47 protein-coding genes and 1 riboswitch (1 of these 48 only partly in view) are annotated in these 55839 nt (G+C 69.0%); of the genes, 19 read left to right on the top strand and 28 right to left on the bottom strand.

The features are described from left to right. A partial coding sequence (locus AC16DP_RS29195) for a hypothetical protein (protein ID WP_483956894.1) occupies positions 1-855 on the top strand: 855 nt, incomplete at its 5' end. A gap of 158 nt (positions 856-1013) precedes the next feature. Here the strand turns inward: AC16DP_RS29195 and cglE are convergent. The 14 genes from cglE to AC16DP_RS29125 all read right to left on the bottom strand — a co-directional run bounded on the left by cglE (position 1014) and on the right by AC16DP_RS29125 (position 17104). Then, complete coding sequence (gene cglE / locus AC16DP_RS29190) at positions 1014-1610, bottom strand: adventurous gliding motility protein CglE (protein ID WP_329726496.1); 597 nt, start codon at positions 1608-1610, stop codon at positions 1014-1016. A gap of 80 nt (positions 1611-1690) precedes the next feature. Beyond that, the gene (locus AC16DP_RS29185; RefSeq protein ID WP_329726495.1) at positions 1691-3601 is read right to left on the bottom strand and encodes an AgmX/PglI C-terminal domain-containing protein; all 1911 of its coding nucleotides are present in this window, start codon (positions 3599-3601) and stop codon (positions 1691-1693) included. 47 nt (positions 3602-3648) lie between these two features. Next, positions 3649-3930, bottom strand: a complete 282-nt coding sequence (locus tag AC16DP_RS29180; RefSeq protein WP_324949738.1) for a hypothetical protein — start codon at positions 3928-3930, stop codon at positions 3649-3651. 177 nt (positions 3931-4107) lie between these two features. After that, positions 4108-5493, bottom strand: a complete 1386-nt coding sequence (locus tag AC16DP_RS29175) for a tetratricopeptide repeat protein (protein ID WP_329726494.1) — start codon at positions 5491-5493, stop codon at positions 4108-4110. Between the two features lie 44 nt (positions 5494-5537). Beyond that, positions 5538-9209: a tetratricopeptide repeat protein gene (locus tag AC16DP_RS29170; RefSeq protein ID WP_329726493.1), complete on the bottom strand. Its 3672-nt coding sequence runs from the start codon at positions 9207-9209 to the stop codon at positions 5538-5540. Positions 9210-9371: 162 nt separating this feature from the next. Beyond that, positions 9372-10904 carry a tetratricopeptide repeat protein gene (locus AC16DP_RS29165; RefSeq protein WP_329726492.1) on the bottom strand — a complete coding sequence of 511 codons (1533 nt, stop codon included), beginning with the start codon at positions 10902-10904 and terminating at the stop codon, positions 9372-9374. A 10-nt stretch (positions 10905-10914) separates the two neighbouring features. Further along, positions 10915-12012, bottom strand: a complete 1098-nt coding sequence (locus AC16DP_RS29160) for an outer membrane beta-barrel domain-containing protein (protein ID WP_329726491.1) — start codon at positions 12010-12012, stop codon at positions 10915-10917. 14 nt (positions 12013-12026) lie between these two features. Beyond that, positions 12027-12842, bottom strand: a complete 816-nt coding sequence (locus AC16DP_RS29155; protein ID WP_329726490.1) for an outer membrane beta-barrel domain-containing protein — start codon at positions 12840-12842, stop codon at positions 12027-12029. Positions 12843-13100: 258 nt separating this feature from the next. Beyond that, entirely contained in the window at positions 13101-13745 is a 645-nt protein-coding gene (rplC, locus tag AC16DP_RS29150) for a 50S ribosomal protein L3 (protein WP_414640674.1), read from the bottom strand. A 171-nt stretch (positions 13746-13916) separates the two neighbouring features. After that, positions 13917-14690: a hypothetical protein gene (locus AC16DP_RS29145; RefSeq protein ID WP_329726488.1), complete on the bottom strand. Its 774-nt coding sequence runs from the start codon at positions 14688-14690 to the stop codon at positions 13917-13919. Between the two features lie 32 nt (positions 14691-14722). Continuing rightward, positions 14723-15124: a hypothetical protein gene (locus tag AC16DP_RS29140; protein WP_329726487.1), complete on the bottom strand. Its 402-nt coding sequence runs from the start codon at positions 15122-15124 to the stop codon at positions 14723-14725. Positions 15125-15260: 136 nt separating this feature from the next. Beyond that, a complete protein-coding gene (locus AC16DP_RS29135) occupies positions 15261-16337 on the bottom strand; it encodes a HupE/UreJ family protein (protein ID WP_329726486.1) in 1077 nt (358 codons plus the stop codon). Between the two features lie 54 nt (positions 16338-16391). After that, the gene (locus tag AC16DP_RS29130) at positions 16392-16952 is read right to left on the bottom strand and encodes a hypothetical protein (RefSeq protein ID WP_329726485.1); all 561 of its coding nucleotides are present in this window, start codon (positions 16950-16952) and stop codon (positions 16392-16394) included. Beyond that, positions 16949-17104 (bottom strand): lmo0937 family membrane protein, encoded by a 156-nt coding sequence (locus tag AC16DP_RS29125; protein ID WP_329726484.1) that lies wholly within the window; start codon positions 17102-17104, stop codon positions 16949-16951. Before AC16DP_RS29125 ends, AC16DP_RS29130 begins: the two co-directional genes overlap by 4 nt. 263 nt (positions 17105-17367) lie before the next feature. Here AC16DP_RS29125 and AC16DP_RS29120 point away from each other — a divergent pair, with 263 nt between their 5' ends. The 9 genes from AC16DP_RS29120 (at position 17368) to AC16DP_RS29080 (ending at position 28258) form a co-directional block, all read left to right on the top strand. Further along, the gene (locus AC16DP_RS29120; RefSeq protein ID WP_329726483.1) at positions 17368-18081 is read left to right on the top strand and encodes a lytic transglycosylase domain-containing protein; all 714 of its coding nucleotides are present in this window, start codon (positions 17368-17370) and stop codon (positions 18079-18081) included. Positions 18082-18280: 199 nt separating this feature from the next. Continuing rightward, the gene (locus AC16DP_RS29115; RefSeq protein ID WP_329726482.1) at positions 18281-18607 is read left to right on the top strand and encodes an STAS domain-containing protein; all 327 of its coding nucleotides are present in this window, start codon (positions 18281-18283) and stop codon (positions 18605-18607) included. A gap of 194 nt (positions 18608-18801) precedes the next feature. Continuing rightward, positions 18802-19782, top strand: a complete 981-nt coding sequence (locus tag AC16DP_RS29110; protein WP_329726481.1) for an AAA family ATPase — start codon at positions 18802-18804, stop codon at positions 19780-19782. Between the two features lie 74 nt (positions 19783-19856). Continuing rightward, positions 19857-20741, top strand: coding sequence for a DUF58 domain-containing protein (locus AC16DP_RS29105; RefSeq protein WP_329726499.1), 885 nt, complete (start codon positions 19857-19859; stop codon positions 20739-20741). Then, positions 20738-22771: a transglutaminase TgpA family protein gene (locus AC16DP_RS29100; protein WP_329726480.1), complete on the top strand. Its 2034-nt coding sequence runs from the start codon at positions 20738-20740 to the stop codon at positions 22769-22771. The genes AC16DP_RS29105 and AC16DP_RS29100 overlap by 4 nt, the downstream gene beginning before the upstream one ends. A gap of 405 nt (positions 22772-23176) precedes the next feature. Then, on the top strand, positions 23177-24067 hold the full coding sequence (locus AC16DP_RS29095; RefSeq protein ID WP_329726479.1) for an RNA polymerase factor sigma-32: 891 nt from the start codon (positions 23177-23179) through the stop codon (positions 24065-24067). A gap of 168 nt (positions 24068-24235) precedes the next feature. Beyond that, entirely contained in the window at positions 24236-26707 is a 2472-nt protein-coding gene (locus AC16DP_RS29090) for an OPT family oligopeptide transporter (RefSeq protein ID WP_329726478.1), read from the top strand. 10 nt (positions 26708-26717) lie between these two features. Continuing rightward, on the top strand, positions 26718-27464 hold the full coding sequence (locus AC16DP_RS29085; protein ID WP_329726477.1) for a hypothetical protein: 747 nt from the start codon (positions 26718-26720) through the stop codon (positions 27462-27464). Next, positions 27461-28258: a hypothetical protein gene (locus AC16DP_RS29080; RefSeq protein WP_329726476.1), complete on the top strand. Its 798-nt coding sequence runs from the start codon at positions 27461-27463 to the stop codon at positions 28256-28258. Before AC16DP_RS29085 ends, AC16DP_RS29080 begins: the two co-directional genes overlap by 4 nt. A 30-nt stretch (positions 28259-28288) precedes the next feature. Here the strand turns inward: AC16DP_RS29080 and AC16DP_RS29075 are convergent, their stop codons facing one another. Next, positions 28289-28933: a hypothetical protein gene (locus AC16DP_RS29075; protein ID WP_329726475.1), complete on the bottom strand. Its 645-nt coding sequence runs from the start codon at positions 28931-28933 to the stop codon at positions 28289-28291. Between the two features lie 278 nt (positions 28934-29211). Here AC16DP_RS29075 and AC16DP_RS29070 point away from each other — a divergent pair, with 278 nt between their 5' ends. Both AC16DP_RS29070 and AC16DP_RS29065 read left to right on the top strand, forming a co-directional pair. Continuing rightward, positions 29212-30978 carry a HEAT repeat domain-containing protein gene (locus AC16DP_RS29070; protein WP_329726474.1) on the top strand — a complete coding sequence of 589 codons (1767 nt, stop codon included), beginning with the start codon at positions 29212-29214 and terminating at the stop codon, positions 30976-30978. A gap of 5 nt (positions 30979-30983) precedes the next feature. Continuing rightward, positions 30984-32303, top strand: a complete 1320-nt coding sequence (locus AC16DP_RS29065; RefSeq protein ID WP_329726473.1) for an HD-GYP domain-containing protein — start codon at positions 30984-30986, stop codon at positions 32301-32303. A gap of 18 nt (positions 32304-32321) precedes the next feature. Here AC16DP_RS29065 and AC16DP_RS29060 read toward each other — a convergent pair whose 3' ends face one another. From AC16DP_RS29060 to AC16DP_RS29015, 10 genes are all read right to left on the bottom strand, one after another. Then, a complete protein-coding gene (locus AC16DP_RS29060; protein WP_329726472.1) occupies positions 32322-33353 on the bottom strand; it encodes an NAD(P)/FAD-dependent oxidoreductase in 1032 nt (343 codons plus the stop codon). Positions 33354-33407: 54 nt separating this feature from the next. Then, positions 33408-33734 carry a quaternary ammonium compound efflux SMR transporter SugE gene (sugE, locus tag AC16DP_RS29055; RefSeq protein WP_329726471.1) on the bottom strand — a complete coding sequence of 109 codons (327 nt, stop codon included), beginning with the start codon at positions 33732-33734 and terminating at the stop codon, positions 33408-33410. Between the two features lie 16 nt (positions 33735-33750). Next, positions 33751-33806, bottom strand: a riboswitch (guanidine-III (ykkC-III) riboswitch). 75 nt (positions 33807-33881) lie between these two features. Continuing rightward, entirely contained in the window at positions 33882-34883 is a 1002-nt protein-coding gene (locus AC16DP_RS29050) for an RluA family pseudouridine synthase (protein WP_329726498.1), read from the bottom strand. Beyond that, on the bottom strand, positions 34877-35140 hold the full coding sequence (locus AC16DP_RS29045) for a hypothetical protein (RefSeq protein WP_047858179.1): 264 nt from the start codon (positions 35138-35140) through the stop codon (positions 34877-34879). The genes AC16DP_RS29050 and AC16DP_RS29045 overlap by 7 nt, the downstream gene beginning before the upstream one ends. A 94-nt stretch (positions 35141-35234) precedes the next feature. Further along, positions 35235-36458 carry a helix-turn-helix domain-containing protein gene (locus tag AC16DP_RS29040; protein ID WP_329726470.1) on the bottom strand — a complete coding sequence of 408 codons (1224 nt, stop codon included), beginning with the start codon at positions 36456-36458 and terminating at the stop codon, positions 35235-35237. Further along, the gene (locus tag AC16DP_RS29035) at positions 36458-37405 is read right to left on the bottom strand and encodes a P-loop NTPase (protein WP_329726469.1); all 948 of its coding nucleotides are present in this window, start codon (positions 37403-37405) and stop codon (positions 36458-36460) included. Before AC16DP_RS29035 ends, AC16DP_RS29040 begins: the two co-directional genes overlap by 1 nt. Positions 37406-37534: 129 nt before the next feature. Continuing rightward, positions 37535-39262, bottom strand: coding sequence for a hypothetical protein (locus tag AC16DP_RS29030; RefSeq protein WP_329726468.1), 1728 nt, complete (start codon positions 39260-39262; stop codon positions 37535-37537). 133 nt (positions 39263-39395) lie between these two features. Continuing rightward, on the bottom strand, positions 39396-39995 hold the full coding sequence (locus tag AC16DP_RS29025) for an HNH endonuclease (protein WP_329726467.1): 600 nt from the start codon (positions 39993-39995) through the stop codon (positions 39396-39398). Beyond that, positions 39989-41386: an L-seryl-tRNA(Sec) selenium transferase gene (gene selA, locus AC16DP_RS29020; protein ID WP_329726466.1), complete on the bottom strand. Its 1398-nt coding sequence runs from the start codon at positions 41384-41386 to the stop codon at positions 39989-39991. The genes AC16DP_RS29025 and selA overlap by 7 nt, the downstream gene beginning before the upstream one ends. Positions 41387-41455: 69 nt before the next feature. Further along, positions 41456-43849: a lytic transglycosylase domain-containing protein gene (locus AC16DP_RS29015; RefSeq protein ID WP_329726465.1), complete on the bottom strand. Its 2394-nt coding sequence runs from the start codon at positions 43847-43849 to the stop codon at positions 41456-41458. A gap of 102 nt (positions 43850-43951) precedes the next feature. On the opposite strand from AC16DP_RS29015, the gene AC16DP_RS29010 reads away from it, so the two are divergent. Next, positions 43952-46201, top strand: a complete 2250-nt coding sequence (locus AC16DP_RS29010) for an ATP-binding protein (RefSeq protein ID WP_329726464.1) — start codon at positions 43952-43954, stop codon at positions 46199-46201. 30 nt (positions 46202-46231) lie between these two features. Here the strand turns inward: AC16DP_RS29010 and AC16DP_RS29005 are convergent, their stop codons facing one another. Further along, positions 46232-47122, bottom strand: a complete 891-nt coding sequence (locus tag AC16DP_RS29005) for a hypothetical protein (protein ID WP_329726463.1) — start codon at positions 47120-47122, stop codon at positions 46232-46234. Between the two features lie 66 nt (positions 47123-47188). Between AC16DP_RS29005 and AC16DP_RS29000 the strand changes: the two genes are divergently transcribed. The 5 genes from AC16DP_RS29000 (at position 47189) to AC16DP_RS28980 (ending at position 53059) form a co-directional block, all read left to right on the top strand. Then, positions 47189-47830, top strand: a complete 642-nt coding sequence (locus AC16DP_RS29000) for a hypothetical protein (RefSeq protein WP_329726462.1) — start codon at positions 47189-47191, stop codon at positions 47828-47830. After that, entirely contained in the window at positions 47827-49470 is a 1644-nt protein-coding gene (gene lnt / locus AC16DP_RS28995; RefSeq protein ID WP_329726461.1) for an apolipoprotein N-acyltransferase, read from the top strand. Before AC16DP_RS29000 ends, lnt begins: the two co-directional genes overlap by 4 nt. A 69-nt stretch (positions 49471-49539) precedes the next feature. Further along, positions 49540-50307, top strand: coding sequence for an RNA polymerase sigma factor (locus AC16DP_RS28990; protein ID WP_329726460.1), 768 nt, complete (start codon positions 49540-49542; stop codon positions 50305-50307). Between the two features lie 3 nt (positions 50308-50310). Beyond that, the gene (locus tag AC16DP_RS28985; protein WP_329726459.1) at positions 50311-52410 is read left to right on the top strand and encodes a serine/threonine protein kinase; all 2100 of its coding nucleotides are present in this window, start codon (positions 50311-50313) and stop codon (positions 52408-52410) included. 67 nt (positions 52411-52477) lie between these two features. Continuing rightward, a complete protein-coding gene (locus AC16DP_RS28980) occupies positions 52478-53059 on the top strand; it encodes a Uma2 family endonuclease (RefSeq protein ID WP_329726458.1) in 582 nt (193 codons plus the stop codon). 29 nt (positions 53060-53088) lie between these two features. Here AC16DP_RS28980 and AC16DP_RS28975 read toward each other — a convergent pair whose 3' ends face one another. Further along, positions 53089-54348, bottom strand: coding sequence for a dipeptidase (locus AC16DP_RS28975; RefSeq protein WP_329726457.1), 1260 nt, complete (start codon positions 54346-54348; stop codon positions 53089-53091). Positions 54349-54503: 155 nt separating this feature from the next. Between AC16DP_RS28975 and AC16DP_RS28970 the strand changes: the two genes are divergently transcribed. Continuing rightward, positions 54504-55349: a hypothetical protein gene (locus AC16DP_RS28970; protein WP_329726456.1), complete on the top strand. Its 846-nt coding sequence runs from the start codon at positions 54504-54506 to the stop codon at positions 55347-55349. Positions 55350-55392: 43 nt separating this feature from the next. On the opposite strand, the gene AC16DP_RS28965 is transcribed toward AC16DP_RS28970, so the two are convergent. Beyond that, on the bottom strand, positions 55393-55839 hold the 3' end of the coding sequence (locus tag AC16DP_RS28965; RefSeq protein ID WP_329726455.1) for an ABC-F family ATP-binding cassette domain-containing protein. Its footprint extends 1515 nt past the window's final position; 447 of the gene's 1962 nt are visible here — the last part of the coding sequence; its start codon lies off the right edge, out of view; the stop codon is at positions 55393-55395.

Genomic DNA, 55839 nt, shown 5'->3' with positions numbered 1-55839 from the left:
TGTCCTTCCACGGCGCCCTTCTTTCAAGCGCCGTCCGGAGGGATGCCCCCTCTTTGCCTGAGATTGTCTGGACTTGCTCTCCCCCTCTTCAAAACCTCTCCTACGGACTTTGGATCAATCCTGCCCTCCCCTGCCAGGACATGCGACCGCTATGAACCCAAGGCGGAAAAAGCACCGGGCCTCTCCACGTCCGCGCTCGAGGAGGCACTCCAACTCGCTCCAACCCATGGCGAGCTGGATGTCCGGGCCTGGAAGGCCCGAAGGGGGGTCTACCTCGTTGGTGTCCTGAACAACTCGGAGCAACTTGAGCTGTTCGCGGTCTCCGTGGACGCCGATAAGCAGCCTTCCTTGCTGGCCAAGGCGGAGCAGCCCATCCGCCTCCCGGAGGGATACAACCATGAGTTCGATCTTGCTCCCTATCGGCTCACTGGAACCGAGGTGGGCTTCGGGCTCAGGCTCAGCCACGAGGAGCCCGTGCCGAACAATCAGACGGCCAGTGAAGAGGAGCTCCAGGTCTTCCGGATCCACGGCAACAAGATTGAGCGTGTGCTGAAGACGGTCGTCTATCGGAAGTACATCCGTCACGGCCCTCCCACAGTGCTCGTCAATGAAGAGGGCGTCGATCCCAGGGACTGGCAATGGGAGGACCGGTTCTGCTCGGTGATCGCCGTGACCGGGTCGAAGACGAACGGTGTCTTCAACTGGGTCAAGGTGAGCTCGGCGCAGAGCACGAAGCCCGACACGGCCAGAGATGCGAACACGGAGGTGCTTCCGGCCGTGTTGTTCCGCTGGACGGGTGAGCGTTACGAGGCCCGTAACGACGAGAAGGAATCCTATTTCTTTCGCGAAGATTGAGGGGAGAAGGCCATGGACGTCACGTACCCGCGGTTCATGCTGCCAGGGGTTGCAGTTCATGAATGCGAGTCTTTGAACACCAAGGCCGGAAGCCGCTGGGATTCCAGCAGCATCCGGCCTCGTGCTCGTACGCCCGACGTGATTCGAACCCGCGAAGCTCAGAACGTGTACTTCACCCGCGGGAAGAAGGCGAAGGTGGGGATGTTGGGCCCGATGAGGTAGCGGGCCAGGAAGTCCGCGCCCACCGAGAAGTGGTCCATCGGCGTCGCGTACTCGATGCCGATGCCCAGGCCCGCGTTCGGCGCCGTCAGCGCCGCTCCCGGGTCTCCACTTCCCACCGGCGCCGGATCCAACCGCGACAGGCCCGCCGCCACCTTCGGCATCAGGTAGAGCCGGTCCGCCAGCGGCACCATGTACGCCGCCGTCACGTCGGCGAACGCCACCGTGAAGTTGTCGGACATGCTGCACACGTTCGTGCCTGGCGTATACCCGGCGAAGCAGTTCGCCGCCGACGAGCCCAGTCCGAAGTGCACGCCCATCGAGACCTTGTCCGTCAGGTCGTACCCCACGCCCAGCTGCAGGTACGTCTGCGCGTTCGAGTAGACGTTCTCCCCGCCCAGCGTGAAGAACGTGCCGATATCGGCCTCGGTGAAGAAGCCGCGGCGGACCTCCAGCGGGACTCCTTCCGGCGGCGTCGCCGCCAGAGCGGTAGTGGGCAGCATCGCGAGCACGGCGGCCAACAGCGGCTTCTTCATATCGGAACGACCCTCACCCTGACCCTCTCCCAGAGGGAGAGGGGTTCTTGACTCGATTGGAGATACGGAGACGTGTGCGGCTACTCACCCGCGGGCGAGAACAGCCACGGGTACGTCACCGCCACCACACCGCCGCCCTTGGGCTCGGGGAACTTCCAGCGGCGGATGCGCGAGAGCATGCAGTTCTCCGCCGCCGAGCTGTTCAGCGTGGTCTCCGTCACGTTCGCCTCCGACACTCCTCCCGCCGGATCGATCGTGAAGGCCACCGCCACCTTGCCCGCGAGGCTCGGGTTCTTGTTGAGCTCGGTCTCGTAGCAGTACTTGATCTCGTTCTGGTGGCTCCGGATGATCTTCGCGATCACGTCCTTGTCGAGGCCGCCCACCACCGTGGTCTTGCCAGGAACGATCTTCGTCACCGTCTTGCCACGGCCCGACAGGTCGATGCCGCCGCCGTCACCCGGGCCGCGGCCATTGCCCTTGGTGCCCAGGCCGCCGAGCCCCAGCGCGGTACCGCCACCGCCCGTGCCCGAGCCACGTGAGCCGAGTCCGCCCACGCCCTGCGCATCCCCGAGACCCGCACCGCTCTTGAGGCCGCCCAGCGCGTTGTTGATGCCCGTGCCCAGGCCACCCGGACCGAAGACGTCGGAAGCGCCCCCCTTCAGGCCCTTCATCGCGCCCAGCAGGCCCATCCGGCCCACCACCTTGCGGTCCTGCTCGCGCTTGTTCTTGTTGACGATGTGGGTGCCCGGCTTGGAGGGATCGGCCTCGGCCTTCTTCGCCTCCTCCTTGCCGAACTTGCCTTCCTCGTCCTTGGCCTTGGCGCCTTCCTCCGCGCCCTTCTGCTCGAAGCGCCTGGTGTCGATCTGCTTCGCCGGCTGCACCAGGAACTTCGCCACCCGCTGCTGGCTCGCGAAGATGTCGTCGCTGGACGGAGCCTCGGAGCGAGGCGTGAGCAGCATGGCCGCCAGGAACGCGCCGGCCGCCAGGAAGCTGATGCCGGCGATCTTGAACCAGGTGAAGTCCGTCTCGGCCAGTGAGCTCACCGCCACGGCGGGCGATGGCTTCACGAAGCGCACCACGAAGGTGAGCGTGCCCAGCGACACCTCCGCCCGGTCATGCAGACCGAGCGTGTACGCGTGCTCCTTGCCAGACGCCGTCAGCTTGCCCTCTGCGCGCAGGCTGTCCTTCGTGCGCACGTCACCGTTGTGGGTGACGATGACGCCCGCGGACTCGGGCACGTGCAGCTCGTACAGCTCGCCGCGCCCCACCGCCAGCACGTGACGCGCTCCCACCTCGGACTCGAAGACGTGGAAGAAGTTCTTCTTCGCCTCGCCGATGGTGACCGGCACGCCGTCCCGGAAGTGCTGGATGGACATGATCTGGTCGCCCCAGAGCAGCTGCACCTGGAGGACCTTGGCGTCCTGGGTGGGCAGCGCCTCGGGCGGCAGCGGCTCGCGGATGTGTGCCGCCACGAGCGAGCGCGCCGTCCGGGCCGCCGGAGCCTGCTTGCTCCGCACCACCTGCTCGGGAGTGGCCCGGTTGCGCAGGCCCGGAGGCACCACCCGGTTGCCCACCTCCGGAGCGCGCGGCTCCGGGGCTCGAGGGTGCAGCATGGAGCCCTGCAGCCCTACCCCGCTCTCCACCTGTGCGCCCGCTGGAGGAGGCGGCGCCTCGGCGTTGCCGAAGAGCACCTCCACCCGCGAGCCACCCAGCATCAGCACGTCACCCGATGAGAGCGTCCGCGGTCCCACCACCCGCTGACCGCCCACCTGCGTGCCGCTCTCGCTGCCCAGGTCGATGGCCGTCACCGAGCCGGTGGATTCGACCTTCAACATCACGTGAAGGTTCGACACCCGTGGGTCCAGCAGTTTCACCGCCGCCTGAGCGCCCGAGCCCACGATGACGCTCTCGGCCTCGGACACGGCCTCGTGCACGGAGCCATCCGGTCCGGTGATCCTCAACCTCAATCCGTTCTTCTTCCCCGCCGCCATAGAGGATCCTTCCTCCTCCCTTCCACCCGCCATGCCCACGCCGCTCATTAGAGGTTGTCCACCGACTTCTGCAGCTCGGGATTGAAGTTGTCGCGAACCCGGATGAGGCTCTGGAAGTCCGTCTTCTTCCGGTTGAGCACGTACGAGCCCTCGGGCTTCGTGAGCTCGCCCTCCACCGCCATGTCGGTGAAGTCGATCGTCGTCTTCTTGCGAACGACGACCTTGTCCTCCTCCTGGATGACCTTCACCTGGGTCTTCGGCTCTTCCTCCGCGAGCGCCGGCCCCGCCCACAACGCCACCACCGCCACTGCCGCTGCCAGTCGTCTCATGTCAGGCCTCCTCGTCGGATGGGACAGCGGGTCCCTGATGAGGTTCCTTCCGCTTCCTTGCACGCCCTGCACCAACGCCCCGGGTGGTGGAATGCCGCGAAATCCCTGCGAAGCGCTTCCACCCGCTCCACGTGAGGCCCCAGTAAGTGGAAAAATTTTCCCACCGGAACCGGTAGGTTATTCGGCCTTCGGGGTCTCGGCCGGAGGCTCGGCCGCTGGCCCGCTCTGCTCCGGCGAGGCCGCTGCGCCATCGACTGGCGCGGCGACACCACCCTCCGCGGGAGCGGCACCTTCCGCGGGTGCGCCCTCCTGCGGCGCCGCCTCATCGGACACCTTGTCGAGCATCGAACCACTGCCTCCGACCGCGGCCGGATGGGGCGCCTTCTCCTCGGGCGCGGCTTCGGGCTGGCCACTCTTGCGCATGGCCGCGATGCCCTGGAGCTTCGAGTCGATCAGCTGCTTGTCCTGCGCGCTCGTGGAGCCCAGATCCTTGCAGCGCTGGAGGAAGCCCTCGGCCTTGTCCCAGCCGGCGCGCTCGACGGCGTAGGCCCAGCCCGCGCCACAGAGGGCCTCGGGCTGCTCCGCGCGCAGCGAGAGCACCTTCTCGAAGGCCTCGCCCGCGGCGAGCCCCTTCTTGGCGTCGCGGCCCTTTTGCCCGTCCAACGCATAGGCGTAGTAGAGCCAGGCCTCGGACGAGCCGGGCTCCAGCTCCACGGCCTTGGAGAAGGAGCGCTCGGCACCGGCGTAGTCGCGCCAGGCCAGCGCCATGGCGCCGAGGTTGAGGTAGCCGGGAGCGAAGCGCTCGTCGAGCGACACGGCCTTCTGGAACTGCGCGAGCGCGCGGGGCCGGTCCTCCAGCTTCAGGTAGATCATCCCCAGGTTGTTGTAGATGCCGGGGTCCTTCTCATCGAGCTTGCGCGCGTTGGCGAGCACCAGCTCCGCGAGCCGGTACTTCCCCTGGTCGTAGTAGACGAGCGCGAGGTTCTTGTACGCCTCGGCGTCGTCCGGGTGGCGCGCGAGCACGCGGCGGGCGGTGGCCTCGGCCTGCTCGTGCTTGCCGGCGAGCCGGTAGGCCACGGTGAGGTTGTTGAGCAGCGAGGCCTCGTGCTCGCGGCCCTTCACCTTCAGCCCGGCCTCGTAGAGGGCGATGGCCTCCTCGTACTTCTCCTGCACCCGGTACAGGCGGCCCAGGTTGAGCAGCGTGGGCACGTGGCCGGGCTCGAGGAAGCGGACCTTCTCATAGGCGGCCTGCGCGTCGGCGGGCCGGCCCTGGCGCTCGGCGATGACGCCCAGGTTGAACTGGGCATTGAGGCTCTGCGGCGCCTTGGCCACCACCTCGCGGAAGCCCTCCTCGGCCTTGGCGTAGTCCCCCGCGTCGAAGGCGGCGACGGCCTGGGCGAAGGTCTCCCGCAGGTCGCGCTCCTTCTTCGTCTCGGCGACGGGAGCGGGAGCGGGCGCCGGGGCCTCGGTGGTGGCCACCGGCACGGGCTTCACCTGCGAGGTCGTGGCGCACGCGGTGGTGAGGGCCAGCGTGGCGGCGGCGAGGGTGCGGCGGAACGCCATGAACGTACTCCCTGCGGATGCCTGCGGATGCATGTGCGTCACCTTCACGGCTGGGCCTCCCCGGAGGCGGTGGGCGGAATGGGCGCCGCGTTGCCCGCGGGAGCCGGGGTCTCAGTGGACGCCGGAGCCGGAGCCGGGGGCGCGGCGGGCTCCTGGGAAGCGGGAGTGGCCTGGCTGACCTCGGGGAGGCCGGGCTCCTTGGCCACGTCCGCGGTGACGAAGAACTCGCTGCCGCGGAAGGGAACCTGGCGCACCTGCGCATAGGCACCGGGGCGGTAGCGGTTCACCTGGTCCTGCGCGGCCAGGGTCCACTCGTTGTAGAGCGACAGCTCGTAGGCCTTGCCCAGCGCCTTCTCGAGGGCCTCGGTGGCCTTGTCCTCGAGCGGGAGCGCGAGGTTCTCCAGCTCGGCGCGGTACATGGCCGTCTGCTCCTCGTCGAGCCCGGCGGGATCCGGGGACTCGAGGATGTTGCGCGCGAAGTCCGCGTAGGCGAGGCCGATGCGGGTGAGCGCGGCGATGCCCCACTCGCCCGAGCCGGTGCCGAGCACGTCCACGTAGGCCTTCTCCAGCTTCTGGATGGACTGCTGCTTGGCGGCGAGGTCGCGCCGGATGGTGGCCACGTTCTTGAAGCGGATGTTCGTGTACCGCTGCCAGTCGTACTCCACCGCGAGGAAGCGCGCGTGGCCGTAGGCGTCGAGGAGGTCCGGCCGCTGCTTCTCCTCCTGGGACAGCCTGGCCCAGCCGCGGACGAGCTCGCCCTGCATGCGCTCGGTGTCGCGGACGTTCTTCAGCTCGCGGTAGGCGATGAGCTGCCGGTAGCGGGCCAGGTAGAGCTGGGCGGCGGTGGTGCGCGAGTCGCGCCCGTACGTCTCGGCGAAGGACTCGAAGGCACGCGCGGCCTCGGCGTGCTTGCCGTCCTTCTCGTGGACGAGGCCGATGTTGTAGGCGAGCTGCGGCACGTCCGGCCGGGCCTTGAAGCGAGCGATGTACGCGCGGTAGGCGGAGATGGCCTTGTCGGACTCGCCCACGCCCTCCCACCAGAGGCCGGCGTTGAAGAGCGCATCCGGCACCCAGGCGCTGGCCTCGGTGAGCAACTGGTGGCGCTCCTCGTCCCTGTTGGCGCGGGCCTCGCCGGCGTTCGGCGTGTCGCTGGACAGGGACTCCTTCTTGGCGTCCTTGGCCTTGGCGTCCTTGCCCTTCGAGTCCTTGCCCTTGCTGGCCACCGGCTTCGCCTTGCGAGCGGCGTCGGCGCGGGAGGCGGCGTCATGGGCGTCCACGAAGGCGGCGTACATGGCGGCGGCCTTGCGGAACTCGGCGAGCTTCTCGTAGAGGCGCGCGAGCGTGTAGCGGATCTTCGGCTCGAAGGGGCTGCCCGCGTAGTCGGTGAGGACGCGCTCGCCAGCGGCCACGCCGCGGTCGAGCTGCCCGGCCTCCTGGAAGATGACCATGGCCGAGGTGAGCGCGCGGTCCGCGTTCTCCGACCTGGGGAACTCCTTCACGTAGTCGAGGAAGAGCTCGGCGGCCTTCGCCGGGTTCTTCTCCTTCTGGTAGACGACCTCGTGGATCCACTTGTACTGCGAGCCCTCGACGACGCGGGCCACGCGGGCGGCGAACTCGGGGCTGGGCTTGAGCAGCTTCTCGTTGGCGAGGAACTGCCGCGAGAGCTTGTTGAGCTCGAGCCACTCCTCGCGGGACTCGAGCACGTACATGGTGAGGTCGGCCGCGTCACGCGAGCGCCGCTCGGCGGGGTACTTGTGGATGATCTCCCCGAAGCGCCGGGCCGCGTCCATGTAGCGGTGGCGGTCGTAGACGATGAGGGCGGCCTGGTAGCGCAGGTCGATCTCATCCGGGTTGTCCGGGTAGAGCGTGTTGTACGTGTCGCACGCGGCGACCAGGCGCTCCTCGAAGCGCGTGAGCGGCTCCTCGGCCTGAGCCGTGTCCTTCTTGGTGATGCGGCCCTTCTTCTCGACGTGGCCCTTGGACTTGTTCTCGTCGACCTTCTGGCCGTCCTTGAGATCGCTCCTGGCCAACTGGCCGCGCTCGATCTTCACGAGCTTGTCGTAGGCCATGATGGCGGCGAAGGAGGCGTTCTTGCGGTAGGTCTCGTTGGAGACCTCGCGGGCCGAGTCGCGCTCCGGAATCTTGAAGGCGACCACGGCGTCGTACTGGGCGGCGGCGGCCTCCCACTCCTCGAGGGCCCAGAGGATCTCCGCGTAGAAGAACCGCATGTTGAAGGCGGAGTCGGAGATGAACTCGGGATCATCGCTGGTGGCGAAGGTGTCCACGTACTGCTTGTAGATGTCGCGGGCGAGCCGGTACGTCTCCACCTGGCGCGTCTTCTGGGCCTCCTGGTGGTAGTCGGTGACCATGACGCGCATGGCCTCCTCGGTGACGCTGAAGGCATTGCGCAGCACGGGCTTGTTGCCGGTGTTGGCCTGCCACCACTCGCCGCCGGGCCGGTACAGCTCCACCATGCGCTTCATCTCGGCGCGCACCTGGTTGCGCTGGCGCAGGCCCTCGTAGGAGCGGACGATGGACTGCTGGTACTCGGGAGCGCCGGGGCCCTTGGGCTTGTCCTGGATCAGGACGCGGTACGTCTCGATGGCGCTGTCGTACAGGCCCACGTCCATGAGCTGGGCGGCCATCTTGGAGATCAGCCGCTCCTGGCGCTTCTCGGGGGCCTTGGCCTTGAAATAGGCGATGCCCTCCTGGCCCTTGTCCAGCTTGACGTAGAAGACGATGAGGTCGTTGAGCGACTCGGTCTTGAGGTCGCCCAGCTCCTCGCCGCGATCACCGGCGTAGTCCACCACCTCGTGCAGCTTCGCGAGGCCCTCGTCGTAGGCGCCCGCGTTGTAGTCGCACCACGCCAGCTTGTAGACGGCGTAGGCGTAGACCTTGGGCACCTTCGAGGCGCGCGCCTTCTCGTAGTAGGAGCGGGCCTCCTTGAGCTTGTTGTTGTCGAAGTAGTGGTTGCCCAGCTGGACGTAGGTGTCCGGGACGAACTGCGACTGGGGGAACTCCTCGATCAGCTGCAGGTAGCGCTTCACGGCGTCATCGCGCCGGCCGAGCTCCTGGAGGTTGTAGCCGAGGTAGAAGAGGATCTCGTCTCGCTGGGGCCAGTCCACGTAGCCGCTCAGCAGGTCCTCGTAGATGCGCATCGTCTCGGTGCGGAAGCGCTCGCTCTCGCGGTGATCCTGCTTGGGCGCCTCCAGCTTCTCGCCGCGGGCGGTGGCCGCGTCGAAGGCCTTCTCCGCCTCGAGGTAGCGGTTCATCTCCTGCTGGTAGAGGTACTTGGACTTCTCCCAGTAGAGCTCGGCGAGCCGGTAGAGCATGTCCGCCCGGCGGTGCGAGCCTTCCTGGAGCTTGGGGATCAGGCGCTTGAAGCCCTCGATGGCCTCGTCGCGCTTGCGGTCCGCGAGCCCGTCCTTCTGGGCATCGGCGATGCGCGGCGTGTTGTCCGATCCCGGACCCATGCGCGCGGGACCCATGCGGGCCGGACCCTGGCGCTCGGGCTCCCGCTCCTGGGGCGCCGTGCGCGCGGCCTCCTTGGAAGGCGTCTCCCTGGCCTCAGCCGGCTTGGAAGGGCCTTGCTTGGACGAGGCCTGCTTGCGCGCGGCCTGGGAGGACTTGCCCGAGGGCTGTGCCGCCTCCCCTGCCCCGCCCGCGGTGAGCGCCACGCCCACCGCCAGCGCACCGAAACGAAGGACCGCCTTCATGCGAGCTCCTGTGGAGGGTGCGAGGAAAAAAGAGCGCGCCCCTCCAGCTCCACGAGAAGCCGGGCCGCCCCCATCGCCTCCCTCACCACCTACCGAAAGGGACGAGGGAAAGTAGAAATGCGGTGTTGGAATGAGAAGTGCTCCACCACCCGCGTAGAGGACTTATTGTTGCTGGAGCTTCGCCGGACAGCCGCGCTTCAGCGTGTACTGGTAGTAGCCGATCTCGTCGCGCCAGAACTCGCCCTGGAACTTCCAGTAGTTCCACGCGGCGCCGGGCATCTTCGGCCGGTAGATGGACTGGGTCTTCAGGACGGCCTTCTGGTCCACGCCGGCCAGCAGCAGGTCCTTCTCGTCGAGCGCCGTCTGCACGCGGATGATCTCCGCCTGGTCCGCGAAGGTGCGCAGGTTCTGCGCGGCCTCCTGCAGGCGGCTCTTGGCGAAGCGTCCGCCGATCTGCATCAGCGTGCCCCGCACCTCCTCCAGCGAGGAGGTGAGCTCCGGCACCATGCCCGTGCCCTGCCAGTCGCTCAGGGCGGCCACCTCACGCTTCTCGGTGTCCACCTGCGCGATCATCCGCATCACGTCCTGGATGCGCTCGTTGCCGCGGATCCACAGGTAGATGGGGCGCGGCAGCCGGCGGTTCTCCGCGGCCACCAGGTTGTAGGCGCTCAGCAGGTCCACGTCCTCGCCGGAGAACGGCTCGAGCTGCTTCGCCATGGGCTCGTAGAGCTGCTCGTAGGCCTTCAGCGTGGTCTTCACCTCGTCGAAGAGGCAGCTGTAGTAGTAGACGGTCGCCTTGAGGATCCACGACTCGGGCTGGAAGGCGCCCTCGAACTGCGGGGCGTGCAGCGCCTGGAGGCTGCCGAGCGCCCCGCCGAAGTCCTCGTTCTGGAAGCGGGCGAAGCCGTTCTCGAAGAGGGCCTGATCCCAGAAGCGGGCGTAGCGCGGCACGGCCTCGTAGGAGTCGACGGCCCGAGGGTACTCGTGGCGGCCGTAGTGCAGGCGGCCGATGCCCAGCAGGGAGAGCTGCTTCACCTCGTCATGGGCGATCTGCGGCGCCTTGGCGTCCAGCGCGCCCTGGAAGGCGGCCAGGGCGGCGGCATCCAACGCGTCCGCCTCGGCGGGACGGCCCGGGAAGTGCGGATCGGCCAGCACCACGCCCAGCAGATAGCGGGCGCGGGCGTAGACGCGGCTGTCGGAGGGCACGGCCTCGAGCAGCGCGCGGGCCTCCTCGAAGCGGCCGCGGCGCTGGCGGATGGTGGCCACCTGGTACTGCACGCGCGCGAGCACCTCGCGAGGCAGCCGCACCCACTTGTCCTGCACCTCGGGCGTGTAGGCCTTGTCGAGGAGGTTGGGCACGAGGTTCTGCTCGTTGAGCTGCTGCTGCACGTCCACCAGCCCTTCGATCGCCTGGAAGTAGGACGGGTGCTGGGGGCCGGCGTTGACGATGGCCGCGTAGGAGACGAGCGCGCTGATGGGCAGCTTCTTCCGGGCATACGCCTGAGCCAGGTAGTACTCGGACCGGGCGCGCACGTCGGAGTCCTGCGCATGGGCGGCGAGCTCGAAGAAGAGCGGGGCCGCGGTGTCCAGCTTGCCCGCGTTGAAGCTCGCGAGCGCCTGGTTGTAGGCATTCATGTCCTGCGCGGAGGCCAGCGGCGCGAGGACCAGCAAGGTGGCGAGAATCAGTCGGTGCATGGCGAGGGTCTCAGAACAGGAAGGAGAAGCCGCCGTAGAAGCTCAGGTTGTTGAGCACGTCCGAGGACGGGTTGCTGACCAGGTCCTTCCCCAGGACGATGTCCTCGCGGTAGTTCTTGCGCGTCTTCGGGTCCACCCCGTCGAACTTCTTGTACTGGCAGCCGCCCGTCAGGCCGAGCTGCGAGAAGTCCTGGCCGCTGCCCCGCGCGTCCTCCAGCTTCTGGAAGTCCTGCAGGTTGCAGCCGTCCACCCGGTCCACGCGGGCGGTGTAGACGAGATCCCTCACCTCCAGGCGCAGCGCCATGGAGTCGCCGAACTGCACGCGGAAGCCACCGCCCACCGAGCCGAGGAACTTCGTCCCCGTGTCGCCGAAGCGCGCGGGCACGGTGAAGGACTCGCCGTCCACCTGGTTGGAGACCTCGGGGCGGACGAGCACGCGCGTGGAGCCGATGCCCGCGCCGCCATTGAGCACGAGGCTGAACTGCAGCAGGTGGTTGTCGTAGAAGGCGAACTTGCCGTAGAGCGGCGTCACCTCCACGCCCGCCTGCGCGCCCCACACCAGCAGCAGCGCCGAGGCCGCCTGCGCCTGCTCGCGCACCTTGTCGATGAGCTCCAGGTTGAAGAGGCTCTCGTTGGAGTACCAGTTGTACGTGCTGGAGAGCTGCAGGCCGAAGTTCTCCTGCAGGTGGTAGGTGTAGTGCAGCGCGCTGCCGGCGTGCTCGGTGAAGCGGCCATTCACCTGCGCCACCACCGGGTAGAGCGTGAACTCGTGCCGGCCCTCGTCCGCGAAGCGCTTCTTCTGCACCACGTGGACGGCCACGTTCGGGTTGTGCAGCGGCGCCCCGTTCACCAGGCGCTGCTCATTCGGATCCGCCACCGGCCGCAGCTCGGACTCTCCGGACGTGGCCAGCGGCGCGTCCTGGGGAGGCACGGGCGCCTGGGTGTCCAGGGGCTCGGGCACGGGCGGCGGAGGCGCATCCGGGGCCGGGGGCTTGAGCTCCGGCTTCACGGGGATGGGCGCCGTCTCCGAGGGCGGCGCCGGGGTCTCCTCCTGCGCGGACGCCAGCGAGGCGGACAGGAGAACGGCGAGGAACGCGGTCGGTCGCATGCGGGACGTCAGCCTCAGAAGATGAAGGAGTAGCCGAGATCGAACTGCACCAGATGCGTCAGGCCCGGGTTGGGCGCGGGCGTGCCACTCTCCCTGCCCTGCTCCCAGAGCTCGCGCTCCACGTTCACGCGGTACTCGTCCGTGAAGACCCAGTCGCGCAGCTCGAAGCGCACCGCGTGCCCGTTGGACAGGAAGAAGCGGAAGCCCACCGCCCCGGTGGCCACCGGCGCCATGCGCGTGTCCACCCGCCAGAAGGACTGCGTCGCGGTGAGGCCGTTGTTCGGATCCGTGCGGTTGTCGCAGATGCCCAGATCGCGATTCACCACCTGGGTGCACTGGATGACGGACTGGCGCCGCAACGAGGCCAGGCCGCCACCGGCCCAGAGGTAGGCCTGGAAGTGGGCCGTCTCATCCGCCAGCAGCGACAGCTTGCCGTAGATGGGAGCCCAGCGCGCGCCCACCACGCCGTGCAGATTCATCTCCCACATGTCCTCGAGCTCGTCCGTGATCTTCTTGTCCTCACGGGCGAGGAAGCTCTCGGAGATGGAGCGGGCCAGGCCCGTGTGGCGGCTGAGCGCGTACCCGGCGCGGGCCTCGAGGGCGAGCGTGTTGAAGAAGTTGTAGGCCAGGCCGGCGTTCAGGTTGTAGTGCGCGGTGAGGTACTCGCGCGCGGGCAGGCCCACCGTGAAGGACGCTTCCAGCCGCTGCTCCGGAGAGAAGAGCCGGTGGCGCACGGCGGCCGGGTCCAGCACCTGCTCCTGGGCCGAGGCGGACAGCGCCGTCAGTACCAGGGCCAGCGAAACGAAACGGGGAAGGTGGCGTGCATTCATGACCGTGTGGCTCGGACATGTGGGCACGCGATCACCCAGGAGCAAGGGACCAGGCTCACTCGGGGTGTGCTTTCGTCTACACACGGCATGCCAGCGCACGCTGGCCAACGTTTCCGGGGCCCGGAAACACGAACGCCCCGCCCGGAGGGTAGCCGGTGCGGGGCGTCGATGAACCCTGTGGCGGTGCCTGGAGTCTCGGTAGGACGATGGTCCGGCCCTCCCCCTGGCGAGGGAGGGGGCACACACAGGGGGGACGGCTTACTTGGTGCGGGCCGCCTTGTGCTGCTCGCGCAGCGCGACCTTGATGCTCGGACGGACGATGACGATGCCGTCGTTGTGGCCGGCGATGGTGCCCTTGATGAGCAGCAGGCCCTTCTCCACGTCCACGTCCACCACGGCCAGGTTCTGGGTGGTGACCTGCTCCACGCCGTAGTGACCGGGCAGCTTCTTGTTGGGGTACACGCGGCCGGGCGTCTTACGCTGACCGATGGCGCCCGGGTGACGGCGGTACTCGTGCGTGCCGCGCGTGGCCGTCTGCGAGCCCTTGAACTTCCAGCGCTTCATGACGCCCTGGAAGCCACGGCCCTTGGTCACGCCCGTGACGTCCACCAGCTGGCCCTTCGCGAACAGGTCCGCCTTCACGGCGTCGCCCACGTTGTAGCCCGCAGCGTCCTCGGGGGACACGCGGAACTCCTTCAGGTGACGGCGCAGCTGCGCGCCGCTCTTCTTGAAGAAGCCCACCTCGGCCTTGCTCAGGCTCTTCTCGCGGACCACGCCAAAGCCCAGCGTCACCGCCGAGTACTTGTCCTTCTCCGGCGTCCGCTTGCCCACGACCTGGCAGGTGTTGACGTCGACCACCGTCACCGGAACGAGGTTGCCCTCGTCGTTGAACACCTGGGTCATCCCAATCTTCTTGCCAATCAAACCCTTCACGTCGTCCTCACAGCTGCGCCCATGGCGCGAAACATCAATGATTTCAGCAACTTGCGTCCGACTTCCATTCCCCGGACGCCAGGAAGCGGCGCAATGTAGCAGCTCACCCCCTACCGTCAAGCACGGAGGGAGGGCGGTGCTTCACTGCGCGCGATCCAACCGCGGGTAGAACGGTGCGAGCTGCGCGTCCTGGATGCGCTGGGCGTACACGTCCTCGCCGAGCAGGAACAACGCCTGGTCCAGATAATCCTCCGCGGCCTGGACCTCGGTCTCCTTCTCGGCGATCGCCCGGTCGATCTCCGCCATCGCCTGGTCGACGGCCTCTTTCTGGGCGTTCATGGCGTCTTCCATGTCCAGCATGCGCTTGTGCGCCAGGATGCCGGGCGCACCGGGCTGACCGGGCTTGGGGGTGAGCGCCAGCTCGACCTGCTTCTCCAGGTCCTCCACGTCCCGCGCCAGGCGCATCATCGTGATGCGGTTCTTCTTGATGTTGTCGCGCGAGGCACCCAGCTTGGACTCGTCGGTGGTGACGAGCTCCAGGTCGGCGTGCTTCTTCTCCAGCTTCTTGAGCGCGTCCTGGGCGTAGCGCAGATCCGCCCGGCGGTTGGACAGCGACTTGCGGAGGGTCTTCGTCTGCCCCTCCACGGCATCCACCGCCTTCTTCCACTTCTTGACGATCTCCAGCTCGGCGGCCCGCTTGTCCTCGTACTGGGCGAGGGAGTCCTGCCAGGCCGCGTCCTCGTCATTCATCTGCTGCTCGAGCGCGGCCAACTCGTCCCGCCGGGCCACCAGCGCCGCCTCGGCGCGGTAGACGCGGTCCATGGTCCGGGGACAGTTGGGCTTGCCCGCCAGGCGATCTCTCGCGAGATCGCCGAGCTGGAAAATCAGATCGTTGTAGCTCTCCGCCTTGGCCATGGGCGTGTTTTACGCCCAAGGCGAGCGGGCTGTCAGCTATCGGCCGGAGCGGCGGCGGCGGAGGACAGGCTGGCCTCGGCGGCGGCCTGGGCGGCGCCCTCGGCCAGGGCGAAGAGCTCCCGGGCCCTGTCCTGTTCCTCGGTGCGGTTGAGCTCGCAGACCCAGGCGCTGGACAGGTCCGCGTGCTGGCGGGCCAGTTCGGCGGTGGACTCGTAGCGGGCGGCCGAGGCGCGGGCGAAGGCCCCCTCCCGGCGCAGCTCCATCACCGTGTCCTCATCGAGGGTGATCTCCTCGGGCGGCACGGGCAGCGGCCCGCGGCCGAGCGCCGCCAGCCGGGCCAGCAGCCTCGAGGCGTGTGCCCTACAGAAAGCGGCCAGAACCATCAGCCGCGCCCGCCCGCGGCTATCCCCGAGTCGCTCGGCCAACATCGTCATACGACGCGCCGAAACCACCTCGGACTCCCATGCCGCGGCCAGTGCTGCAGCCAAGCGGGTATGCCTTGCGCCCATCGGCCCTCCCCAGGTGCTGCCCCCAATCCCGCGAGCAAACTAGGGATGGACTCGCGCGGATTCAACCGATCGGGCCCCAAGCGCGCTCCATCAACCAATATCCGCCGGCCGCGAGGATGAGGAGCGACAGAGCACGCACCGTCCGGTGGTGCCACACGGGCCTGCGCTCCACGATCCGCACGAGCGGCAGCAGCACGGCGACGATCACGGCCTGCCCCAGCTCCACGCCGAGGTTGAAGCCGAACAGGCCCGCCACCACCGAGTCGCCCAGGCCGTAGCTCCCCAGCACGCTGGCGAAGCCGAAGCCGTGCACCAGTCCGAAAAGGAACGTCAGCAGGGCCCGGTGGCGGTGCTCGCGCAGCACCAGGTTCTCCAGGGCCACCCAGATGATGGAGACGGCGATGGCCGCCTCGACCCAGCGCGTGCGCGCGTCGTCCAGGAGGATGAAGCCCAGCGCGGTGGCCCCCAGCGTGAGGGAGTGGGCCAGGGTGAAGGCCGTCACCAGCAGCAGCACCCGCCGGAAGCTCCCCCCCACCAGCAGCAGGGCCAGCAGGAAGGCCAGGTGATCGATTCCCCCGAAGATGTGGACCAGGCCCAGCCCCACCCAGTCGAGCAGCCCCGAGGCGCGCGCACGCTCCGGTTGTCCGGGCCCGGACACTCCCTCGGATACAATGAGTGTGGGTTGGGAGGCATCCGCGAAGCGCTGTCCCTGCTCGCCCTGGACGTAGCTGCCCAGCACCACCTTGTACTGGGACGGCAGCACGGACAGCAGGGAGAAGCGCTGGCGGAGCTCGCCGGGGGCGCACTGGAAGGTGGCGTTGAGCTCCACGAAGGACGCGCGCGCCCGGGCGTTGGTGTGGGTACGGGTACAGGGCTGACCCCCGGCGCTCAGGGGCACGGCGTCCCAGATGCCCACCGCCAGCGCGGGTGCTCGCGCGTCCAGGTCCGCCTGGGTGAGCACGCCGTCCCCATCCGCGTCCGCGGGGATGAGCAGGGCGAGCGTGCCCGCCGTGAGGGTGATGCGCTCATGCACCTCCGGCCCGCCCGCCACGGGGCGCCAGAGCTGCGCATAGAGGATGTCCGCATCGTGAGCGCTCGCGCTCCCGGCCACCACCAGGAGGGCGAGCGGTAGCGCCAACCAGGCCGTCCGCCGCATCGGGGGCGCAGACTGCCCCCGGGGGCAGGCGTCCGTCTACTCCTGGATGAACTCCAGGTGGATCTGCTGCCGGCCACTCAAGCCCCCGTGCCGGGAGCCGCAGCGGGGACAGAAGAGCGGACCCTCCCAGTCCCAGAGGGCCTTCACCTCCTCGCCGCAGCACACCAGGGGGATGATCCGCAGATCATCCGCGTCCGGCGGCATGGGCCCGGGCAGGGCCTCCGGCTCCACGCTGACGAAGGTGGGCCGGGGGTTGAGCGACAGGGTGCGCGACACGTAGGCCAGCTGCTCGTAGCGCACGTGGTTGGCCCAGGCGCGCGCCATGGCCTCCACATGCGCCTGCTGGCCAGGCGTGAGCCACTCGTCCCCCGGCGCCCGGTAGCCACAGTAGAGGCACCACCAGTCCGGCACCTCGTCGAAGCTCTCGTGAGCGTTCTCGAAGGGGAAGAGCGAGGCGAGCCGCCGCTGGAGGATGCTCGCGTCATGGCGGCAGGGCCGCGTCTTGAAGTCCCGCTGGCACTGGGGACACTCGCGCCGCACGAAGCCGCTCGCGTCCCGCGGCAGCTCCAGATCGATGATCGCCGGAGCCCGCCTCATGCGAGGGCTCCCCTGCCCCGCCGCGCCAGCGCGAGGATCAGCGTCACCATGGAGAAGATCAATAGAAGGTGAACCCACCTGCCCTCGGTCGAGCCGCTGATCAGCCCGAGCGCCCACAGCACGAACAGGATCGCACTCATCGTCCAGTACACGCCGCCCACTCCTCTCCCGATGGTCTCGGAACCGTGTGCAAAGCTGGGACGCCCGGCCGGTTGCGGCAACCCCTCCTTTCGACAGTCTCACGGTGGGCAAATGGGTTCCCAGATCGGACATTTTTTCCGGTCCACCACTTCCCACCTCGGACGTCGGCCTCGTGATTCCAGGCGTTTGCCGGATGGCACGCGGGCTGCTTTGTGCGGCGGTCATCTGCCACACGGACGCGTGGCCCGTTCGGAGCGCGTGGGGAGGGTGTGTCATGCGAGGGTGGACGGTGGCGATGGTGACGGCGGGGATGTTGGTGGGGATGGAGGCGGGGGCCTTCCAGCCCTACTTCCCAGGGGAGAGCAGTCCGGAGGTGGCGGAGCTGCGCGCGAAGCTGGCGGCGCAGGAGGCCCATCTGGCCCGGCTCGAGGAGGAGGCGGTGCTCTATGAGGAGGCGGAGGCGTTGGGGATCGTGACGGCGGTGGAGGCCTCACGGCTGCCCGAGCGCCAGCAGCGGCGGCTGGCCATGGCGATCGTCCGCGAGGCCCGGCGCAACAAGATGGACCCCATGCTGGTGGTGGCGGTCATCCGCTGCGAGAGCTCCTTCAACAACTACGCGGTGTCCCACGTGGGGGCCATGGGACTGATGCAGGTGATGCCGGACACGGGCAACTACCTGGCGGACCGGGCGGGCTTCAAGCTGCAGCGCCACACCAATCTGTTCGATTCGGAACTGAACGTGGAGCTGGGCACGGCCTATCTGGCGGATCTGATCGCGCGCTTCGGCTCTCCGGAGCGGGCTCTGGTGGCGTACAACGCGGGGCCGGGGCTGGCGAAGAAGATCCTCTCCAAGAAGGACAAGCGCGATCGCTTCATGGCGGGCTATCCGGCCAAGGTGATGAAGGAGTTCCGCCGCCTGAAGGCCCAGCAGGCGCGCGAGGTGTCCCAGCGAGAAGCCCAGAAGCAAACGTCTGGCGGCCCGGGGTGATGGGTGGAGAACAGTCAGCACGACGGATCTCCGACAGTGGGCCGGTTTTTTCAGGGATGTGACTGCCTTTCCCGAGAGAACGGACGCACTGTACGCCGCCAGAGACATGCGCCGGGGTGGAAGGGTCCACCCTGGATCGGGCGTTGCGACACGCCCGGTTCCGAGGGGACGCATGCGGCATGACGGAGAGAGACGAACCATGGTAGCGGGGCTTGAGATTCAACGAGAAGAACTCGCGGGGCGGTTGACCCTGCGGCTCACCGGCACGCTGGATGGTCGCACTGCGATGGCGCTGCGCAGCTCCCTGGAGGAGCTGGAGGCGGGGGACGTGGTGGTGGACTTCACGCACCTGAAGGAGTTCCGTGACTCGGCGGTGGCGGTGCTGACCCGTCCGCTGTCGGAGCGCAAGGTGCAGGTCCGGGGGCTGGCGGGCCATCACGAGCGGATGTTCCGCTACTTCGGCCTGAGCACCGGGACGATCGCGTCGCCACGGGCGTACTACACGCCGGAAGAAGTCCTCGCCTGAGGCCTTCCCGCGGGCAAGGCAGTGCCTCGGAGTACTGAATCGCCGCTCGCCCGACGGAGGGTGGGCGGCGATTGCCTTTTCGGGCGTTGAATCCCACTCACGCCCGTTTTACATGGAGTGCGGGTTGGGGTGCACAAGCCCCCTCAACCCCAGGGGTTCAGTAGCGGCACGGCTGGAGTAGAGTGCGGGCCGCGATGAACTCCCCTGCCAGAGCCGTCAGTCCCCTTCCCTCTCCCGCCACGGCGCGGGCCGCTTTGGAGCGCGTGGCCGCCAACCTCTCCCTGGCGGTCCAGGGCAAGGACAAGGAGGTCCGCCTCGCCGTCACCTGCATGGCCGCCGGTGGGCACCTGCTCCTCGAGGACGTCCCCGGCGTGGGCAAGACGACGCTGGTGGAGGCCCTCGCCCGCTCCTTCGCCCTCTCCTTCTCCCGCGTCCAATTCACCGCGGACCTCATGCCCGCCGACATCCTCGGCGCCCAGGTCTTCCACGCCCAGACGGCCACCTTCTCCTTCCGGCCCGGCCCCCTCTTCCGCCAGCTCGTCCTCGCCGACGAGCTCAACCGCGCCCCGCCTCGCACCCAGTCCGCCCTGCTCGAGGCCATGGCCCAGGGCCAGGTGTCCCTCGACGGCGCCACCCACGCCCTGCCCCGCCCCTTCACCGTCGTGGCCACGCAGAACCCGGTGGACTTCTCCGGCACCTACCCGCTGCCGGACTCGCAGCTCGATCGCTTCCTCATGCGCTTGTCGCTGGGCCACCCGTCCCCCGAGGTGGAAGCGCGCCTGCTCACCACGCGGGATGCGTCCTCGCCCGTGGAGGCCCTCGAGGCGGTGACCTCGCCCGAGGAGCTGACGGAGCTGCGTGCCCAGGTGGCCGCCCAGCGTCTGGACGACACCGTGGCCGAGTACATCGTTCGGCTGGCCCAGGCCACGCGCTCCCATGGCGACATCGAGCGCGGCGCCTCCACCCGCGCGGTGCTCGCGCTGGGCATGGCCGCCCGCGCCTACGCCCTCTGGGAGTCGCGCGACTTCGTCACCCCCGGCGACGTGCGGGCGGTGCTCGCGCCGTGCCTCGCCCACCGGCTCCTGCTGCGCAGCGCCAACCAGGGCGCCTACACCCGTGACGAGGCGACCCACCTCATCGAAGAGGTCGCCCGGAAGGTCGTCGCGCCCCGGTGAGCACCCCGCCTCCCTCCCTCTGGCGCCGCATCAAGGCCGCCCTCCGCCCGCCGCGCACCCTCAAGGTGACGCGCATGGGACGCACCTACCTCGTCGTGACGTTCGGCGTGGGCATCGGCGCCCTCAACACCGGCAACAACCTCCTCTACCTCGTGCTGGGGTTGTTGCTGAGCGTCATCATCCTCTCCGGCGTGCTGTCCGAGCGCTGCATCAAGGATCTGACGGTGCGGCGCGTCGGCACGGACGGAGCCTTCGCGGGAGAGCCCTTCGCCTTCCGCTGGGGAATCTCCCGCCGCCAGGGCCACGCCTTCGCCCTCACCCTGTCCGAGGTGGACTCGCCCCTCACCGGCGAGGGCGGCGTGGGCTACCTGCCCGCGGGCGCCGAGCACGTGGTGCGCGCCGATCTCACCGCGCCCCGCCGTGGCCCGGTGAAGCTGACGGGCGTGCGCATCACCACCACGTGGCCGCTGGGTCTGTTCGCCAAGACGCGCGTCGTCGCGTTGGAGGGCACCCTGCTCGTCTATCCGCGGCGGGGCTTCGCCTGCGCGGATCCGGGCGAGGCCGCCGTGGGGCACGTGGGCGAGGCCAACAACCCCCACCGGATGGACGGCACCGGAGACATCGCGGGCCTGCGCGAGCTGAGCGAGCACGAGGACGCCCGGCGCGTGCATTGGTTGAAGAGCGCCTCGGTGGGCAAGCTGCTCAAGGTGGAGCGCGAGCGCGAGGAGCGCCGCACGTACATCCTCGGCGTGCAGTCCGGGCTGACGGGTGACGCGCTGGAGCAGCGCTGCGAGGAGGTGGCGGAGCAGGCCCACCGGCTGCTCGAGGCCGGCCACGAGGTGGGGCTGGAGCTGCCCCAGCAGCGGCTGCGTCCGGGCGCGGGCAGCGGGCAGGAGCGCGCCATCCTCCGGGCCCTGGCGTGGCTCGGCTTCGAGGAGCAACGGGAGGAAGCGGCATGACGCGGCCCAACCGGTTGCGCCTCATCCTGAGAGACCTGGGCACCGCGGCGGCCTTCGCCTCCATGGCCGTGTCCGGCCAGGTGCCCGCGTGGGCGCTCGGGCTCGTGCTCGTGGCGGTGCTCGTGTCGCTGATGGGCCGGCGGCCCTTCGCCCGCGCGCCCCGGCTGACGGCGATCCTCCTCGTGCCCCTGGCGGGCGCGCTCTACCTGGCCGTGGCCGCGGGGCAGATGGATCTCGTGGTGGCCGCCTGCTCCTTCGCGGGCCTCGTCGCCTCGCAGCGGCTGCTGTCGGAGACCAACCCCGCCACGGACGGACAGGTGCTGCTGGCCGGCCTGTTGATGATCGCCGGTGGCGCGGCGCTCTCCGGTGAATTGCTCTTCGCCGTGTGTCTGCTGGCCTTCGCCGTGCTGGCGAGCCTGTCGCTGGGACTCGCGGTGGTGGAGGCCGCGGTGCCCCCGGGCGAGCCCGTGCCGGTGCGCCACGTGCTGCGCCCGTTGTTCATGGGCGTGCTCATCGCCATGGCCGGCGCGGTGGCCTTCTTCGTCCTCTTCCCGCGCCTCAACTGGAACATGGGCGTGCGCCGGGCCACCCCCGGGCTCGGACCGGCCACCAGCGGCTTCTCGGACACCGTGCGCCTGGGCGGCTCGGGCACCCTCAAGAGCAACCCCCGCGTGGTGCTGCGGGCGAAGCTGACGCCGGATCCAGGCGCCCAGCGGCTCGATTCCTATTGGCTGGGCCGCACCTACGACACCTTCAACGGCCAGGAGTGGTCGACGATCGGCGCGCCCAGCAAGCGCCGCCGCACGCGCGTGACGCTGCGCCCGGGCGCGGAGAAGCAGGTGTACCAGCGGATCGAGCTGCTGCCCGCCTATGGCGCCCGCACGCTGATCGCCTTGGAGACACCGGCCAAGCTGGGCAACGCCCTCATGCACACGCCCACCGGCGACCGGCGCATGCAGCTGCAGGAGCTGGGCGGCGACGAGCTGCGCTTCGTGGAGGAGGGGCTCGGGTACTCGTACGAGGTGTACAGCGTGCCCCCGGGCGTGGACACGGATCCGGGCAAGCTGGATCAGAAGGAGATGGATCAGCTCCTGGCCCTGCCCGAGAAGATCGATCCACGCATCGAGGAGCTGGCGCACCAGGTGGTGGGCAACGAGACGGATCCACTGGCCGCGGCCCAGAAGCTCTCCAGCTGGCTGCAGCGCGAGTACACGTACACGCTGGAGCTGGGCGGGGACGTGGCGGATCCGCTGATGGAGTTCCTCTTCGTGCGCAAGGCGGGCCACTGCGAGCACTTCGCCACGGCGCTCACGCTGATGCTGCGCACCCAGGGCTTCGAGGCCCGGCTCGCCACGGGCTTCTTCGGCGGCGAGCGCGTGGGAGACGAGTACCTCGTGCGCGCCGGAGATGCCCACGCGTGGACGCACGTGCTGGTGCCCGGGCGTGGCTTCGTCACGGTGGACGCCACGCCCGCCGCGTACCGCGCCAACCAGTCGCTGGAGCTGCTGGAGTCACTCGTCTCCCTCTACGAGGCCATCGAGGGCATGTGGCGTACGTCCGTCGTCGACTACTCGTTCCGCGACCAGATGAACTTCCTGCGGGACATGTCGCGTCCGCCGCGCAACGAGCCGGGCAAGGAGCGGACCCAGCTGCCACCGCTGCGCGCCTGGCTGACGGCGGCCCTGGCCGGCGCGGCCGTCTACTGGACATGGAGGTACCTGTCGCGGCGCAAGGCCCGGGCCCCGGTGCTCGAGGCCACGCGCTTCGTGGACTCGGTGGAGCGCCAACTGTCGTCGGCGGGCGTGCGAGCACGGGACGGCGAGACGCTCGAGGACGTGTCGGCGCGGCTCACCCGGGAGGCGCACCCGCTGGCCCCGGCGGTGTCGCCGCTCACGCGCCGCTACCTCGAGGCCCGCTTCGGCCAGCGTCCGCTGCGGCCCGGTGAGTCGGCCCGGCTCCTCAAGGAGCTGAAGCACAGCGTCGAGGTGCACAAGCAGCAGCAGCAGACCCCGCGCGCCCGGGCGTCCTGAGGCGGAGAGCGCCCGTCCACCCGCCTGCTCTCCGGCGGGGCACGAGGGCTTCTCCGGCCAGCGGCAAGGGGCCTCCTTATTACCCGTTGGGACGAAGGGGACGATGACAGTCCCCCGTCTCCCCTGCCCCGCAGTTCACTTGCGGACGGGGGCTCAGGAGGTCATTTGAGAATCGAGGCGCATTCTTTTCAGCCCCTCTCGCCCGGTGGAAGCGGACCGGCGCTGTAACGCTTACGGACTTCCGTCCACCGTCGTGCGCTCGCATCGGCCAAGTATGCGTTGCGACTGGCGAATTCCCGCGTGAGGCCGTGGCACACCCGTTGCTCTAGCCACCCTCCATCAGGTTGTCACGCGGTTCCAAATCACTTCTCACCGGCCCCGGCACGGGGTCACTCGGGAGAAACCATGCAGCTCTCTACTGAGCAGTCGTCCAACTCGGGCTCGCTGGCCATGTACCTGTCGGAGATCAACCAGTACGCCCTGCTCTCGGTAGAAGAGGAGCAGGCCCTGGCCCGCCGGTTCATCAAGGGCGACCTCGCCGCGGGCCACCGGCTGGTGACGAGCAACCTGCGCTTCGTGGTGAAGGTGGCCTACGAGTACCGCTCCTACGGCATCAAGATGTCCGACCTCATCCAGGAGGGGAACATCGGCTTGATGAAGGCGGTGCAGAAGTTCGACCCGGACAAGGGCATCCGCCTCATCTCCTACGCGGTGTGGTGGATCCGCGCGTACATCCAGAACTACATCCTCAAGAGCTGGTCGCTGGTGAAGCTCGGGACGACGCAGGCCCAGCGCAAGCTGTTCTTCAGTCTGGCGCGCACGCGCCGCGAGCTGGAGAAGCTCGGGGACGCGGACGGCTCGGTGGTGAACGTGGATGACATCGCCAAGCGGCTGCACGTGAAGCCCGGCGAGGTGCGCGAGATGGAGCAGCGCATGGGCGGCCGGGACTTGTCGCTGGACGCGCCGATGGGCGAGGACGGGGGCAACAGCCACGTGGACTTCGTGGTGAGCGCGAGCGCGCCGCAGGACGACGAGTTCGCGGACAAGGAGGAGGCGGGCCTCATCAACGCCCGGGTGCGCACGGCGCTGATGCGGCTGGATCCGCGCGAGCGCTTCATCATCGAGCAGCGCGTGATGAACGAGCGCCCCATGACGCTCAAGGAGCTGGGCGAGCACTTCGGCTTCTCGCGCGAGCGCGCCCGCCAGCTGGAGATCCGCGCCAAGGACAAGCTCAAGGCCGAGCTGGCCGCGCTGATGGCCGAGGTGGATCCGGACACCGCCGCGTCCATGCAGTAGCGCCAGAGGGGACCCGAGAGGATCCCCGGTGAAGCACCCGAGGCGTCTCCACCGTTCGCGGTGGGGGCGCCTTCGTGTTTTCAGGGCCGCACATGGGTGGCGAGCGTCGATGCAGGGGCCCGCCCGTCTGCTAGAAGGGCCGCTTCCCTCGCAGTGAGGAGCGCTCCCTTGTCCCACGGCCAACCGCCGATCTCCGAGGATCGCGTCCCCGTCGCCCAGGCGGCCACGCCCCTGGTCCACCAACCCTACGTGCCGGCCACCGAGTCGCGGCCGGAGCTGACGCTGCGCGGCCTGGCGCTCGGCTCGGTGCTGGGCATCGTGTTCGGGGCGTCGTCGGTGTACCTGGCGGTGAAGGTGGGCCTGACGGTGTCCGCCTCCATTCCGGTGGCGGTGCTGTCCATCGCCATCTTCCGGGCACTGGGCCGCTCCAACATCCTGGAGAACACCATCGTGCAGACGGTGGGCTCGGCCGGCGAGTCGCTCGCCTTCGGAGTGGCCGCGGCGCTGCCCGCGCTGCTGCTGCTGGGCTACGACATCGATCTGATGCACGCCTTCCTGGTGGCGTCGCTGGGCGGCGTGCTGGGCGTGCTGATGATGATTCCGCTGCGCGAGGGCCTCATCGTCCACGAGCACGGCAAGCTCACCTACCCCGAGGGTACCGCCGCGGCGGACGTGCTCGTCGTGGGCGAGGAGGGCGGGACGAACGCCCGGACGGTGGTGCTCGGCTTCGGGGTGGGAGGGCTCTACAAGTTCGCCTACGCGGGCCTGCACCTCTTCAAGGAGGTGGTGGGCACGGCGTTGAGCTGGGTGAAGACGACGGCGGCCGGGGTGGCGCAGCGGGCGGGCTACACGGGCGGCTCGGTGTCCATGGAGGTGAGCCCGGAGCTGCTCGGCGTGGGCTACATCATCGGCCCCCAGGTGGCGTCCATCACCTTCGCGGGCGGCGTGCTCAGCTACCTCATCCTGATTCCGCTCATCACCTTCTTCGGCAGTGGGCTCGAGCAACCGCTGCTGCGGCCGGATGGCACGCTCATCCGGGACATGGATCCGGACACGGTGCGGGACGCGTACGTGCTGTACATCGGCGCGGGCGCGGTGGCCACGGGAGGGCTCATCAGCCTCATCCGCTCGCTGCCCACCATCCTCAATGCCTTCCGGCGCGGGCTGGACACCTTCCTGGCCTCGCGGCGCAAGGAGGCGGGACCCGTGCTGCTGCGCACCGAGCAGGACCTGCCCATCACCGTGGTGCTGGCGGGCAGCGCGCTGCTCGTGCTGACCATCTGGCTGGCGCCGCCGCTGCAGGTCAACCTCGTCTCCGCGTTGCTCATCGTCGTGTGCGGCTTCTTCTTCGTGACGGTGAGCGCGCGAATCACGGGAGAGATCGGCTCCTCGTCCAATCCCATCTCCGGCATGGTGGTGGCCACGCTGCTGCTCACGTGCCTCGTGTACCTGATGCTGGGGTGGACGAGCGCCGAGGATCGCTTCATGGCGCTCACCACGGCGGCCATCGTGGGCATCGCGGCTTCCAACGGCGGCACCACGGCGCAGGACTTGAAGACGGCCTTCCTGGTGGGTGGCACGCCACGGCGGCAGCAGATCGCCCTCTTCGTGGGAGTGCTCACCAGCTCGCTGCTCATCGGACTGGTGCTGGTGGTGCTCAACCGGGGCGCCACCACCATCATCCCGGAGACACACCCGGGCCAGACGGTGAGCGTGGTGGGCGATAAGACACGCACGCAGCACACGTACCCGTGGAGCGTGTCGGAGCAGGCGCTGGCGGCGAGGGGCGTGAAGCTGGCCGAGCTGAAGGGCCCCTTGTGGAAGCAGGGCCTCGAGGTGGCGCAGGGACTGGGAGGCGCTCCCGAGCTGCGAAGCTGGAACGCGCAGCCGGTGGAACGGGTAGCGGCCACGGAGGTGCGGCTGGCGTCGGGACAGACGGTGAAGGTGTCGGAGCTCGGCACGGTGACGCCGGGCCCCGAGCGCACCTGGCGCGTGGGTTACGTGCGAGGCGCGGACACGCCGGTGCCCACGGGCACGTACCTGGTGGATGAGGCGGGAGCCATCCACTACGTGGTGGACCCGGGCATCGGCGGCCGCATCACCAGCTACGAGGGTGTTCAACTCACCCGCTACCCCGCGCCCAAGGCACAGCTCTTCGCTCTCATCATCGACGGCATCCTCACGCAGAAGCTGCCGTGGGATCTGGTGCTGGTGGGCGCCTTCATCGCACTGATGTTGGAGCTGTGCGGCGTGTCGTCGCTGCCCTTCTCGGTGGGCGTGTACCTGCCCATCTCCAGCACCGCGCCCATCTTCGTGGGCGGCATGGTGCGCTACGTGGTGGACAAGGTGCGCGGGGGCACCGCCGCCGAGTCCGAGTTCTCCCCCGGCACCCTGCTCTCCTCGGGCTACATCGCGGGAGGAGCCATCGCGGGCGTGCTCATCGCCTTCCTGGAGATCGCCAGCGATGGCGCCTGGACGCGCGCCATCGACATTCCGGGGCTGCTCGGCGACACACCGTTCTCACGCGTCCTGCAGGAGTCCAACCTGTGGGGCCTGGGCTTCTTCGCCGTGCTCACCGTCCTGCTGCTCTTCACGGGCCTCAAGGGCGAGAGCGGCGCGCAGGCCCGGCCCGCGAAGTAGCGCGCACGGCATGAGGAGCACGGACCTTCACGCGTTGTCCTTGGACATGAATCAGTCCTTGCCCTATACGCGCGCGATGAGCGTTAGCACATTCTTGAGGAAGCTCGCGGCGTCGAGCCTCGGTCTCCTCCTCGTCTCCTGCACCGTGACGAAGCCCGTAACGACGGCCCGGAGTCCTACGGGTCCGCATGACCTGGGCAGGTTCGTGCTCGTTCTCCAGGAGACGCCGGACGGGCGGGTGACGCACGACTGGAGGCCACTCGAGGACTTCGACCTGAAGCAGTATCAGTACCAGTTTGGGCCGGTAGGTTTCGGCGGCGAGGTCAAGCGCACAAGCACGTCAATGGATGACGACCAGATTGGTGATACCTGTCTTGCAGTATGGAATCAATGCATGAAGAGGTGCAATGGAAGCCCTCTTCCACCTCATGCCGAGCACTACATTTCCAGCTACAAGAGTGTTCGAGCAGCCCTGAAGGCGTATTGCACGGATGAGTGTCGCAAGGAGAGCGAAGAGTGCCGTAGAAAACTCAATCGACAGACTGCGGAAGCCCTTGAATTCAGAGCAGCCGGTGAAGCTGTCGATTGGCTGAAACGCCACAAGGAGGAGATCGCAGTGGGTACCGCTGTCATCATCACGGGCGTGGTGTTCTACGTTGTCATGAGCAGCGGGGGGATCCTGATACTGGCCCCTGCCCTTCTCCTGACGTCGCCCGAGGTTCCCGCCGATTCCCATCTCGCGGGAGCGTTTCAATGAGCTCCGACAACCCTCTTGGCGACGCGGTTCTCCTGCTCCTCGAACGTCGACGCAACAGCCGCTCCGACGAGGAACGAAAGCTCCTGGAAATCGCCAGCGGCACAGTGGCGTTTCTCTCCAACACCGGACAGATCTACCGTTTCGAGGATTTCCGCAAGGGCCTGCAGCCAGGCCATGTACAGTCATTGTCCTTCGCTGACGTGATTCAATACCTCGAGAAACAGCGAACCCAGACCCAGTCAGCCGAAGACAAGGAAACACTGCGGGCTGCAAGCGACGCACTCCTCTTCATCGAGGCTTCTGGCCAACACGAGGGACTCGAGGACTACCTGGGCTACTGGCGAAGTCACACGCTTCCACCCGTCATCGCCGCGTTCGAGACACTCGAGGAAGCAGAGTTCTGGTTGGAGCAGCAGCCCGTTCCTCCCTACAAAGCCCGGGTACTGATTGGTAATGAATACCATGTGGTGTGGGCGAGTCGCGAAGACAGGGAATGGCCTTTCATTCCCATCCCTGTCGTGGCCGAGTTCATCGAAGACCGCTTGGAAAAAGGTCTTCCACCGGTAATCGCCGCGTTCGACACGCGCGAGCAGGCCGAAGCCTGGCTCGCGGCCCTCGCCGAGCCGCCAAGGCACGCCTTCATCACCATCGGCGGCAAGCACCATGTGGCGGCCTACTGGAAGAACGTGGACCACCGGGCCATCTACCCGTTCACCCTGGTCGACGACCTGGCACGGGAAAGACAGGCGGGAGAAGAACGGCTCAGCCGTGGCAGGAAGCGCGAGGAGAAGTAACCCTCCAAGGACCCGCTTCTCGCACTCGCTTCACGGCTCCTTCATGGGCCCCGCCTCGACGCCCGGCCAGGAGCGGATGAGATCCCTATCCACGAAGACCTCGGCCTGCTCGATGAGCGGATCCAGGCCCCGCGGCGCGGCCTCGTTGGGGTTGTCCACGGAGGCCATGAGCTCGAAGTTGATGCGCGACGCTCCGAGCCAGACGTCCTGGAACAGCCGCGCGGGGTTCGACTTCGGCACGTAGCGGCGCACGACGCGATCCGGCAGGTGCTGGAACGCCTCGGGCACGTCCACGAACTCCAGCTTGTCCCGGAACGCGGCCGACTGCCGCTCGAGGTCCAGGTCCTCCGCGAAGGTGTCGCGCCACTGCTGGGGCGTGGCCGCCGACTCACGCCAGGCCACGTTGATGGTGAGCACCACCGGGCCCCGCTGCACCTGGGCCTCGCAGAACAGGGCCTCCCCCACGCTCGTGTCCGGCTTGCGCTCGCGCAGCAGCGTGACTCCCGGCAGCAACAGCACGACGTACTCGGACGCACTCAGCGCCGCGGCCACCCCGATGAAGCCCTCGCCCCGCATCGAGACGACGCGGTGGCCCTGCACGTATCCCGGGGTGTAGTGCAGGCCCTCGCTGACCAGCAGGGCCCGGCTCCGCATGATGTTTCCGGCGGTTGTCATGGCTCCTCTCTCCTACGCCCCATCCACGTGTTCCTCCAAGCCCCGTCCGGAAGCCGCCGCCCGCACGCTCCCACAGTGTGGGCTCCTCCCAACGTCTCCGCCATGGCCCACCCGCCTGGAGCAGGAGGGGTGCACAGACCCTACACGCGGAGTAACCCGTACTGGACACAGCGGTGGGCAAACCCCCCGGGTTCCTGACGTTTTCCAGGGAGGCGAAACGGGAAGAAACGGGGTAGACTGAACTCCCCCTCTCCCCCGCTCGCCCATCCAAGGACGTCATGGCCCTCCAGGCACAGAACGCCAGTCAAGCCTCCCAGGCCCCCACGACGGACCCGGCCGTCGAGGAGAAGCTGGAGGCGGCGCGCAACTTCACCTTCCATCTGCTCAAGGGCATCAAGCAGATCGGCATGTACCGGCACAACGAGGCCCGCTTCCCCGAGTTCCTCTCGCGGGCCACCGAGGCGCTCGCCGCGTACACGGACAAGCACGGCCCGCTGTCGCTCAAGGTGGAGCAGCAGAACTTCATGCTGCACGGCGAGCCCACCTTCTCCGAGGACACGCCGCTGCCCTACAAGTTCTTCCGGGACGGCATCCGCCAGCTCATCTTCCGGCCGGGCCTCACCGTCGCGGAGCTGGTGACGTTCACGCTCATCGCCCTCTCCGAGCCCGAGCGCGGCGCCGAGGACGTGCTCGCCCAGCTGTGGCGCGCGGGCCTGGAGCACGTCGAGTACGTCGTCGTCGAAGGCTTCAAGATGGACGAGGTCTCCGAGCAGGAGATCGAGGTCGAGGTCGACAAGGTCGTCGGCTACCTCTACTCGCGCCTCAAGACGAACTCGGACGACTTCCTGCGCTTCGCCCGCGTGAACGCGGAGGATCTGGACTCCAAGCTGGATGGCGTGGAGCAGATGCGCGGCCTGGTGGTGGCCGGCAACTACGCCTCGGACGATCTCAAGGCCCGGCTCCAGCGGGAGATCGCCGAGGAGGAGAACGCCCGGCTCTTCCCCAAGCTGGTGAGCGCCATCTTCCAGGTGATCGAGGGCGGCGTGGACGACACGGCGCTGCTCGAGGAGGTCTTCGTGCAGTTGCTGGATGCCATGCTCATCCAGGACGACTACGCCACCATCAACCAGATGGTCCTCAAGCTGCGCTCCATGTCGCAGCGCGCACCGGGAAGCAGCATCGGCTCGCTGCTGGAGCACTTCGTCCTGAAGATGGGCGAGGAGCAGCGGGTGATGCGGCTGGCGGAGATGCTCAAGACGACGCGCCCGCGGCACCCGGTGGACATCACCCGCTACCTGCAGGCGCTGGATGCCTCCACCGTGTTCACGCTGCTCAACGCGCTGGAGACGATCGAGATCCCGGAGAACCGCCTGCTGGTGTGTGACGCGCTGGCGCGCTTCGCGCAGGAGAACCCGCAGCCCTTCGTGCAGCGGTTGGAGTCCGAGCGGCCGCAGACCGTGCGCGACATGGTCTACATCCTGGAGAAGAGCAACCACCCGGAGCGGGTGAAGATGTTCGGCCTGGTGCTGCTCAACAAGAACCTCGCGGTGAAGCTGGAGGTGATGAACATCATCGCCCGCGGCCGCACCCCCGAGGCGCGCAAGCTCATCCTCGAGGCGATCAACGATCCCGCCGCCCAGGTGCGCATGCTGGCGGCCCGGCTGCTGCCGGAGTTCGACCGCGACAAGGCCTACGTGGACCTGGTGCGGCTGATGAAGGATCCGAACTTCGAGAAGAAGAGCATCGAGGAGCGCACGGCCTTCTACACGGCGCTGGGCGCCACGGGGCTGCCGGGGGCCATCTCGATGCTGCTGCAGATCATCGCGGTGAAGTCCACGCTGCTCAACAAGAAGAAGGTGCTGGAGGACAAGCTGCTGGCCATCGCCGGGCTGGCGGGTGCGTGCTCCATTCCCTCGTACAAGGCCTTGCAGGGCGTGGTGGAGGACAAGAACCAGCCCGTCGAGGTGCTCAACGCCGCGCGCAAGGCCATGTACCAGACGAAGAAGACGCTGTTCGGCGAGACGTCCACCACCGAGGAGGCCTGAACCCCATGCTGGACAACCCGTTGAAGGTCACCCAGGCCCAGGAAGAGAACGTCGGCGAGTTCGGCCGCGGCTACTCGGAGAAGCTGCAGACGCTGGCGCGCGGGCTCGTGTCGGGCCTGTACATGCTGATCCGCTCGGTGAAGATGTACGATCCGGAGAACGCCGTCTTCGAGAAGCCACTGCTGCAGCTGCAGGGCATCGTCAACCAGATCATCTCCAAGGAAGGCCGGCTGGAGCTGGTGGGCGTCAAGGACTCCTTCTACCTCAACAACATGCTGGTGAAGGTGGACCTGAACTCCATCGACAACCAGCGCTACCTGCTGGGGGAGATGCGGGCCAAGGACGTGGGCGGCATCTCGCTGAACAAGCCCGTCACGGTGCCGGACCTGAAGAACTTCATCTGGATCTTCAGCAAGGATCAGTCGGCGCAGGCGGAGGAGGAGGGGCTGGCGGGCCGCAAGCTGCTCAACATGAAGGTCACCCGCTTCTCCAAGCTCAAGGAGAAGCTCAACCGGGACGAGCTGGCCAACCCGGATGATCAGAAGGTGGACCGCAAGAAGTACGCGATGACGGTGTACTCGCGCGCGGTGTTCTTCCTGTCGAAGTACCTGGAGTCGGTGCAGGCCGGCAAGCCGATGAACACGGCGAAGGCGCTGCGGATCGTCCAGGACTTCGTGGACATCTCCTTCGAGCAGAAGACGCACTTCCTGGGGATGACCACGCTCAAGAAGAGCGAGGTGGACTACCTCGTCTACCATCAGGTGAACGTGTGCCTGATGAGCATCGTGTTCGGCATGGAGCTGGGGCTGACCAAGGCGCAGCTGCGCGACCTGGGCTACACGGCGCTCTTCCACGACGCGGGCATGGCGATGCTGCCCGAGGAGCTGTCCACCAAGAAGGGCGCGCTGAGCGCCGAGGAGAAGGCGCTCATCCAGAAGGCACCGCTCATCTCCATCCGCAACATCCTGATGGAGAAGGGCTTCACGCGCTCGACGCTGCTGCGCGTGGTGACGACGTTCGAGCACAAGGCGGACTTCGGCACGGCGGTGCGGGACGGCCGGGGCAACATCGAGATGATCATCCCGAAGACGAACCTCGGGGTGTACGCGAAGATCCTCGCCATCTGTGATGCGTACGACGCGCTGACGTCGAGGCGGCCCTACCGCGACGCCTACGGCCCCGAGGTGGCGCTGATGCTGATGTGGACGGAGATGCGCCACAAGTTCGACCCGGAGCTGCTCCAGGTCTTCATGCGCGTGATGGCCATCCAGCCGGTGAAGGTGCTGAGCCGGCGGCAGCAGTCGATGACGCTCGGAGGCGTGTAGCCGCCGCCTCCCTCTGCCTCACCGTGCCATGAGCGCGATCCGCCGTGACACCGCCACGGCGCTCACGAAGGCCCCCTCGACGCGGGAGCCCGCGCACCAGTCGCCGCAGGCCCCCAGGCCCGTGCGCTCGTCGAACAGCGCCCCTTCCGTGAGTGCGGGCTCGGCCCGGGCGTAGCGCCAGCGGTGGGCCCTGGCCTCCCGAGGACGAATCTCCACACCGGCCGCACGGGCGAACGCCTCGAGGATCCGCGGCGCCACGGCCTCGGGCGTCTCCTCCAGGTGCGCGCGGGTGAACTCGGGAGAGGCGTGAATCACCCACCGCTCCCCCGGAGGCCGGCCCGGCTTGCTGCTGTCGCGCGCGGCCCAGGACAGGGGCGAGCCGTGGATGAACACCCCATCGAGCGGCAGGGGCACGGGGGCATCGAAGCTCGCCATCACGGCCCAGCACGGCTCCATGCGGACCCCGGCCGCGCGAGCCGCCAGTTCGGGAGCCCCGGAGAGCAGCGGAACGGCCTGCGGCGCGGGAACGGCGGCCACCACCACATCGAAGGTCCCAAGGGCCTCGCCCGACTCGGACGAGAGGGCCCAGGCCTCCGCCTCCCGCCGGACGTGCTCCACCCGCACGCCGCACCGCAGGTCCACGCCCGAGGCGAGCTGACGCGCCACGGCATTCATCCCGGGCACGCCCACGTAGCGCACGGGGCCCTCGGTCTCGGGAGTCACCGTGCCGTGCTCCAGCGAGCCGAAGCGCCCGCGCCACCCGGCGACGAGGCCCTGCTCCACCCAGGTGCCCACCATGCGCTGGAAGCCCGGGTCCCTCGCGGTGAAGTACTGGGCCCCGTGGTCGAAGGTGCCGCCACCGTCCTCACGGCGGGTGGACATGCGGCCCGCGGGGCCCCGGCCCTTGTCGAACACCTTCACCGGGAAACCGGTCTCCGTGAGGAAGCGGGCCAGCGTGAGCCCCGCGAGGCCCGCGCCGATGATGGCCACCCGGGGAGGCGTCACGGTGCGCGAAGGGCGGGAGGAGTCCGAGGGAAGCGAAGAAGCCATGGCGGCCCCTCCACTAACGCGAGCCTCCACGTGGCGCACGCCTCCCGCTCGGGGTCAGTGTTCCCCGCCGCTCGTGAACTTGAGGCCGATGATGGAGATCAGCATCAGCGCGAGGAAGAAGACACGCGCGGGGGTGACGGGCTCGTGGAACAGGAAGATGCCCAGCACGGCCGCGCCCAATGCCCCGATTCCCACCCAGACTGCATAGGCGGTGCCAATCGGCAGGCTCTTCGCCGCCACCCCCAACAGCACCATGCTGGCGATGATGGCCACCCCCGTCAGCACCGAAGGCACGAGCCGGGTGAAGCCCTCGGTGTACTTGAGCCCGATGGCCCAGCACGTCTCGAGCAACCCAGCGACCACGAGCAGAACCCACGCCATGACGCACACTCCTTCTCAGGCGTCGTCTTGTCGTGACCGGGTACGGCGCACCTCGTCCGGGCCTGGCGCGCTCCCCATCGAGCCCGCCAGACGGAGGGGGGATAACCTCGCCCCACCCCTCGCGTCCAGGACAACCCGTGGCCGGGCCTACCTCTTCCTGGCCCGGCCCTTCGACGACGCCGTGGCCGTGGCCGTGGGCGCCCCGCTCGCGCGCAGCACCTTCAGCGCGGCGGTGAAGTCCGCGGGCAGCGGCGCCTCCACGTGCAGCACCTTGCCCGTGCGCGGGTGCGGGAAGGACAGCTTCCACGCGTGCAGCGCCTGGCGGCCCAGCACCTCCTCCGCCTCCGCCGCCTTCCCCTTCGCCTTGCGGCTCGCGCCGTACACGCTGTCACACAGCAGCGGGTGCCCCGCCTCCGACAGGTGCACGCGGATCTGATGCGTCCGGCCGGTGAGCAGATCCACCTCCACCAGCGCGGCATCCTCGAACGCCTCGAGCACGCGGTACACGGTGATGGCGGGCTTGCCCTCCTTCACCTTCCCGGTGAAGCGCTGGCGGTGCACCGGATGGCGGCCGTAGAGCGTCTCGATGCGCGCCTCGGCCGCCTTGGGCGTCCCGTGCACGAGCGCCAGGTACGTCTTCTCCACCACCCGTGTCTTGAAGGCCTTCTGCAGCCCCACCAGGGCCGACTCGTGCTTGGCCACCACCAGGCAGCCCGTGGTGTCCTTGTCCAACCGGTGGACGATCCCCGGACGCAGCTCGCCGCCCACTCCGGCCAGATCCTTCACCCGGTGCAGCAGCGCGTTCACCAGCGTCCCCGAGGCATGGCCCGCTCCCGGGTGCACCACCATCCCCGCCGCCTTGTCCACCACGACGAGATCCCGGTCCTCGTGCAGCACCGCGAGCGGCAGTTCCTCGGCCACCGGCACCGCCGCCACGGGAGCGGGAATCTGGAGGGAGAGCAGCTCGCCGCCACGCAGCCGCTGGGCCACCTTGGCGGGCTTGCCGTCGATTCGCGCGTTCCCGGCCTCGATGAGGCCCTGGATGCGCGAGCGCGTCAGATCGGCAAATGCGCGCGCGAGAACCTGATCCAGCCGCTCGCCACGGGCCTCGGGCGGGGCACGGAGCTCTCGCGCCTCGGCGGTCACCAGATCTTCGACTTCACGTGCGCCTTGGAGCGCAGCACGATGTCGTTGATGGCCCGCTCGAAGAAATTCATCTTCTGGAAGATCTCCGGGCTGACGCGGCTCTTGTAGAGCTCCCGGCCCTCCTCGAGCTCCTCCTTGAGGACCTCGAAGAGGTTGTCCTGCTCGATGCCCTTGATGATCTTCTGCTCGTTGTAGAGCGAGATATCCGAGGCAATCGCGCGGGCCAGCCGCATGGCCTTGATCTTTTCTTCTTCAGTCATCCTGGAGCTTTCTAAGCAGGCCCCCCCAGGGTGTCAACTTCGCAGACAGCCCGAGGACCCCTGGAGGAGACGCTTGAACGGCCCCGGGAGGGGCTCAGCGGTTCTTTTTCTCACCGGATGCGACGAGCCCCATGTAGCTCTTCGACACCCGGAGCGGATCCAGGTCCAGCTCGCGAGCGATGCTCATCAACATGCCGCGCAGATAGACGGACGCGGGGAGGATGTCATAGCGGTCCGCCTCGATGTTCTCCACGTGGCGGGACGAGATGCGCGTGCGATCCGCCAGCATCTGCAGCGACAGGTTGCGGCCCTCGCGCACCTGACGCAGCAGCTCGCCGTTGAACTCGGCATCCGAGGGGATGTCCACCACCGTCTTGAGCCGGGTGCGCGAGTCGCGCGCCTTGGCGGAGGCGAGGGCGAGCGCCGACTCGGCGTTGGCGATGGCCGAGGCCTCCGCCAGCACGGGGGCCTCGCCGAGCTGCTGGCCGTTGGGACGCGCGGCGGGAGCCCGGGCCCCATTGCGCGGCGGCAACGGGGGCGGCATGGGCGCACCGTGGCGCGTCATGGGAGCCAGGGGCCGGGCATGGATGGCCGGCTTGAGCCCCGAGACGGGCGCGGGCGTGAGCGACCGGGAGCCCGGCTTCGCGGCCAGGGGCACCCGCGGGACGGCGGCCGGCGTGGGCTCGGCGGGAGCCGGGGGGGCCGGCTCGGCGGCGGGCTCGGACGGAGCCTCCACGTTCGAGGCCGGGGCCTCCGCGGTGGCGGAAGCGGCAACGGGCACCGGCTCGGGCGGGATCACGGCGGCGGGCGGCTCGGAGGCCAGCTCCTGGGCGCCAGGCTGCGCCTCGGCCACGGGCCCGGCGGCCTCCGGCTCCACCTCCTCGGTCACCACCACCTCTCCGCTCACCACCTCCGCCTCGGGCAGCTCCTCTTCCGCGGCGGCGGGTGCGGCCTGGACCTCGGGCTCCACCTCGGCCACGGGCTCCGCCGGGGCGCTGCCGGCGGTGGACTCCGCGGCGCGCTTGAGGGACTCGGTGCGCAGACGGGCCAGCTCCTCGGCCGAGCGCGTCACGCCGATCTTCCGGTCGTACTCGATGCGCTGCTCCAACGCGCAGAGCACTTCCATGGCCTGGGTGAGCCGCTCGCGCAGGGCCTCGAGCTGCTCCGGCTCCGCCAGCGTGTACACGGCGATGGAGTCGGGCGAGTACGTCTCCATCGCGCGCGCGTAGGCGTCGAGGATCTGATCTTCCGAGGCGGTGACTGGCACCTCCAGGAGCTCGTAATAGGACTGTTGCTCGAAGTGCTTCATGGCGGACATCACTCCGTCACCCCGTCGAGCGCCAGCAGGCGATCGGCGATGCGCTGGATACCGATGGCGGCGGGAGAGTCGGGCTTCTCCAGGACGATGGGCCGGCGTTTGCGGACCGCGCGCCAGGCCTCGTCGTCGTAGCGGATGGCCCCCAGGTCATCCATCTCCAGGCCGAAGAACTTCTTCCAGGCGGACACCACCGCGGCGCCCACGTTCAGGTCCCCGTCGGAGCGCGCCTGGTTGAGCACCAGCTTCACGCGGAAGGCGGCCAGCTCCTTCTCGAGCCGCTCGGCGAGCGCGGCGTTCTGCTGCCGCACGTGCTGGATGATCTGATGAGGCGTGCGCGCGGCCCCCTCACGGGTGGACAGGGCCCGCTCCACCAGGCGCTCGATGCCGTACTGCGACTCCACCTGCTGGAGCCGCCGGTAGAAGGCGGCCTTGATGAAGCGGTAGGCGTTCTCCACCGAGGTGGGCTCGGGCAGCAGCACCAGCACGCCGTGGTCGGCGATGATGAAGAAGTCGAGCGTGTTGAAGCTGGAGCCGGCGCCCAGGTCGATGATGAGGTAGTCCACCGACTGCGTCTGCAGGCTGCGCAGCAACCGCTGCTTCTGGGCGTACTTGATGTTGGCGGCGTCCAGCACGTCCAACGCGCCGGCGATCAGCGACAGGTTGGCCACGCCGGTGGGCACGATGACGTCCTCCAGCCGGGCCTTGGGGCGCAGCATGAAGTCCGACAACGTGGCCGTGGGTTGGGCGACACCCAGACAGGTGTGCAGGTTGGCGCCGCCCAGGTCCGCATCCACCAGCAGGACGCGTTGGCCTCGATGGGCCAGCGCGACGCCGAGGTTGGCGGAGACGAGCGACTTGCCGATACCGCCCTTGCCGCCTCCCACCGCGATGATGCGGTGGGGGCGGTTGCGCGCGACGATCCCCGGAGACTCGGGGTCGGTGCGCACGGCCCCGCCCGCGGACGATTGGGCGGGCGGGGACGAACGAGCGGGCTGCGACGCGGAGGAGGGACTGGGGGGACTCAAAGCACCCGTATCAAAACCTGTCCCGCGCTCCGCGTCGACTCCCTGGCCAAGTTAGTTGATGACGATCCGGCAGAGGCAGGCCGAAGTGCCATCGCACGTCGCCCCGGCCGAGTTGCGGCAGGCCAGGCCAGCGCAGCACGGATCGGTCGGCGAGCACGCCTGGCCGCTGGACGAGCAGGTAGCTCCCGGCTGGCACGTCCCCGTGGTCTGACCCGAGAGCACCTCGCAGCGCAGGCCGGTGCAGCAGTCCGAGCCGGAGGTGCACGCCGCGTTCTGCGGCTGGCACGCCGCGGGCGCCTGGCACGTGCCACCCGAGCAGATCTCCGAGCAGCACTGAGCGGAGGTGGTGCACGTGGTGCCGTTGGCCTGGCAGACGCCGCCCGTGCCCGCGTCGGTTCCCGCATCCGTGGGCGTTCCACCGTCCGAGGGAGGCGGGGTGTAGGGCACCTGGCAGGCCTTGGTCAGCTCGGAGGTCTGCAGGCACTGGGTGCCCGCGCAGCACGTCACGCCCGCCGCGTCGCAGGGCGTGCCCACGGGGGCGCACGTCGGCTTCTGGCAGGAGAGCCGGCCCGTCCCATCCCCCGCCGGGAGGCAGAGGGCGTCATCGCAGCACTGCTCGGAGAACTGGCAGGTGTTGCCCTGGGCGATGCAGCAGGGCGAAGTGCCCGTGTAGCCGCTGGGGCAAGGACCGCTCGGGCCGGTGCCACCGCCGAAGCAGCGCGGCACGCCGGACGAGTCCACCTGGCACACGTCCTTCCTGCCGTCGCAGCAGTTCTGGGACGCGTTGATGTCCACGGAGCCACCATCCGGCAGCGTGCCGGCGCCGCAGATGTTGCCCACGCCGTTGCAGGACTGCCCGTTGTCACACCGGCCGCCCACGCACTTCACCGTACCGTTGGGGTTGATGGGTCCGCCGTCGGGGAACTTGCCACCACCGCAGCAGTCGCTGTCCTGCATGCAGAAGTTTCCGGTGAGCTTGCAACCCCCGACCGGCTGGCAGACCGTGGCGCCGTAGCCGAGGTCCACGCAGGTGCGCGAGCAGCAGCCGGAGCCACCACTGCATGGGTTGCCATCCTGGATGCAGCCGCCACCGCCACCGCCGGTGATCAACTGGCACCGGCCCGCGCCGCCGTCATTGACCGAGCACGCGTTGCCGCAGCAATCCGAGTTCTTGCCGCAGATGTCGCCGTAGCCCTGGCAGGTGTAGGCGCGCGCGCAGATGCCGGCCTGGCAGTTGGTGGAGCAGCAGTCGCCGTCCACCCCGCACGCCTGGCCAATCACCTTGCACATCGAGGTGGTGTCGCCCGGAATCTGGGCGCACTTGCCGCCGGTGCACGTCTTGGTGCAGCACTGCTCGTTGTTGGAGCAGGAGCCGCCGATGTCGAGGCACTGGGCGTTGCCGCACGTGCCGTTGCTCAGGCACACGTTGGTGCAGCACTGGATGCCGGAGGTGCAGGCCTCGCCGGGGGTGCGGCAGAGCGTGTCGGGCTCCGGACAACGGCCATCCGCCCCACACACGCCGCTACAGCACAAGGCACCCGCATCCGACTCACGGCTACAGGAGGCTCCCTGGGCCAGACACGTCGGGGGCTCACCGCCATCCGGGAGGGTCCCGTTACCGCCGTCATCCGGGTTGCCGCCCCCTCCATCATCATTGTTGGTTCCGCCGTCGTCGCTGATTCCCGCGTCCGGCGGCCCGTCGACGCCGCCACAGTTACAGCCCGTGATGCTCATGACCAGTGCGAGCGCGCCCAGCACCAGCCAGCGATTTCCCTGCATGAATGTCTCCCGGAAAGTCCAAGCGCGGACAGAATCCGTGCTTCGGGGGAGACCCCGCAAGGCCTACAGCGGCCACGAGAATCCGGCGCTACAAGCGGCCTGGAAAACTCCAGCGCCGGAGCGGGCGGCCGGGTCAATCGTCGAGCAGTTCGACGTTCCAGTACGAGGCGTCGGCCAGGTTCAGGAACGGCAGCCACTCGCGGTAGGTGATGCGGCGGGAGGCGCCGCGGAAGAAGGGGGTCCAGCGGGGCCGCATGGGCACCTTGAGGAGCTTCATGCCCGCCTGCGCCGGCGTACGCCCACCCTTGCGCAGGTTGCAGGGCACGCACGAGCACACCACGTTCTCCCAGCTCGTCTTGCCTCCCTGCGAGCGCGGGACGACATGGTCCAGGTTCAGCTCCGAGCGCGGCAGCTGCCGGGCGCAGTACTGGCACGTGTCGTGGTCGCGCGCGTAGATGTTGAGGCGGGAGAAGCGCACCCGGCCCTTGGGCAGGTACTCGTAGGCGGAGAGCACCACCACGCGGGGCACGCGGATGCGCCGGTTGATGGTGTTGACGCTGTCGTGCGGCGCGCTGGCGCTCAGGGCCGCCCAGTCCTCGAACTCATAGAGGCGGTACTGGGCATCGATGGCCTTGGCCACGCCCAGGTAGAGCAGCGAGAGGGCGCGCTTCACCGAGGTGACGTGCACCGGTTGATAGTTTCGGTTCAGGACGAGAACGGCGCTGTTCAACATGGCTGCCTTCCCTGTGAGGCCGTACCGACGGCGTCAGCGACCGGCCCGAGGTCCTCCTCCGCCAGGCACCGGACGTCCATAACCACCTCGCCGTCCGAGATCCGCCCAATCACCGGAACTCCCGCTCCCCGAAGACATTCCAGGAACGCCGCTGGCTCCTCAACGGTGAGGATGCACGCATAGGACGGCAACCTGGCCAGGGGCATCGCTCCCCCGCCTACCTGCCCCGAGATGGGAGCCACGCGGGCCTTGATTCCCTTCATCACCAGCAGACCGAGCAGGCGCTCGGCACGCACACGGAGCTCCTCCACCGGCCAGGTGAGCATCCGGTACGTGGGGATGGCCTCCGGCCGGCCATCCCGGTACAGCTCCAGCGTGGCCTCCAGGGCCGCCACCGTCATCTTGTCGATGCGCAACGCCCGGGTCAGCGGGTGCTTCTTGATGCGGGCGATCAGCTCCGCGCGCCCCACGATGATCCCCGCCTGCGGCCCGCCCAGCAGCTTGTCGCCGGAGAAGGCCACCACGTCGGCGCCCGCGGCCACGGTGGCCGGCACCGTGGGCTCGCCGGTGAGCCCCTCGCCGGTGAGCGGCACCAGCGCCCCCGAGCCCAGGTCCACGAACACGGGCACCCCGCGCGCGCGGCCGAGCGCGGACAGCTCCTTCACCTCCACCTCCTCGGTGAAGCCCACCAGCGCGAAGTTGGAGCGGTGCACCTTCATCAGCACGCCGGTGTCCGGCGTGAGGGCCGACTCGTAGTCCGAGCGCCGCGTGCGGTTGGTGGTGCCCACCTCCACGAGGCGCGCCCCGGACTGCTTCATCACGTCCGGCACCCGGAAGCCGCCGCCGATCTCCACCAACTCCCCGCGCGAGACGATGGCCTCGTGGCCCGCCGCCAGCGTGGCGAGCACCAGCAGCGCCGCGCCCGCGCAGTTGTTCACCACCAGGGCGTCCTCGGCGCCGGTGAGCTGGGTGAGCAGCTCCACCACGGGGGCATAGCGGCTGCCACGCTCGCCCTCGTCCAGGTCGTACTCGAGGTTGGAGTAGCCGCGAGCCACCTCGGCCACGCGGGCCACGGCCTCGGGCGCCAGGGGGGCGCGGCCCAGGTTGGTGTGCAGCACCACGCCGGTGGCGTTGAGCACGGGCCGCAGGTTGGGCGTGGCCAGCACGCGCAGCGCCTCGTCCACGTCCGAGTCCTCGAAGGGACGGGCCTCGCCGCGCAACAGCCGCTCGCGCACGCGCGCCACCGCCAGCCGCAGCGCCGCCACGGCGCGGGGACGCGGAATCGCCGCCAGCTTCTCCTCCAGGGAGGGCCGGCGCAGGAGCTGCTCAATGGAGGGGAGCGCTCGCAGCAGAGCGTTCTTCCCCCCGTTCTCGGTCGAGGGTGCACCCACGGCCGCAATTGTAAGGGGGCGGGGGCTCGCGCGCCACCCGGCTCCCCTGCCCTTCACACCGGTTTCACACTACCGGCTGGCGGCTTGCACACCCGTCACCTTGGCCGGCCGCCCGTAGAGCAGCTGGTAGGTGTTGTAGGAGCGCAGCACCCGCTTGATGTAGCCCCGCGTCTCCGCGATGGGCACCTCCTCCACCCACGCGTCCAGCGGCACGCCCGGACGGTCCGCGCGCCACCGGTCGATGGCGTTGGGGCCGGCGTTGTAGCTGCCCACGGCATACGGGGTGTGCCCGGAGAAGCGCTTGATGAGCGAGCCCAGGTACTGCGCGCCCAGCCGGATGTTGAGGTCCGGCTCCAGGAGCGCCTGGGTCGTCACCTTCTTGAGCTTGAGCTGGCGCGCCACCGCCTGCGCCGTGGAGGGCATGAGCTGGGTGAGGCCCAGCGCGCCCGCCCACGAGAGCGCCTTCGGATCCAACGCGCTCTCCTCGCGCATCAGCGCCTGGAGCAGATCCGGCTCCACGCCGGCCGCGGCGGTGTGCTTCTCGATGAGCGGGCGGAAGGCGTTGGGATAGGCCACCTCCCACACCGGCCGCGTCTCCGGGGTGATGCGGCCGCTCAGGTCGCGGCGCAGCGCCACGCGGGCCACCGCATGCGCGCCCCGCTCGTCCCCCGACACGGACAGCAGCTGCACCAGCAGCCGGACATTCTCCGACGGCAGGTTCGTGCGGTTGACGGCGAGCAGCTCCGAGGAGACGGCCTCGGGGAAGCCCAGGCGCAGCAGCTCCACCGCGGCGGTGAAGTGCGGATCCTTCTCCATCGCCCCCGCGTGCAGCGGCCAGGGCGCGCGACGCTCCTGCTGGGTGAAGTCGAGCTGCGGCGTCACGCGCTCCATGCGCGCCGGGTCCACCTCGGCGAGCATCGTGCGGGCCATCAGCCCGTAGTAGGTGGCCGGGTGCTCCACGGCGATCGTCTCGAAGAGATCCGCCGCGGCCTTCTTGTCGCCCTTGTCCTGCAGGGTGCGCGCCCGCCAGTACTGCGCGCGCTCGAGGTCGTACGTCTCGTCCGCGTCGGCGAAACGCTTCTCGATCTCCAGGAGCATGGGGATGCCCCCGTCCGCGGCCTTCAGCGTGCGGGAGATCCAGAAGTCCTTGAAGAGCGCCTCGCCGAGGAAGTCCCCCTGGGGGTAGAGCTTCACCAGCTCCTTGAGCCGCTGCGAGGCCAGCTCCAGGCGGCCCGTCTTCACATACAGGTCCGCGGCGTAGAAGAGCGCGTCGTCGGCGAAGGAGTGCTCCGGGTAGTCGCGGGCGAGCCGCTCGTACGTCTGGGGCCCCTGCACCTGGTCCACGATGGAGCGCGACGAGCCGAGCACGTACATGGCGCGCGGCAGCAGATCGCGGTCCTGGCACTTCTCCACCACGGGGGTGAGCGTGGAGATGGCGCGGGTGTGCTGGCGCTCCTTGCGCAGCCCCTTGCCGAAGGCGAAGTGCGCGCGGCAGGCGAGCGCGTCCGGCAGCTTGAGCTTGGGCAGCAGCGGCTCGAGCACGTCCAGGCCCTGCTTGTTGCGGTGCAGCTCGATGAGCTGCTCGGCGCGCGCCACCTTCATGTCGACGGGCGCCTGCTGGCCCTTGAGACGCTTCTCGGCCTGCTGGGCCAGGGCGGACAGGGGGTGGTTGGCCCACAGGCGCCAGAGGAACTCGCGCTCGCGCGCCTTGTCCTTCTTCTCGGCGGCGATGTCGGCGCTGGCCATGAGGGCCTCGGCGGCGACGTTGCGGCCCCAGGAGGGCGAGGTGCGGCCGGACAGGGGCGCGAGCGCGGCGAGCGCGGCCTCGGTGTCCTTCGTCTTGCGCAGGACGCGGCCGAGCGCCAGGCGGGCATCGGCGTACAGCCGGGAGCTCTCGGGCACCTGGGCGAGCAGCACGGCGGCATCCGCGAAGCGCCCGAGCGACTCGAGCGCCACGCCGGCATGGGTGAGGCAGCGATCGGCCAGCGCGGGGTAGTCCCGGGCCAGGGTGGACATCTCCTCGGCGGCGCGCTTGTCGTCCCCGGCGCGCACCGCGCTCAGGGCGCGCAGGTAGCGCACGGGCAGCGAGTGGCCCTCCTTCTCCAGCAGCTCGCGGGCGCGGACGTAGAAGCCCTTGTCGAAGGCCTGCCTGGCCTCCAGGAGCTTGCCCTTGGCGAAGTAGGGGGACAGGTCGTCCAGGTTGTAGGCGCGGCCCTTGAAAATCATGGGCGCGGCGGGCGCGGGCGGAGGCGGGTCCGGGAAGGCCGGGTTGAGCACCTCCACATACCCCGGGGGCACGAGGACCTTCTCGGCATCCGGAGGTGGGGAGAGCTGGGCCTCGGACGGAGCCTGGCCGGTGAGCGCCTGGGGAGCCGCGGAGGGCTCCTCGGTGAGCGGCGCCTGGGCAAAGGCCAGCGAGGTGGCCGCGGCAGCGGCGGCGAGCAGGGGGACGAAGGCTTTCATACGGGATGGGCCCTCACGTGATGGGCCTGGGCAGCCACGGAGACAACTGGAAGCAGGGAAAAAATTTCCGCGAACGAACGGAGGTTAGACTGCCCACCACGCATGGACATCCGGACACAGAGCGCACTTCTCGCATCCATCATCGGGTTGGCGCTGGGCGTTTCCATGTTGTTGAGGGCGGGACGTCCACGGGTGCTCACGCTCTACTCCGTCTTCGCGTTGACAGTAGGCGGGTACTACCTCTCCAGCTTCTTCCACAGCCTCTTCTCACGCGCCGAGTACCCCTGGGTGTCGAGGGTGGCGGTGGGTGCCACCATTCTACTGGCTTCGCTGGTTCCTGGCGCGGCCGTTGCCTTCTTCCTCGAATTCCTGGGGGTCAGCAAGGGAACACATCTGCTCGGCAGGCGGCTCGCTGTGCTCTCCGCCGTGTTCGGCCTGGGCGTGGCGGTGTCGCCCCTGGCGCACAATGGGTGGGCCAGGGTGGCCATGGGCGCCTGGGTGCTCGGTGCACTGCTGGGCTCGGTGTCGTTGCTGCTCCGACGAGTCAGCACCACCGAGTCGCGCATCGAGCGGCTGCGCCTGACGTACCTGGCCATCGGCGCGGGGGCGGCCATCCTCTTCACGGCGCTGGACTTGCTCGAGCGCTACGGCCTGCCCTTCCCCACCCTGGGGCCGGTCTTCACCACGCTCTACCTGTTCTTCCTGGCCCAGACGCTGCTGCGGCTGCGGCTGATGGACCTGCACGAGTTGCTGGGGAAGATCGCCTCGCAGACGGTGCTGGCCACCATCCTGGCCGCGGTGTTCACGGTGCTGACGGTGTGGGTGGACCAGAACAACACCTCGCTGTTCGTGTTCAACACGGTGGTGGCGGCGTTCGTGGTGCTCATCCTCCTGGAGCCCCTGAGGGTGAAGGTGGAGGAGCAGGTGGTGTCCATCTTCTTCCGCGAGCGCTTCGAGCTGCTGCGGGTGCTGAGCAACGCGCGGGCGAGGATGGCGGGCGTCATTGAAATCTCCGAGCTGGCGCGGATGGTGCTGGACGCGCTGCACGAGTCGGGGCGGATCACCCACGCCTCGCTGTACCTGCTGGCGGAGGACAGGCCGGGCTACCGGCTGCTGGACGCGCGGGGACCGGCACCGGTGAGCTTCCTGGACACGGGCGCGGCGAGGGGCGTGCTGTTCGCGGTGGCATCGGGACAGAAGGCGGTGCTGCTGGAGAACGTGGAGCGGCGCATCGCGGTGCTGCGGCAGCAGGCGGTGGAGGGCAAGCGCTTCCGGGACGAGCTCAAGCGGCTCAACGACACGCGGGCGGCGCTGCTGCAGATGAAGGGCGGCATCACCGTGCCGCTGCTGGGCAATGACCGGGTCATCGGCTTCCTGAACCTGTGGGACGAGCGGGTGCCGGAGGCGTACGCCTCGGACGAGATCGCCCTGATCCTGGAAGTGGCCGAGCGGCTGGCGACGGCGCTGGAGAACTCGAAGCTGTACGAGAAGATCCGCGAGCGCGACCGCCTGGCGGCGCTGGGCGAGATGGCGGCGGGCCTGGCGCATGAGATCCGCAACCCGCTGGGGGCCATCAAGGGCGCGGCGCAGTGCCTGGATCCGAAGCGGCTGCCGGGGGAGGAAGGCGAGTTCCTGGAGGTGATCGTCGAGGAGGTGAACCGCCTGAACGGGGTGGTGTCGGCGTTCCTCGACTACGCGAGGCCACTGAAGCAGACCTTCGGGCCCACGGACCTGAACGAGGTGGTGACGCGGACGGTGCGGCTCATCCAGAACGAGATGCCACCGGGCATCGAGCTGAAGGTCGAGCAGGAGGAGGCCCTGCCGCGGGTGGAGGCGGACGCGGAGCAGCTCAAGCAGGTGTTGATCAACCTGGTGCAGAACGCGATGCAGGCGATGGCCGACACCGGGGGCGCCATCACGGTGAAGACGGTGCGGCCGGATCGCTTCACGGACTTCCGCTCGGCGGGGGATTCGTTCGTGGAGCTGCACGTGACGGACACGGGCCCGGGGATTCCGCAGGAGCAGCAGCAACACATCTTCGTGCCCTTCTACACGACGAAGCAGAAGGGCACGGGACTGGGACTGGCCATCTGCCAGCGCATCGTGAAGAACCACGGCGGGACGCTGTCGGTGCAGAGCAAACCGGGCGAGGGCGCCGCGTTCATCATCCGCCTGCCGGCGCCTCCGTCCGAGCCACTCCCACTGCCAGAGCCGATCCTCATGGATGGAACGCCCTTCCCCACCACGAGACCCTCGGATGGCAAGGTGGCTGAGGGCGGCCTTCCGGACAGCACGCCACCGCCCAAACCCGAGCGCAAACCGAAACGCGACAAGAAGCGCCGCACGGGTTGAGGCTCAACTCAGGAGGACCGGGGGCACTGTCTACTGGAGGAACTTCCACGCCACGAGCGAGCAGAAGCCCCCGTAGTAGAGCACCGCGCTGGCGACCTCCACGAACCGCCGCACGCCCCTCGCCCGCCGCGGGGAGATCCACGCCCCCGCGAAGGCCACCAGCTCGGCCAGCACGCGCCAGATGCTCGCGAACAGCACCAGCAGCGCGGTGAAGTAGGTCCAGTACGTGAAGAAGCTCTGCATGTACGGCCCCATCCCGTACATCTGGTACTGCGCGAACGGCCCACCGTAGGTGATGCGCTGGTTGAGCTGGAACATGATGACGGCGGGCACCAGCGGGAACAGGACGAACTTGAGCACCAGGTGGTACCAGCGTCGGCGGCTCACCGTGGCCCGGGCGTGGGCGAAGGCCGTGAGCGGGTGATTCGCCTCCGTCCCCATCGCCTCCAACACCGGCAGTGGATCCACCACCTGCAACGCGTACTGGAAACCTCGTCCCGACTTCATCCGCAACGACACGCCCGCCCCCGGCAACGGCAGCCGCCACACCCGGGCGGACTCCACCGAGGTGACGGGCAGTTCGAACCGATCCCCACGGCGCTCCAGCACGAACTGTGACGGTTCGACGGAGAACGTCGCGGCGGTGAGCCACCGGATGAGCCGGGTGAGGCCGAACAGGGCCAGCGCGATCAGGGCGAGCCAGCCCGCCAGTGCCGGAGGCCTGGGGTTCATCGCCCCCGTGAAGGTGCCCACGACGATGAGCGCCGAGGCACACAGGATGTCGGCCGTCATCAACACCTGGAGCAGGGCACTGACGAGACGCAGGGCGAGCGAGTAGGCGTGGACCTGGAAGCGCGGGGCCACGGGCTGGCCGTGGGCTGAAGGCGCGACGGGTGCATCGGCGGCGGACATGGGGCTCATGGGGGAACGGATTGCCCGGGCGGCAAGGGGCCCGTAGCATACGAGCCCCGGAGAACAGGGGCGAGAATGGGTTCGCAGCATCCCGAGTACGAGCGGCACGTCGACGGTGATGGCGTGACACGCATCCAGCGGAAGAGCACCGGCAGCGGCACGTGGATCGTCGGGCTGGGGCTCGGCGTCACCGTCGTGTGTCTGCTCCTGAGTGCCTGGCTCGTGTCATCGCCGGCTTCCGTGCCCTCCCCTCCCGAAACAGAGCCCGTGAGGCTCGCGCAGGGAGCACCCGCGCCCTCCCCCACCCCGTCCCGTCCCGCTCCGAAGGCGGCCCCGCGGCCCCAGAGCGTCCCGGCCCAGCCGTCCGAGCCCACGCCCCAGGAGGAGCCCGTGCCACAGGACGCGGCGCCCGCTGGCCCCGCGGAGGGCATCAACCTGTACCGCCCGGGCACCAGCCCCCTCAAGCAGGGCATCATCGTCCCCGAGAACTTCGAGCTGCCTCCCGGTTACGTGCGCCACTACCAGACCACGGACAATGGCGAGGGCATCAAGCCGATCCTCATGTTCCACCCGGACTACAAGCCGGTGGACTCCAAGGGAGTGCCAGTCGAGCTGCCCTCCAACCGGGTCGTCCCGCCCGAGCTGGCGCCCCCGGGCATGCCCATCGAGATCCTGGAGCTGCCCGAAGGGCCAGAGGGAGTGGAGCCCATTCCATGAGCGCGATGGCGGTCCGCGCGAGGCGCCTCGTGCTCCTGCTGCTCGGCGCGGCGGGCACCGCGGGCCTGCTGTGGTTGTTCGGCAGCCAGGAGCCCCTCTGGGTCTCGGCCGGTTGGGTGTCGCTCGTGCCCTGGTTGTGGGTGCTGGACCGGACCACCTCCCGGCGTGAGACGGTGCTCGCGGGCGTGGCCATGGGCTGCGCCTTCAACGCCGCGCTCTTCGCGTGGTTCCCCGGCTCCCTGCAGAGCTACTCCGGGGCGCCCCTGGCGGTGTGCTGGCTCGCCTTCCTGGTGCTGTCGCCCCTCATGGAGCTGCAGTTCATCACCTTCGCGCTGACCCGCTACCACCTGCGGCGCACCGCCCAGCAGAACCCCCGGGGCTTCTGGCGCGCCACGCTCACGGGCGTACTCGTGTACGTGGGCACCGAGTGGATCAGCCCCAAGCTCTTCGCCGTGACGCTCGGGCAGGGCTTCATCGCCTCCGAGTCCCTTCGCCAGGGTGCGGACATCGCCGGGACGCATGGGCTCACGTTCGTGCTCGTCATCGTCAACGCGTGCGTGCTCGAGGCCGGCAGGGTCCTCGTGGCCCACGGTGTGCGCGAGGGCTCGCGGCGCGCACTGGCTCCGGTGGCCGTGGGAGCGGCGCTCGTGCTGGCGTGCTTCGGGTACGGCCAGTTCCGCTACCGGCAGGTGACCGCGCTCGAGGCCCCCCAGCAGCAGCTCACGGTGGGCGTCGTCCAGGCCAACATCACGAAGTACGAGAAGCTCGCGGCGGAGATGGGCACGTACGACGTGGTCCGGATGATCCTGGACACGCACTACCGGCTCTCGGCCGATCTGCTCCAGAACCGGAAGCTGGATCTGCTCATCTGGCCCGAGACGGTGTACCCGACGACCTTCGGCACGCCCAAGAGCGACGCGGGCGCCGAGTTCGACGCGGAGATCCGCGAGTTCGTCTCGCGCGGCCAGGTGCCCCTGCTCTTCGGCACGTACGATCTGGAGCAGGAGCGCGAGTACAACGCCGCCATGTTCCTGGGCCCGGGGAAGAACGGAGCGCTGGAGCGCTCGGCCTACCGCAAGACGATGCTCTTCCCGCTGACGGAGTGGGTCCCCGAGCTGATCGACTCGCAGTGGCTGCGCGAGCGGATGCCCTGGACGGGCTACTGGAAGCGGGGACCCGGTCCGCAGACGATGGCGCTCCAGCTCGGCGGAGGCCGGGCGATCACCGTCGCGCCCCTCATCTGCTACGAGTCCATCTTCCCCAGCTATGTCGCCGAGGAGGCGCGCCGGGGAGCCGAGCTCATCATCACGTTGTCCAACGACTCGTGGTTCTCCGGGACGCCCGCGCCGAAGCAGCACCTGATGCACGCGGCGTTTCGCAGCATCGAGACGCGGCTGCCGCAGGTGCGCGTCACCAACTCGGGCATCTCCGCCCTCATCAGCCCCACGGGCCAGGTGCTCGCCGAGGTGCCGGATGCTCACCGCGCGAGCCTCGCCGTGACGGTGCCCCTCACTCCCCGTGTGCCCACGCTGATGGTGCTCTGGGGGGACTGGCTGGGCCCCACCGCCCTCGTGCTGAGCGTGGTGCTGCTCCTCGCGCCCTCGCTCCTGGCGCGGCGCAAGGCCCGGCAGTCCGCGTAGCCCGATTCGTCACCCGGGCGGGACCGGCCCTGGGCTAGGCTCTCTCGGCGAATCCACCCGGGGGAGCCCATGACAGCACCCACGCGAGACAATGGTGAGGATGCACTCGAGGGACTTCCTCGGCCCAGCCCCAGGAAGTTCTCGACGACACGCTGGAGTCTGGTCCTCGCCGCGGGCCATGGCACCTCGTCCGAGGCGCACGAGGCCCTGTCCACCCTGTGCAAGCTCTACTGGTACCCGCTCTATGCCTTCACCCGGCGCCAGGGACGCGGGCCCGAGGACGCGCGCGACTCGGTCCAGGGCTTCTTCACGCGGCTGCTGGAGAAGAACGACCTCGCCGACGTGGATCGCCAGCGCGGCCGGTTCCGCTCATGGCTGCTCGCCTCGCTCAAGCACTACCTCGCCAACGAGTGGGACCGGGAGCGGGCCCAGAAGCGCGGCGGCGGCCTCACGGGCCTGTCCATCGACGCCGAGACCGCCGAGGGTCTCTACCAGCACGAGCCCTCGCATGACCTGACGCCCGAGAAGCTCTACCAGCGCCGCTGGACCCTGACGCTGCTGGAGCGCGTGCTGTCCACGCTGGAGCAGGAGTGCGCCCGACTCGGCAAGCAGCGGCTCTTCGAGAAGCTGCGCGGCAACCTGACGGGAGACGTAGAGAAGATCCCCCATGCGCAGGTGGCCGGAACCCTGGGCATGAGTGAAGATGCGGTGAAGATCGCGGCCCACCGGCTCCGCGGCCGGTACCGGGAGCTGCTCCGGGAAGAGATCGCCCAGACGGTCGAGCGGCCCGAGGACATCGAGGATGAGATCCGCCTGCTGCTGGTCTCCCTGGAGTAGCCCGTGTGCCCCCAGTGTGGCTCGAACCTGAGCGCGGCGGGCCTGTGCCCCCGCTGTCTGCTGCTCGGAGCACTCGACGAGGAGCCCGAGCCCCTCCCGGCCTCGGGCCTCCCCTCGCGCTTCGGGGACTACGAGCTGCTCGAGCTCCTGGGCCGGGGGGGCATGGGCCGGGTGTACCGCGCGCGCGACCTGCGCCTGGAGCGCGTGGTGGCCTTGAAGATGCTCGTGGGAGGCGGGCTGGCCAGCGAGGCCGAGCTGCACCGCTTCCGCGCCGAGACCGAGGCCGCGGCCCGGTTGGATCATCCGAACATCGTCCCCATCTACGAGGTCGGCGAGCACGACGGCTGCCCCTACTTCACGATGAAGTACGTGGAGGGCGGCAACCTCGCCGAGAACCTGGAGCGGTTCCGGGGAAATGGCCGGCGCGTGGCCGAGGTGCTCTCGGTGCTCGCGCGGGCGGTGCACCACGGACACCAGCGCGGCGTCCTGCATCGCGATCTGAAGCCGGCCAACGTGATCCTCGATGCCGGGGGACGGCCGCACGTGGCGGACTTCGGCGTGGCCCGGCACCTGGAGAAGCAGGCCGATCACACCCGCTCCGGCATCGTGGTGGGCACGCCGGGCTACATGTCACCGGAGCAGGCCGCCGGACGCTCCCGGAACCTCACCACCGCCACCGACGTCTACGGCCTGGGCGCCATCCTCTACGAGTTGCTCACGGGCCAGCCGCCCTTCACCGCGGACACTCCCACCCAGGTCCTCCGGCGCGTTCTCGAGACCGAACCCACGCCACCCCACCAGCTCGCTCCTGGTATCGATCGAGACCTGGAGACGCTGTGCCTCAAGTGCCTGGAGAAGGATCCGGCGCGGCGCTACGGCTCGGCGGAGGAGCTGGCCGAGGAGCTGGATCGCTACCTCCGGGGCGAGCCCATCCTGGCCCGGCCCATGGGAAGGGCCGCGCGCGTGTGGCGGTGGTGCCGGCGGAACCCGGTCCCCGCGGGGCTGGTGGGCAGCATCGCCTGGCTGCTGCTCATCACGGCGGGAGCGGCCCTCACCGTGGCACGAGCGCAGGTGGACGATCGGCGCAGGGAGGAGCTGAGCACGAACATCTACGCCGCGCGCACGGTCGCGGGCACGGTGCTCTTCAAGCTCGAGGAGTACAGCGATGCCATCGAGCGGGCCGCCAGCTCGCCCCGGCTGCGCGAGCCGCTCCTGCGCCATGATCTGCCCGCCCTCCAGGGCTTCTGCCGGGAGATGTACGAGGCACACGAGGATCCACGGCTCGGCCTGAAGCTCCCGGGTGGGGAGTCTCCGTTCGACAGCTGGTTCATCGTGGATGCCCAGGGAACGGTCCTGGCGCGTTGGCCCGAGCCCTCCCGGGACTTCCTGGGCAAGAACTTCGCGTGGCGCGACTACTTCGAGGGCGCGAAACGCAACGCGCTCGCGCAACGGGTCCAGCCCTACATCTCCCGCGCGTTCCTGTCGGAGGCGGATGATCGGCATCGCTTCGCCATCTCCATTCCGCTGCTCGATGCGGAGGGAGGATGGCGGGGAGTGCTCGTGGGCATGGTGGGCACGGGCGCCACCCTGGGTTCCCTGCGCCTGAGCGATCCGGACGAGGCCCGGCATCGGACCGCCGTGCTCGTCGCGCCGCGGGACAGGAACCGGGGCGAGGCCGGGCAGCCGGCACCCGGGGGCTACATCATCCTGCTCCACGAGGCACTGGGGCACGGCGAGTCCCTGCCTCTGGAGGGAGGCCTGGCGCGTGAGCTCGACGAGGTGCGCAGGACCCTGACCCGGACGGAGGACGAGCAACTCCGGATGCCCGAGCCCTGGCCCACCGTGACGCTCGCCGAGCACCGGGATCCGCTCGCGACACGGGAGGGACCGTGGCTCGCGGCCCTGGCGCCGGTGGGCTACACGGGGTTCGTCGTCATCGTGCAGACGCCCGCCGACGCGGCCTTCGAGATGGACAGGACCCTGGCCCGCCGCCTGGTGCTGTGGGGCGGCGTGCCCTTCCTGCTCGGGGAAGCGCTGCTCGGGCTCGTGTTGTGGTCCGCCTGGCGCGCGACGCTCCGGTGGCGCGAGTCCCGGGAGACGTGAGGAGAGGAGCAAGCGGACGAGCGGGGAGCTGCTTGCCAGGAACCGCCACGCTCCCCAGACTAGGCACATGGGGTCCACCGCCCGTCTCACACCCTCCCCCGCAACCCTGGCCGACCTCGAGGCCCTGCCCGAGACCGTCGTGGGGGAGATCATCGAGGGGACGCTCTACACGCATGCCCGCCCACGTCCCAAGCACGTCCACTTTGGGGGCAGGTTGTCCCGGGAACTTCAGGGGCCCTTCGAGTTGGGGCGGGATGGCCCGGGCGGCTGGTGGATTCTCGTCGAGCCCGGCATCCAGGCAGAGGGCTCCCCGGAGTTCGTTCCGGACCTCGCCGGCTGGCGGCGAGAGCGGCTTCCCGAGCTCCCGGAGGATCGCTTCAGCATCATCCCGGATTGGATCTGCGAGATTCTCTCACCGAGCACACGCAGCTACGACCAACGCATCAAGAGGCCCTTCTACGCGCGCATTGGCGTGCGCCACCTGTGGTTCGTGGACCTGGAGGCGCGCACGCTCACGGTGAGCGAGCTCTTGAACGGACACTGGTGGGAGCTGGGCGTCTACGGTGAGGACGATGTCATCCACGCGCCGCCGTTCGAGCTCCTCGCGCTCAGGCTCGGCGAGCTCTGGCCACCCGCTCCGACGAGCTGACCCACCATTGCCGGAGCCGTGGCAGGTGCTCAGCGGCCGGCGGCGTGGGACTCGACCTTCTGCCACACGCGGAAGACGTTGCCCGAGGCGATCTTCTCGATGTCCGCCTCGCTGTAGCCGCGCTCGAGCAGGACGCGGAAGAGGTTCGGGTACTGGGACACGTCCTTGAGCCCGGTGGGGAGCGTCGGGCCCACGCCATCGAAGTCGGAGCCGAGCCCCACGTGGTCGATGCCCACCAGCTTCACCACGTGGTCGATGTGGTCGGCCACGTCCTCCACCCGGGCGAGCGGAGCGGGATGCTCGCGCATATAGGACTCCACGAACGCCTTCACCTCGGGGCTGTCGGGGGTCAGGCCGCGCTCCTGGGCGAAGGCCATCACCGCCTTGCGGCCCTCCAGCTCGTAGGCGTTGTAGGCCTGGGACAGGAAGGCGGAGCCGAAGTTGATCATCACCACGCCCCCCTTCGCGGCCAGGGCGCGGATGAGCTCGTCGCTGATGTTGCGCTCGAAGCCGGGCGTGAAGTGGCGGCACGAGGAGTGCGAGGCGATGACGGGCACCTGGCTCGACTCCACCGCCTGGCGGATGGCGTCATCCGAGAGGTGCGAGACATCCACCATGATGCCCACGCGGTTCATCTCGGCCACCACCTGCTTGCCGAAGGGGCTGAGCCCGTTCCAGGTGCGCTTGCCCGTGTTGAAGGAGGCATCGCTGATCTGGTTGTCCTTGGAGTGCGTGAGGGTGATGTAGCGCACGCCGCGCTGGTGGAAGTGAGCCACGTTCTGGAGCGAGTCCTCGATGGCCGAGCCGTTCTCGATGCCCATGGCGAAGGACACCTTGCCCTCCTGGGTGTTGCGCCGGGCCTCCTCGACCGAGCGGGCCATGGCGAACTTCTCGGGAGATTGACGGGCGATCTTCTCCACCATGTCGATCAGCGAGTCCGCGAGTGCCTTCGAGGCCCCGGGCTTCGTCTGGAGATCCGCGGGGATGTAGATGGACATGAAGGGCACGTCGAACCCGCCCTCCACGGCGCGCGGGTGGTCGAAGTCACCCTCGGCGGTGCGCTGCGAGATGTCCTCGGTGGGCTCGCCATTGGGGCCCAGCTTCTCGTGGAGACGGTACGGCACGTCGATGTGGCCGTCGGCGATGATGACGCGCTTCGCGAGCGCGCGGCTGCGCTCGGCGAGATCCGTGGACGAGGGACTCGCCGGAGTCTCCTGGCGGTTCGAGCCATGGGTGCAGGACGAGGTGGCGAGCAGGAAGAGGCTGAGGAACGCGGTGGTCGGTCTCATGGGGCCACCCGCTTAGCGCACCGGCGCGGGCGCGTCATCGGCATCAGGGCGACTGGCCCGAGGGGTGCGTGAATAAATCGAGGCGGAAAACGTCCCACCCATGAAGCGGCAGTGAGGGGAGAGACGACGTCATGACGCCTCGTTGGTGGGTCTGTTTGGTTCTCGGTCTTGCGGCTCCGGCCGTGCATGCGCAGACGGCTCCGGTCGCCGAGCCAGGGTTCGGGTACACCGAGGAGCAGGATGTGGAGTCGGAGCCCCTGGCGCCCTCCCCTCCTCCGGCGCTCCCCCTGGAGCGGCCCACGCCGCGGCCCTTCCCCGACTCCGTGTGGACCTCCGGACACTGGTACTGGGATGGCGGCGAGTGGCGCTTCAAGCCCGGCGCGTGGATCGCGCGGATGCCCGGCTATCAGTTCGTCAACGGTTACTGGCAGCAGGATGGAGACGTCTGGCGCTGGATCTCCGGTGGCTGGGCGAGGCCTGGCTCGACGGACGTGGAGATCCCCATCGACGTGAGCAGCGAGGAGGTCGCGACGGCGCAGGCGCCTCCGCAGATCCAGGCGGAGACGCCGCCTCCGCCTCCCGCGCAGAACCTCACGTGGGCACCGGGTTACTGGTACTGGTCAGGAAGCCAGTACGTCTGGGTGGAGGGCACCTGGGTCTCGCCTCCCCAGCCGGACCTGGTCTTCATCGCGCCAAGGTGGGTCCGGCGGGGTTACTCGTGGGTCTTCATCGAGGGCGGATGGGCTCCGCGTGGCTCGGTCCGGATCGTCGTTCCGGAGTACCGCCACGCGAGGATCGCCGTGAGGTGGGGACACCCCAACTACTTCTTCCACACCTGGCGGCACTACCCGGTGATGCGTCAGCACGAGTGGAATCGGCCCTGGGGCTGGGGCCGGTATCGTGGTCACCGCTACCACGACGCGAGCCCGTACCGTGATCACCCGCACGGAGGCCGTTGGGGCGGCCGTCGAGGCGGACATCGGGGGGGCGGGCATCACTGACCGGTAGACCCTCACCCCGACCCTCTCCCACAGGGAGAGGGAGTTAGAGGGACGCGGAGGCCTCGGCCAGCTTCTCCTGCGCCGCTTCCCACTGCGCGTAGAGCTGCTCCAGCTGCTCCTTGCCCTCGCGGTGCGTGTCCATCAGCGGCTTCGCCTTCGCGAAGTCGTTGTAGAGCACCGGATCCGCCAGCTGCGCCTCGCGCTCCTTCTGCGCCGCCTCCAGCTTCGCGATCGCCTCCTCCAGCTTCGCGATCTCCTTCTTGATGGGGCCCTCCACCACGCTGCGCTTCTGCCGCGCCTCGGCCTCCATCCGCTTGCGGTCCTTCTCCGTCAGCCCCGCCGCCGGCCCCTTCTCCGCCACCTTCTCGCCCAGGCCCGCGGCCTCGGCCGCCAGCCGCTGCTGCTCCTGGTGGTACAGGTAGTCGTCCAGGTTGCCCGGGTGCGGCACCACCTTCCCGCCCACCACGTCCCAGACGTGCGTCGACAGCCC

Source organism: Archangium sp., assembly GCF_057119385.1.
The sequence above is the reverse complement of the archived record's forward strand: the minus strand, read 5'-3'. Positions and strand labels throughout refer to the sequence as shown.

What these genes read in the sequence shown, in the direction of transcription:
- AC16DP_RS29100 (WP_329726480.1), top strand. Translation starts at nt 20,738, where the DNA reads ATGACGCGGCCCAACCGGTTGCGCCTCATCCTGAGAGACCTGGGCACC.
- cglE (WP_329726496.1), bottom strand. Translation starts at nt 1,610, where the DNA reads ATGAAGAAGCCGCTGTTGGCCGCCGTGCTCGCGATGCTGCCCACTACC.
- AC16DP_RS29160 (WP_329726491.1), bottom strand. Translation starts at nt 12,012, where the DNA reads ATGCGACCGACCGCGTTCCTCGCCGTTCTCCTGTCCGCCTCGCTGGCG.
- AC16DP_RS29175 (WP_329726494.1), bottom strand. Translation starts at nt 5,493, where the DNA reads ATGGCGTTCCGCCGCACCCTCGCCGCCGCCACGCTGGCCCTCACCACC.
- AC16DP_RS29025 (WP_329726467.1), bottom strand. Translation starts at nt 39,995, where the DNA reads ATGTTGAACAGCGCCGTTCTCGTCCTGAACCGAAACTATCAACCGGTG.
- AC16DP_RS29015 (WP_329726465.1), bottom strand. Translation starts at nt 43,849, where the DNA reads ATGAAAGCCTTCGTCCCCCTGCTCGCCGCCGCTGCCGCGGCCACCTCG.
- AC16DP_RS29105 (WP_329726499.1), top strand. Translation starts at nt 19,857, where the DNA reads ATGGGACGCACCTACCTCGTCGTGACGTTCGGCGTGGGCATCGGCGCC.
- AC16DP_RS29075 (WP_329726475.1), bottom strand. Translation starts at nt 28,933, where the DNA reads ATGACAACCGCCGGAAACATCATGCGGAGCCGGGCCCTGCTGGTCAGC.
- AC16DP_RS29060 (WP_329726472.1), bottom strand. Translation starts at nt 33,353, where the DNA reads ATGGCTTCTTCGCTTCCCTCGGACTCCTCCCGCCCTTCGCGCACCGTG.
- rplC (WP_414640674.1), bottom strand. Translation starts at nt 13,745, where the DNA reads ATGACCCAGGTGTTCAACGACGAGGGCAACCTCGTTCCGGTGACGGTG.
- AC16DP_RS29145 (WP_329726488.1), bottom strand. Translation starts at nt 14,690, where the DNA reads ATGGCCAAGGCGGAGAGCTACAACGATCTGATTTTCCAGCTCGGCGAT.
- AC16DP_RS28980 (WP_329726458.1), top strand. Translation starts at nt 52,478, where the DNA reads ATGGGGTCCACCGCCCGTCTCACACCCTCCCCCGCAACCCTGGCCGAC.
- AC16DP_RS29040 (WP_329726470.1), bottom strand. Translation starts at nt 36,458, where the DNA reads ATGTCCGCCATGAAGCACTTCGAGCAACAGTCCTATTACGAGCTCCTG.
- AC16DP_RS29045 (WP_047858179.1), bottom strand. Translation starts at nt 35,140, where the DNA reads ATGACTGAAGAAGAAAAGATCAAGGCCATGCGGCTGGCCCGCGCGATT.
- lnt (WP_329726461.1), top strand. Translation starts at nt 47,827, where the DNA reads ATGAGCGCGATGGCGGTCCGCGCGAGGCGCCTCGTGCTCCTGCTGCTC.
- AC16DP_RS29085 (WP_329726477.1), top strand. Translation starts at nt 26,718, where the DNA reads ATGAGGAGCACGGACCTTCACGCGTTGTCCTTGGACATGAATCAGTCC.
- AC16DP_RS29110 (WP_329726481.1), top strand. Translation starts at nt 18,802, where the DNA reads ATGAACTCCCCTGCCAGAGCCGTCAGTCCCCTTCCCTCTCCCGCCACG.
- AC16DP_RS29170 (WP_329726493.1), bottom strand. Translation starts at nt 9,209, where the DNA reads ATGAAGGCGGTCCTTCGTTTCGGTGCGCTGGCGGTGGGCGTGGCGCTC.
- AC16DP_RS29165 (WP_329726492.1), bottom strand. Translation starts at nt 10,904, where the DNA reads ATGCACCGACTGATTCTCGCCACCTTGCTGGTCCTCGCGCCGCTGGCC.
- AC16DP_RS29140 (WP_329726487.1), bottom strand. Translation starts at nt 15,124, where the DNA reads ATGACGATGTTGGCCGAGCGACTCGGGGATAGCCGCGGGCGGGCGCGG.
- AC16DP_RS29065 (WP_329726473.1), top strand. Translation starts at nt 30,984, where the DNA reads ATGCTGGACAACCCGTTGAAGGTCACCCAGGCCCAGGAAGAGAACGTC.
- AC16DP_RS29155 (WP_329726490.1), bottom strand. Translation starts at nt 12,842, where the DNA reads ATGAATGCACGCCACCTTCCCCGTTTCGTTTCGCTGGCCCTGGTACTG.
- AC16DP_RS29130 (WP_329726485.1), bottom strand. Translation starts at nt 16,952, where the DNA reads ATGAGGCGGGCTCCGGCGATCATCGATCTGGAGCTGCCGCGGGACGCG.
- AC16DP_RS29070 (WP_329726474.1), top strand. Translation starts at nt 29,212, where the DNA reads ATGGCCCTCCAGGCACAGAACGCCAGTCAAGCCTCCCAGGCCCCCACG.
- AC16DP_RS29000 (WP_329726462.1), top strand. Translation starts at nt 47,189, where the DNA reads ATGGGTTCGCAGCATCCCGAGTACGAGCGGCACGTCGACGGTGATGGC.
- AC16DP_RS29010 (WP_329726464.1), top strand. Translation starts at nt 43,952, where the DNA reads ATGGACATCCGGACACAGAGCGCACTTCTCGCATCCATCATCGGGTTG.
- AC16DP_RS29115 (WP_329726482.1), top strand. Translation starts at nt 18,281, where the DNA reads ATGGTAGCGGGGCTTGAGATTCAACGAGAAGAACTCGCGGGGCGGTTG.
- AC16DP_RS29095 (WP_329726479.1), top strand. Translation starts at nt 23,177, where the DNA reads ATGCAGCTCTCTACTGAGCAGTCGTCCAACTCGGGCTCGCTGGCCATG.
- AC16DP_RS29180 (WP_324949738.1), bottom strand. Translation starts at nt 3,930, where the DNA reads ATGAGACGACTGGCAGCGGCAGTGGCGGTGGTGGCGTTGTGGGCGGGG.
- AC16DP_RS29185 (WP_329726495.1), bottom strand. Translation starts at nt 3,601, where the DNA reads ATGGCGGCGGGGAAGAAGAACGGATTGAGGTTGAGGATCACCGGACCG.
- AC16DP_RS29080 (WP_329726476.1), top strand. Translation starts at nt 27,461, where the DNA reads ATGAGCTCCGACAACCCTCTTGGCGACGCGGTTCTCCTGCTCCTCGAA.
- sugE (WP_329726471.1), bottom strand. Translation starts at nt 33,734, where the DNA reads ATGGCGTGGGTTCTGCTCGTGGTCGCTGGGTTGCTCGAGACGTGCTGG.
- AC16DP_RS29120 (WP_329726483.1), top strand. Translation starts at nt 17,368, where the DNA reads ATGCGAGGGTGGACGGTGGCGATGGTGACGGCGGGGATGTTGGTGGGG.
- AC16DP_RS28990 (WP_329726460.1), top strand. Translation starts at nt 49,540, where the DNA reads ATGACAGCACCCACGCGAGACAATGGTGAGGATGCACTCGAGGGACTT.
- AC16DP_RS29005 (WP_329726463.1), bottom strand. Translation starts at nt 47,122, where the DNA reads ATGAGCCCCATGTCCGCCGCCGATGCACCCGTCGCGCCTTCAGCCCAC.
- AC16DP_RS28975 (WP_329726457.1), bottom strand. Translation starts at nt 54,348, where the DNA reads ATGAGACCGACCACCGCGTTCCTCAGCCTCTTCCTGCTCGCCACCTCG.
- AC16DP_RS29030 (WP_329726468.1), bottom strand. Translation starts at nt 39,262, where the DNA reads ATGCAGGGAAATCGCTGGCTGGTGCTGGGCGCGCTCGCACTGGTCATG.